Below are 55,162 nucleotides of genomic sequence, written 5' to 3' on the forward strand. Positions count from 1 at the left end.
GCAAAAGGTATGTCCTGGGTAAAGACCAACGCCAAGCTGACCCTGGACGATTCGGATGCCGCCATTGCGGATCTTATTACAGACGGCTGTAACATGGGGGTCAAGGGACTTTGCCGGTATCTGAACCAATATAAGGCGGCGGACACGCGCTCGAAAGACCTGACCAAACGGCTGGTTCGGCTGGAGGAGCGGCTAGCTGTGGAAATGAGAACTTATTTGTAGAGAATCGTTGGAGCTGCCGCCCAGGTGGAGGATTTTTCTATCTGGGGCGGCACTTTTTTCGTGGCACATTCTTAACAGGCGGGAGCCCTGAGATTGATTATGACTCTTGGTATAATGCTTGCAGAGTAAGCTGTCTCTTAGGGCTTGTTTGAAACATCGAAAACGCCGTCTTATTGGTCAGAAGCGGCCCCTTTCTGTGTCAAACATCCTCGCCAATGGGAGTTCTTCTCCTTAAAAGGGGACCTCTTCTAGCCCTTAATCCGTCATTCTCTCAATTTTTAAGCAAGGCCTAATCATGACAGGAAAAACATAGTGCATAGACGAGGTACCCAGAGAAGCAGCGGTTACATTCCACTCTCTAGAAATGATCAAACAGTCTTTGGACTTCTGGGCAGACAATATTATAACAAAGGACAAGCCCACAAGATATGGAAAGAACAATCATTTTACATATGCGGAACAGCCAACCGTTATCGGACAAGGCTCTTCCTACTGCATGAGATTTATATCTTTGCAAGACTGGAGTGCTTTTATAATAAAAAAGGGAGGCGTCGCCGCTTCCCTTTTTGTCATTTACCGGTTCCGAAACTCCTCCAGATCAATGGCCCTGCCTCCCGCCAGCCGGGATTCCTCCGCGGCCAGGGCAATGTAGTGGCTCTCCATGGAATTTGCCAGGGTGGTGGTGCGCGGGGTGGGCGGGGCCCCCTCAATCAGCATTTTCAGGAAGTCCTCCACAATGCCGCTGTCTCCGCCGCCGTGGCCCTTTAGGTCTTTGCTGATAGCCTTTAGGTCAATGACCTCTTCGTCCTGGCCAAACACCCGCACCTTGATGCGGTTGCTTTTCATATCGGCCTCTATCTCGCCCAGGGTGCCCATGGCTTTAAAGTAGCGGTAACAGTCCTGGGTAAAGGCGCACATGGTAAAGCTGATGGTGGTCCCGTCCTCCATCAGCAGGTTGGTCTGCTGGTGGTCCACCACATTGTTGTCACAGTGGAACACGCACCGGCCGTACTGGCCGTCTTTTAGGGCGGCATAGGTACTCTCCAGGGTGTTGTCCACGCTGAGGATAGAACTGATCCAGTTGCTGCCTCCGGCCAGGCCGGTCTTTTTGCTGGTGATGTAGATTTTCTCCGCGTCGAAAATACAGCTGTCCTTTACCTTGCAGCCCCCCAGGCAGTAGGGGGTAGAGCCCGCCGGGGCGCACTCCTCCTTAAACAGGTGAATGCCCCCCACCGACGACACGCTCTTACACTTTTTGCCCACCAGCCAGGTGAGAATGTCCATATCATGACAGGACTTTTGCAGAATCATGGGGCTGGTCTCATGGCTGTTCCGCCAGTTTCCCCGGACAAAGGAGTGGGCCTGGTGCCAGTAGGCCACGTTTTCGTTGGCACAGATACTGACCACCTCGCCGATTTTGCCGCTGTCCATGATCTCCTTGAGCTTATTAAAAAACATGGTGTACCGCAGCACATGGCATAAAATTACATGCTGGTCCGGGTGGCGGGCAGCGGCCTCCAGCACTTCCCGGCATTTGTGAAGGTCCGGGGAGATGGGTTTTTCCATCAGCACATGGTAGCCCTTCTCCAGGGCGGGAATAGCGTGGTCCACGTGCTGCCGGTCCATGGTAGAGACCACCATTACGTCGGCCAATTTCTCCTTTGCAAGCATTTCTTCTCCGCTAGCAAAGCAGTTTTCTTCAGGAATGTTGTAGAGCTCCTTGGCTTTTTGGACTTTGGCGGGATTCAGGTCGGCCACGGCCACCACTTTCATCCGCGCGGGGAACAGCTCTTGCATCCCTGCATAGGTGCTGCCCCGGTCGCCAAAGCCGCAGATGGCGAAGGTAATAGGTGCGTTCATAGTGAAATCCTCTTAAAATAATATAATTTATAGGCTCCCTCTGGCTTCTTCCCAGTCCACCAAAAGGTTATACCGTTCTGTAATAAATTTTAGAACCACTAGGGCTTGTTTGAAAATAGAGGAAACGACGAATTTTTGGCCAGAAGGGGACAATTTCAAGGAGAAAACCGCAAGGCAATCTGGCGATTGACGAGGATTTTCGACGTAGAAAGTGGCCTCTTATGGCAAAAAAGACGACGTTTTCGATTTTTCAAACAAGCCCTAGTCCAGGGGCGTCGTGGCCGCTGAAATGCTGGCCCATGCCGGGATACCACATTTCTTTTTTTACAGCCAGGTCTGTGACCACCTGGATTTTGCCAATGAGAGTGATGTTGTACTCTTCAGAACTAACGCAGACACTGGCCTTGTCGCTGTGAGCGATACGGTCCGTCTTGGAACTTCCCCCGGTGCAGAAAGTAAGCCAGCGGATTCCGTCGGCCTGAGAGATAGAAATGGTGCTGGCAACAGGGTAGCCGTCGGGGCCGGTTAATGCCAGGACGCAGTGGCCTTTGTTCCCGCCGCCGCATTTTTGCCGGATGATGTCTCTGGCCCGTTGTATCAGCTTATCGTCCATCCTTGCCTCCCTGTATGTTGATTATGGTACGAAACGATACCCATACCCAAGCCCTGCGGCCGCCCAGTACAACACAGCCAGGTGAGCGGGGTAGTAGGCGTAGAAGAAATACTGGCCAAGCTTGCCACACCGGCCCTTTTGCCCATTGTACAGGGCCAGTACGGCCACGGCCAGTAGGGCGCACAGTAGCTGTAGGGACTGTCTAATGAGGATGTCGGCCGCGAAGTCGAAGCTGTGCTGTAACAAGGGCTGAAACAGGTACAGCATCAGAATCATCCCGCTAAGCGCCGCCAGCTTGCCCTTTTTGGTGGGGAAGAGGTAGGGCGTCAGCACAAATAAAATGCCCATGGCGCCGTAGTCCGCGTGGAACCTTTCCCCCAGGAACATCAGAGCCAAAATGGGGAAAACAGCCAGCCAGACCTTCCCCTTCGCCTTAAAAAAGTCCACCGAAAAACAGGCCAAGGCCCCATACAGCAGGGTGAACAGCACATTGGTAGGAGCCAGGCGTAGATGATACGCTCCTGTGCCTAATGCGTACTGGAAGGGAACTTCTGCAATAACCGCAAAAATCAGCAGTCGCAAGAGAAAATTTCTTTTATTTTTCGTGTATGTACAGCCCTGTGCTATGCCGAAAGCGTACAGGGGAAAGGCCACGCGCCCCAGGGGCTCCACCAGAATCAGCAGATAGTAGCTAACAGCCATATCCATGCCGAAAAGCTCTGTCAGCATGGGCTGCACCGTGAAAATCTTCAAAAAGTGGTCCAGGGTCATAGAGATCACGGCAATGATTTTAACGGCCCTCCAGGTCATGAGTTCCTCCTTTCTGGAGATTATCCTCCCAGGCGAAATAGTGGGAAACATTGCGGGTGCAGGGACGCCAGTTCCTGCCGCTGGGGTGTGGGGGCGAAGAGCCCTTATGGTCTTTCCGTAGGCGGCCTCCGGCGGCTTAGGGACATTGCCCCTAACAACCCCGCCACCTTTAAAAAAGTGGACGAAACTTTTTCTGTTTGATGCCGGGGCCGGCGTTAATAAGCCCGGCCGATATCCTTTCGGTACACAGCCCCCTCAAAGTGAATTTTCTCTACAGCGGCGTAGGATGTTTCCAGGGCCTGGTCCAGGCTGGCTCCCATGGCCGTGACCCCCAGCACCCGGCCTCCGTTGGTGTAGAACTTGCCGTTCTCGTACTTGGTGCCCGCGTGAATCACCGTGACCCCCGGGGCCTGGCCATTTTCGTCCAGGCCGGCAATTTCCTTGCCCTTTTCGTAGCTGCCCGGGTAGCCGCCGCTGGCCAAGATGACGCAGGCGCAGGCCTCCTCAGACCACTCCAGCTCCAGCTGGCCCAGGCGCTCCTCTGCCACAGCCAGCACCACCTGGGCAAAGTCGGTTTTCAGCCGGGGCAGCACCACCTGGGTCTCTGGGTCGCCAAAGCGGCAATTGTACTCAATGACCTTGGGCCCCTGGGGAGTAAGCATCAGCCCAAAGTACAGGCAGCCCTTAAAGGGCCGGCCCTCGGCGTTCATAGCCGCCATGGTGGGCAGAAAGATTTTTTCCATGCACTCCGCCGCTACCGCATCGGTATAGAAGGGGTTAGGGCTAATGGTGCCCATGCCGCCGGTGTTGGGTCCCTGATTGCCGTCTGAAATGCGCTTGTGGTCCATGGAAGAGACCATGGGGTACAGGGTTTTGCCGTCGGTAAAGGCCAGCACACTGACCTCTGGCCCGGTGAGGAAGTCCTCCACCACCACCCGGCTTCCGGAGTCGCCGAAAATCTTCTCCTCCATCAGGCTGTGCAGGGCGGTGGCGGCTTCCTCCCCATTTTGGGCGATGATGACCCCCTTGCCCACAGCCAGTCCGTCGGCCTTGACCACCACCGGGTAGCTGCCCCGCTCTTTAATATAGGTCAGAGCAGCGGCAGGATCGTCGAATACGGCATACCCTGCGGTGGGAATGCCGTACTTTTTCATAAGACCTTTGGAGAACACCTTGCTGCTTTCAATCTGGGCGGCCTGGGCGTTGGGGCCGAAGCAGGGGAAGCCGGCAGCTTCCAGGGCGTCCACCATGCCCGCGCCCAGGGGATCATCCGGGGCCACAAACACTAGATCTACGTCCTTTTCCCGGGCCAAAGCCACCATGCCGGCCTGGTCCATAGCATTTACGTTACAGCACTCCGCATCCCGAGAGATGCCGCCGTTGCCAGGGGCACAGTACAGCCGGTTCACCAGGGGGCTTTCCCGCAGCTTGCGTACAATGGTGTGCTCCCGGCCACCGCTGCCGATCACTAAAATATCCATGCTGCCATCATCCTTTATGTAAGAAATTTTTTGCTAGTAGGGAGAAGGGGCCACAGCGCGTGTTCCTACAGATACTTCAAAATTTGGGTCAGTTCTGTAACGCTCAGGTCTGCGTTGCAGGATGTTGCGCCGGGCTGAGCCAGGTGGATAGTCTGCCACCCGGCATTTTTTGCCCCGGCAATGTCTGCCGCGGGGTTATCGCCCACCATCCAAATCAGAGAGGGAAACCGGGCCTCTCCTTCGGCCAAGCGGAAAATAGCCGGATCAGGCTTTACAGCTCCCACCACACTGGAAACTACCACGCCGGAAAAATAGGGCCGCAGGTGCAGGGCCGCCAACATTTGCTCCAGCTCGGGGTAGTTGTTTGAAAGAATGTAGTTCCGCCATCCCTTGTAGGCGCAGACCGCCAGGGTAGAGGCGGCGTCTGGCCGCACTCGGTAATTGTCGGGGTCTAGGGCTACCTCCCGTACCCGGCGGGCGGCGTCCTGGGCCTCTGGGGCGGGCACCCCCAAGTTTTGATAAGCTGCGGCGAAGCGCCGGAAGAGCTCCTCCCAAAAGGCCTGGCCGGTGCGGGTGGGGTCGCCGTCTGGATGCCAGGGAAAGCCGCTTTTTAAAAAGGGCCCCAACTTTTCTTCGTTAATGCCGTATTTTTTGGCCAGGGGGCCCAGAGCCGTAACCAGGCAGAAGCGCCAAGTGGGTTCGCCAAAGGTCAGAGTGCCGTCAAAATCCCAAAAGATTGCTTTTCGTATAGGCCTGTCCTCCTCTTGGTATGCTTAATAATCATAAAGCATTTCACACGAATTGTTTGATTACATGACTGATAGCTTGCGGGGCGGTCCCGCAACTTGAAAATGGTTTTCCAGTTCATCGACTATATCCATTTGAATTTAGGGATTATCTAAAACGTTGGGAAGATCAAGACCATATCGTTTAACAACTTGGCTCAAGCCCTCCAAAAGTTCTTCCCGGGTAAAGTCCTGGGCTGCCAGCTCCTCATCAGTCAGGACGTTGGCCTGCCGGTAAAAATCCATGGCTGTGACAAAAATGCTTTTGTCCTCTGGGTCCAGGCGTTCAAACAGCAGATCCTCAGCTTTACCCAGCCGCCCCTGGCGCAGCAGGGCGCTAAGCCGCCCGGCCAGTTCCTCAGTACCCTGCTGATGAAACTCGTCTGGGAGCGCAGAGTCCTGGGGGCTTTCTCTCAAAAATAACCGCAGAACCATAGAGACTGTCATTTCAATTTGCCGCATAAGCCAGTCCTGCTGAATAAACACTTGTAAAGCCCCCTTTTATCCAGTGAAACGCATCACAAACATTGCGGTTAATGGTGGAACAGCCGGATGCCTGTAAAAGCCATAGCTATGCCGTACTTGTCGCAGACCTCAATGACGTTGTCATCTCGAATGGATCCCCCGGGCTGGGCGATGAACTGCACCCCACTTTTGTGGGCTCGTTCGATGTTGTCCCCAAAGGGGAAAAAAGCGTCACTGCCCAGGGCCACACCGCTCATACCGTCCAGCCAGGCCCTGCGCTCTTCTCGGGTAAAAACCTCGGGCTGCTGGGTAAAGAAGTTCTGCCACTGGCCGTCGGCCAGCACATCCATGCACTCGTCAGAGATGTATACGTCAATGGTGTTGTCCCGGTCTGGGCGGCGGATGTCCGGCTTAAAGGGCAGGCCCAGCACCTTGGGGCATTGGCGGAGATACCAGTTGTCGGCCTTGTTTCCGGCCAAACGAGTGCAGTGGACCCGGCTTTGCTGGCCGGCGCCTACGCCGATAGCCTGTCCGTTCTTCACGTAGCAGACGGAGTTGGACTGGGTATATTTCAGGGTGATCAGCGAGACGATCAGGTCCCGTTTCGCCTCTTCGGTGAGGGTCTTGTTGGCGGTGGGCAGGTCTTTGAGCAGGGCCCCGTCGATTTTCAGTTCGTTGCGGCCCTGCTCAAAGGTGATGCCGAATACGTCCTTGTGCTCCACCGGGGCGGGCACGTAGCTTTCGTCGATCTGCACCACGTTGTAGCCGCCCTTTCGCTTGGTCTTGAGGATGGCCAAAGCCTCGTCAGTATAGCCGGGGGCAATGATGCCGTCGGAGACTTCCCGGGCCAGCAGGGCGGCAGTCTCCTTGTCGCAGATGTCCGAAAGAGCCGCCCAGTCGCCATAAGAGGACATGCGGTCCGCTCCCCGGGCGGCTGCGTAGGCGCTGGCCATGGGGGAGAGCTCCAGATCATCCACAAAGTAGATTTTCTTTAGGGTGTCGGAGAGAGGCACGTACACCGCGGCCCCGGCGGGGCTGACATGCTTAAAAGAGGCGGCGGCGGGCAGGCCGGTGGCCTGTTTTAGCTCCCGGACCAGTTGCCAGCTGTTGAAAGCGTCCAAAAAATTGATATAGCCGGGCTTGCCATTGAGCACAGTGACAGGAAGCTGGCCGTCCTCCTTCATAAAGATGCGGGAGGGTTTTTGGTTGGGGTTGCAGCCATATTTGAGCAAGAGTTCATTTGCCATGCTGATAGCTCCTTTACTGATTTTTGTTAAGAATACGGGTCTGTGCCTGACCGCTGGCCAAATGGATGTACCGCACAAAAAGGGAAATTTTGTTGTCCGGATTCAGGCTGTCCCATAGTTCATTGGTAAAGCTGTCTATGTCGCCGCTAATGGCCACGGGCTTTGGCTCCCCCACAAAAGAGGGCACCACGGGGGCTCCATCGCACTTGTAGGTGTGGATAAAGTGTCCCAAACCGGGTAGGGAATCGTACTCGAAGAACTGGCGCTGGGTGGCGGCGGGATCGCCGTCTGTGCTCTTTAGGATGGAGAGCTTGTAGGCAAAGTCCCCTTCCTTCCACTCCAGGATTCCGGAGATCCGGGGAGTATAAAGAGGCGGGTCCGGCTCAAAGGTGCGGGTACGCAGAGCGCGGACAAAGCATCCGCCGGGGGTGCTTTGCGCCTCTGTAGAGAGCAGGTTGTAGATGGTGTCGGTCTGGTCGCCGTTGGTGACAATCATCCCCCCGGGGAACATACGCACCGGGAAATAGATGACCAAAGACGGGTCGGTAAGCAGGGCGGGGTCGTGGGCCTGGGTACGCAGGTTTTCGCCCTCGGCCACAAACACCCGGTTACGGCTGTTGACGCTGCGCCCCATGATAAAGTACGCGGCCACGGCGCACTGGCCGTCTTGGCTTTTGCCAATGACAATGCCTCGGCCGGGGTAGGCGTTGCTTTTTAGGTCCTCGAAAATATTAATTGGTTTCATGCAGCGGGCTCCTTTCATAAGTTGTTTCTCTCAATTCAATACAAGCAGTATATTTCAGGGCGTTCCCGGGAAACGGCGTCCTAAGGGTAGATCCCGGTGGCAAATTCTTTGCTCAGTGCAAGGACCTGTTCCTCTGCCCAGACGCGCACGCCGCCCCAGATAGTCATGATGTGATCTTCCGCCAGTTCTTCAAAGCTTCCGGTGAAAAAGATCCCCCGGACGTAATCTCCCGCAGGAACAGTAAAGCTGGCAAGGCCCTCTATCTGGCCGGGCTGTGTGAGCTGGCATCCCACAATGTAGTCGCAGTTGGCAGCGGCTGCAATTTCCACAGTGGGCTGAACCTGGCTGTGGATTGTTTCCAGAACATCCCTGTGAAAAATATCCCATAACATCCCAAAACTTTCTGGACCGCAAGGCAAATGGGCGGTTTAGCAGGTTGAGCCCAGTCAATATGTATAAGCGCGTCAAAATGGAACCGTTCCACTTTGGCGTCTTTTGTTTTCACGCTCTTTGACCTCCTAGGTAGCGATGAAAACCTTCCCTTCCTCCACGGTCAGCCGCCCCTGGCAGAACAGGGCCACGGCTTCTGGTAGCAGCTGCCATTCGGCCTCTTCCATCACCCGCTTTTGCAGGGTCTCGGGGGTATCGTCCTCCTGGACCGCTACGGCCTTTTGCAGGATGATAGGCCCGCCGTCGCAGACCTCGTTGGCAAAGTGCACAGTGGCTCCCGTCACCTTACAGCCCCGGGCCAGTACCGCCTCGTGCACGTGTAGGCCATAGTAGCCCTTGCCGCCAAAGGCGGGCAGCAGGGCCGGGTGCACGTTCATAATACGGTTGGGGAAAGCCTGTACAAAGCTGTCGCTGGTAATGGTGAGAAACCCCGAAAGCACCACCAGATCCACCCCCCGCTCTTGTAGGGCGGCAATAAGAGTTTGGCTGTAGGCCTCCACATCCAGATAGTCTTTCCGGGACAGGGTGACGGCCTCAATGCCCGCCCGCTGAGCCCGCTCCAGAGCAAACACCCCCGGTTTGCTGGAGATCACCACGCGGATCTGTCCCCCGCACAGCTTTCCCGCTGCCTGGGCGTCGATAAGCTGCTGTAAATTGGTGCCGCCACCAGAGACCAGTACGCCGATGCTCAGCATAAGAGCACCCCCTGGCCGCCCTCGGCCACTTCGCCCATGACAAAGGCTTCCTCACCTGCCCCGTTCAGGGCGTCCAAAGCGGCTTGGGCGGTGTCTTTTGAAACGGCTATGCACAGGCCCACCCCCATGTTAAAGGTGTTGTACATATCCCGCTCCGGGATGCCCCCAGTGCTCTGGATCAGGTCAAAGATGGGCAGCTGGGGCAGAGCGTTTTTGTCGATCTTGGCAGTAAGGCCGGGCTTTAGCATCCGGGGAATGTTCTCGTAGAATCCACCGCCCGTGATGTGGGAAATGGCTTTTACCTCCGCTGCCTGAACGGCTGCCAGCACGGGTTTTACATAAATGCGGGTGGGGGCCAGCAGGGCCTCGCCCAGGGTGCAGCCTAGCTCATCATAGTAGCGGTTAATGATTTCTTGATCGCTGCTGATCATCTTTGCCACAGACACCGCCAGGCCCATAGCCGCCCCTACCAAAGAGGTGTCTGCATCGCCCTCCATCCGGCCAATGCCGAAAACCTTGCGCACCAAAGAGAAGCCGTTGGAGTGTACGCCAGAGGACTTAACCCCAATCAGCAGATCTCCAGCCCGCAGCTTACTGCCGTCAATGACCTTAGCCTTATCCACCACACCCACCGTGAACCCGGCCAGGTCATAGTCGTCGGCAGGCATCATGCCCGGGTGCTCGGCGGTCTCGCCGCCGATAAGGGCGCAGCCCGCCTGCACACAGCCTTCGGCCACACCGGCCACAATCTGGGCGATTTTTTCCGGGTAGTTTTTGCCGCAGGCAATGTAGTCCAGGAAGAAAAGGGGCCGGGCTCCGCAGCATACCACGTCGTTGACGCACATGGCCACTGCATCGATGCCAATGGTGTCGTGCTTGTCCATCAGCATGGCGATTTTCAGCTTGGTGCCCACGCCATCTGTGCCAGAGACCAGCACAGGCTCTTTCATACCGGAGAGGTCCGGCGCGAACAGCCCGCCAAAACCGCCGATGCCGGAGACCACCCCGGGGATTACGGTGCGGGCCACGTGTTTTTTCATTAGCTCGACAGACTCATAGCCTGCCGTCACGTCCACTCCGGCGGCTTTGTAGCTGTCGCTATAGCTTTTCAGGGCGGGCTCCTGCTGTGGAGCCAGGCCCTGGTTTTCGCTGTTGTTCATCATGGGGAATGTCCTTTCTAAAGGGAATAATCAATAAGTAGGTGTGGTGAAGTTATAAAAAGATAGAAGTTCAGAAGTAGGGGCGCCGGGCTATCCGTCCCAGTTCTTAAATAGCCCAGTTTCCTCCCAGGAAAATAGCCACGTCTCTTCCGTCCCGGGTGTGGCCGGTGATGTTTAGCTCCTTACTGCCAATCATAAAATCGGTATGGATAATGGAGTCGTTAATACCGGCCTCCTTCAGCTCTTCGTCGCTCATGTTTTCAAATCCCGGCAAGGTTTCGTTGAAGCCCGCGCCCACCGCCACATGACAGGCCGCGTTTTCATCAAACAGCGTGTTGTAGAACAGCACCCCAGAGTTTGAAATGGGGGAGTCGTCCGGCACCAGGGCCAGTTCGCCCAGCATACAGGCGCCCTCGTCCACAGTGATCATCTTTTCCAGTAGCTCCTGGTGCTCCTGGGCATGCACGGCCACCGCTTTTCCATCCTGAAAATCCATCGAGAACTGCGGAATGACCGTGCCCTGATAAGAGAGGGGCAGGGTAGAAACCAGCCTGCCCTGGCATTTGCCCCGCATGGGAGAGATAAAGACCTCCTCGCTGGGCATGTTGGGGTTAAAGGTGACCCCGTTTAGCAGTTTGTCACTGCCTCCATGCCAACGGCTGCCGGGAATAAGCCAGCAAGTGAAGTCCGTGCCGTTGGGGCTCTCATAGTGCAGATACTCCAGGTCTAGGGCATTTAGGGCTTCACATTTTTCATGAAGGGTTTGGTTGTGCTGTTCCCACTGGGCCACTGGGTCGTTGTCCTCGGTTACCCGCACGGCCCGCAGAATCTCGTTCCACAGCAATTCCACGGCGGCGCCGGTACGCTCCCCTGGAAACACCTTTTTAGCCCATTTTTTAGAGGGCACGGCTACAATAGTCCACTGGCGTTTATTATCCATTTGGTCGCTGTAGGGCTTTAAAATCTTGCCCCTTGCGGCCATGCTCTTTTGCAGCTTGGTCACGTTTACGCCCTTCATGCCGTCTGGGTCGTTAGAAGCAATGGCAATTAGCGCGGGCAGCTGGTCTACATAGAACTGCTGCCGGGCCTTTTCCCATTCCCACACGGTGGAAAGCTGGGTTACAGACTCGTGGCGGTAGGCCAGCTTGGTAAGGGCCTGGTCCCCCCAGGCCATATAGACCCACTTGGCTCCTGCCCGGTAGGCCTCCTCGGCCACCATTTCCGCAAACTCATGCTCGCTTACGCTGGCATTAATCACCACGCCCTGGCCCTTTTGCAGATTTGCGCCTGTACAAACAGCCAGCTTGGCATATTTTCTCATAAGACTTTTTTTCATGGCAACAAGATTCCTTTCTGGAAAAACTGTAAGATAAAATCTCTTTGGTAAAGGGATTTGCGCGGGCGTCTTTTACCACTTCCGGTTTTGCAAAGCCTGGTCCTTTTCTTGGGCGGCCAGGCGCAGGTCCTCCTTCAGCTGAAGAAGCCGGGCGGCCAGGCTCTCGTCTCCCAGGGCCAAAATCTGGGCGGCCAGCAGGGCCGCATTGTCCGCGCCGTCAATGGCCACTGTGGCCACAGGAATGCCCGAGGGCATCTGCACAGTAGAGAGCAGGGCGTCCAGGCCGTCCAGAGTAGAGGACTTCACCGGAATGCCAATCACGGGCAGGGTGCTGTTGGCTGCCAGGGCTCCAGCCAGGTGGGCGGCCTTGCCCGCCGCGGCAATAAGAACCCCAAAACCCTCTTCAGCCGCAGCTTTGGCAAAGGCAGCGGCGGCTTCTGGGGTACGGTGGGCGGAAATGATATGGGCCTCCACCGGAATGCCTAGGGCGTCCAGACGCTTTTTGGCAGGGGCCACCACATTTATATCACTGTCGCTGCCCATAATAATGGCTACTTTTTTCATGATGCAAAATCTCCTTTTTCCTTTTTATTAAAATGACCAATCTGTGGACTGGCGCAGGTTTAGGTATACATGGGCCGCGCCCAGTTCTTTTTTAATCAAGGCCACCGCCTCTCGGCCAAAGTCCGAGACAGCCTGGGCGCTGGCACTGCCATAGATGGCCACCTCCACCATAACAATGGGCCCCTCTTGTTCCCCGGCAAACCACATGCGGCAGTTGTCCTCTACCCGAAGCATCAGGTGGCTTTCCGTTTTGCCGGGAATAAGGGCAATGGCCCGGCCCAGGGCGCTTTTTAACTGAACCTCTTGCTGGGAGTTGACCGGGCAGCTGGCTTTGATGTCCATAAATGGCATGATTTATCATCCTTTCGCGTTTCAGCATGGTAATTCTAATCACTGCCAGTATACCCCATAATGGTGGAAATAGCAAGCGCTTCCTTAGCTTTCCTCCAAAGAACGGGAGAGAAACCTCTACAATATTTCCGGTAGATTTCGCCTTTTTTCTTCACTTTTTTACTTAAATGCCAAAAAGGGCTTGCACAACCCCCCGAAGCAATAGTATAATATGCAACTATGAGCATAGGGTTTAGGAAAGTATTTTTTGAAAGAGGCGTATGATTTAACATGAGATTTAAGCTAAGGCCGCGAATGCGGCGCAATTCCTTTGAGATCAATATGACAGAGGGGCCCTTATTGGGTAAGCTGGTGCGTTTTTCGGTGCCGCTGGCCCTTTCGGGCATTTTGCAGCTGCTGTTTAATGCGGCGGATATTGTAGTAGTAGGCCGCTTTGCGGGGAACCAGTCTTTGGCCGCGGTGGGGTCTACCTCGGCGCTGAATAACTTAATCGTCAACCTGTTCATTGGCCTGTCCATTGGGGTCAATGTGTTGGTGGCCAGGTACTACGGGGCGGGCCAGGGCAAGGACCTTTCCGAGACCGTGCACACAGCCATTCTTACGGCAGGGGGCTGTGGCATAGCGCTGATCTTTATTGGCATCAGTCTTTCCCGGCCGCTGCTGCAAATGATGGATACCCCGGAGGATGTTATTGACCAGTCGGTGCTATACATGCGCATTATTTTCGCGGGCATGCCTGCCAGCATGCTGTACAACTTTGGCGCGGCGGTGCTGCGGGCAGTGGGGGACACCCAGCGCCCCCTGTATTTCCTTTTAACGGCTGGAGTAGTAAATGTCATCCTAAACCTGTTTTTTGTCATTGCCCTGCACATGGGAGTGGCGGGGGTAGCCCTGGCCACGGTGATTTCCCAGTGCATCTCGGCGGGGCTGGTGCTCCTTTGTTTGGTGCGCAGCGAGAGTGTGTATCGGCTGGACCTGCGGCATCTGCGCATTTATAAACGCAAACTACTGGAAATGACTCGTATCGGCATTCCGGCGGGGATTCAAGGGGCTATGTTCTCCATTTCCAATGTGCTCATCCAGTCCACAGTAAACTCCTTTGGCTCGGTGGCTATGGCGGGCAGTACTGCGGGGGCCAATATTGAGGGCTTTGTGTGGACCGCTATGGACGCTTTTAACCAGGCGGTGCAAAGTTTTGTGGGTCAGAACTTTGGGGCCAAAAAGCTGGACCGGGTAAAACGAGTGATGTGGATTTGCATGGGCCTGGTTACTGGGGTGGGCCTGGTGCTGGGGGTGGGGGCGTATCTGGCCGCCAACCCCCTGCTGGGCATCTACTCCTCGGACCCAGCGGTAATCGCCTATGGCCGTCAGCGGCTGCTGGTAATTTGCTGTACGTATTTTACATGCGGGGCTATGGGCATCTTTGTGGGCGGCATGCGGGGTCTGGGCTCTTCCCTAACCCCAATGGTCATTACCATTTTTGGCGTGTGCGCTCTGCGGGTAGTATGGGTATATACTGTGTTTGCCGTTTGGCCCCTGTGGGAGGTGCTGTTCCTCTCTTACCCGGTGACCTGGGTGATTACGGCACTTATTGGCTGGCCTTGCTACATGATCATTAAGAAAAACGCCATGAAGCGGCTGGAGTTGACAAAGGAAGGGCAGGGCGCATGAGAATTACGATTGTGCACGGGCAGAACCACCGGGGCTCTACATACCATGTGGCTTGGATGCTGGCGGAAAAACTGGGAGGCGAGATAACGGAATTTTTCCTGCCCAGAGATTTCGGCAGCTTCTGCACAGGCTGCTGTACGTGTTTTACCCAGTCCGAGACCCAGTGTCCCCACTACCAGAAGCTTTTGCCCATTACCCGGGCCCTGGATGGCGCGGATATAATCATTCTGGCAAGTCCCGTGTATGTGTACCATGTCACCGGGGCCATGAAGGCCCTGCTGGACCACTACGGCTACCGCTGGATGGTGCACCGCCCCCAGGAGAGTATGTTTGTCAAGCAGGCCGTGGCGGTTTCCACTGCGGCAGGGGCGGGGATGAGCTCCGCCAATCAAGATATGGCTCATAGCCTCTTTTACTGGGGCGTGGGCCGGATAGAGCGTTTGGGGCTGGCCGTGGCCGAGACTGCCTGGGAACGGGTGAGCCCCAAAAAGAAGGACCAGGCCCGGCGGAAAACGGACCAATTGGCAAAAAAGCTCTTAATGAGGAACGGCCGGGTAAAGCCAGGACTGAAAACCAGACTGTACTTTTTGGTGCTGGGATGGATGCAGAAGAAAGCTGCCTGGAATCCCGCCGATGCGGCGTATTGGAAAGAGAAAGGCTGGACCAAGGGATGCCGCCCCTGGTAGCGACGGGGCTTTTGGGTTTTGTCTGCCGGCCCGGCCGGCGCTGGACCGTTTCCCAAGGGGAACCAGCACCCCCGGTAATAGATCCCTTTCTTTAAAAACCCCCTGAAATCAATTAAAACCGAGCAAAGCCGTCCTGGCTCCGCTCGGTTTTTCTCTTTTAGAACATTTTCTTTAGGTTGAGCTGCATCTTTGTGCCTGTGTACCCCAGGGCCCGGTAAAAGGCATGGGCGTCCGCCCGGCTTTCGCCCGAGACCAGCCGCACCCCGGCCGCGCCGGTTTCTTTGGCCCAGGCCTCGCCAGCTTTTAGCAGCGCCCTGCCAATGCCTTGGCGGCGGCAGGCCGGGTCCACGGCAATGCCCATGACGTTCTTCATGGGGTCCGCGTAGAGCAGGTTGTAGTCCACCAGATGGACGTAGCCCATCACCCGGCCCTCCCGTTCTGCCACCAGGATTTTATCCCGGCCGCTGTTCAGCAGCGTTTCCAGCTGGGCGGCGGCTTTTTCTGCGGGATAGTCATAGCCCATGCAGATACGGTTGAGCTGGACCAGGGTCCCGGCGTCGGCAAAAGCGGCCTCCCGGACAGTTACAGATGTCACTTGCCCAACACCTTTTTGACGGTGGCTTCGATGCCCTGGGCGCACAGGCCGAACTCTTTCAGCAGGTCTACCGCGGGGCCCGAGTGGCCGAACACATCCTGCACACCCATTCGGGTTAAGGGAACCGGGCACTCCTCGCCTAAGCAGGCGGCTACAGCCTCGCCCAAACCACCGATGACGTTGTGCTCCTCCACGGTGACGATGCGGCCGGTCTCCTTGGCTGCCTTTACCACCAGGTCCTTGTCCAGGGGCTTGATGGTGTGCATGTCGATCAGCCGGGCGTGAACGCCCTGGTCCTTTAGGGCGTCCACGGCCTTGATGGCTTCGCCTACCATCAGGCCGGTGGCAATAACGGTAAGATCTGCGCCCTCTCGCAGAGTAATGCCCTTGCCAATTTCAAAGTGATAGTCCCCGTTGTTGTTACAGCTTTCCACCGCCAGGCGGCCCAGGCGAATGTATACCGGGCCCTGGTGCTCTACAGCGGCCTTTACGGCGGCAAACATTTCATAGTGGTCGGCAGGATTCAGCACTACCATGCCGGGGATGGAGCGCATAAGGGCGATGTCCTCGCAGCACTGGTGGGTGGCGCCGTCCTCGCCCACAGAAATACCCGCGTGGGAGCCCACGATCTTTACATTCAGGTGGGGATAGCCCACAGAGTTGCGCACCTGCTCAAAGGCCCGGCCTGCCGAGAACATGGCAAAACTGGTGGCAAAGGGAATCTTGCCGCAGCTGGCCAGGCCCGCGGCCACGCCCACCATGTTGCTCTCCGCAATGCCGCACTCGATGAAGCGGTCCGGGTAAGCCTTGCCAAAGTTTTCAACCTTTGTGGCGTCGGCCAGGTCGGCCACCAGCACCACAATGTCCGGGTTGGTCCGGCCCAGCTCTACCAGGGCCTCGCCAAAGCTCTCTCTTGTCGCTTTTTTAACTATATCAGCCATTCACACAGCCTTCCTTTCTATTCTTGCCCTACATATTGTACCAAGTCCAGGTGGTCCCCTTCCAGGTCCATTATTCCAAAGGCCCGCCAGCCCCAGGGATGGGCGGCAGGCGGAGCGCTGGGCCGCGGTCCGGCGGTGGTAAGCCGGCTGTACTGGGCGTCCACGGCCTCCACCTCAAACTCCAGCCCGAAGCTGCCGGCAGGCACGTCGCCTTTTTGCTGGTGTGGGTGAAAACGAAAGTTACGCCCCAGCAGGCGGGAACCAGCTGGTTGGCGGTTGTCTCAAACACTGTTTCATAAAATTTTGCCAGCTCTTCCGGAGCCGGAGAGAGACTGGTGATACAGCGTAGCTGAAACATTTTTGTACGGCTTTTGCTAATTTAAAGCTTCCAGCGCCTGGTTTAGCTCCTGTATGGCGGTCTCGTACTGTTCCTGGTTGGGGGCTTTGCCGTGCCAGCCCGCTTGGTTTTCCATAAAGCTAACGCCCTTACCCTTGGTAGTCTTGGCGATAATGGCAAAGGGCTTGCCCTGGCAGGCCCGGGCAGCGGCAAAAGCTTTTTCTAAGCTCTCAAAATCGTGGCCGTCAGCCAGAACTACCTCGAAGCCAAAGGAACGGAACTTTTGGTCCAGTGGCTCAATCCCCGCCACTTTGTTTACGTCGCCGTCTATCTGTAGGCCGTTGGAATCCACTACCACGCACAGGTTGTCCAGCCCGTGGTGGGCGGCAAACATAGCGGCCTCCCACACTTGCCCTTCTTGAATTTCTCCGTCTCCCAAGAGGGCGTACACCCGGTAGCCCTTATGGTCCATCTTGGCAGCTAGGGCCATGCCTGCGGCGGCGGAAATTCCCTGGCCCAAAGAGCCGGTGCTCATGTCCACGCCGGGAGTGCCTTTCATATCCGGATGGCCCTGGAGCATGGCGCCAATATGCCGCAACTTTTTCAGCTCCTCAGGGGAGAAATACCCCCGCTGGGCCAGGGTAGAATACAGCCCTGGGGCGCAGTGGCCTTTAGAGAGGACAAAGCGGTCCCGGTCGGGAGCTTTGGGATTCTGTGGGTCGATGTTCAGCTCTTGAAAATACAGGTAGGTGAAAATGTCGGCGGCGGACAGCGAACCGCCCGGGTGGCCGGACTTCGCGTTGTACACGCCCTCCACAACACCCATGCGGACCTTTGCCGCGGTGCGCCGTAGGCTTTTGATTTTTTCTGCGTCCATATGCTCAATCCTTTCCGTTGTAGATGGATCCATAGAGTAGTCTGTCTTTTTTTAAAAGACATTTCTGCTCGAAAAATATTATACAATGTTTTCCAAGAAAAAGCAATTGGGAGTTGGACCGGTGAATATATATTGTTAAGCCAAGCCTTTTTCAGGGATTTGGGGGTTCCGCCAGCCTGCCGGTGGGTTCGCGGCTTTGGATGGGCGCTTACCCCGCCCTTTTTTCCAAAGCCTTGGATGTGCTGGAACAGGTAAATTCTCCCCCTATTTTACCTCTTGAAAAAAAGCCCACGCCCTTACTTAGACGTCTGGAGATGATGCTTTGAAGCAGAAAAAACAGAGCTTTTTATATGGCGCGGTGATTTTGACCGCAGGCATGGCTGTGGTCAAGGTCATTGGAGCGCTGTTCAAAATCCCTTTACAGCATGTGATCGGTGAGTACGGTATGGGTCTATTCAATGCGGCTTATAATTTTTATGGCCCCATTTTTAGCCTGGCTACTGCGGGTTTTCCAGTGGCAGTATCCCGGCTGGTCAGCGAAAACGCCTCTCTGGGCCGCTGGAACGACGTGCGGGCCGTGAAATCTACCGCTGGGCCCATTTTCCTTCTGTTCGGATTTGGGGGCGCGGCGCTGGTGACCCTGCTGGCTCCCCTGTATTGCCGTCTGGTCACCGGAAACCAGTACGCCCTGCCCCCCATGCTGGCCTTGACCCCGGCCATCCTCTTTGCCTGTGCCGGGGCCGTGTACAGAGGATACTATGAAGGTCTGCGGGATATGACGCCCACAGCGGTATCTGAGATCATTGAGGCAGCGGTGAAGCTGGTACTGGGGCTGGGGGCGGCTTACCTGGTGGTGGCATGGGGCGGCAAAGAGTTTGCCCAAAAGGGTACCGTACTGGGAATAAAGGCGGCGGGGGCGGACCAGGCCCAGTTTCTTATTCTGTCCTTTGCCGCCGCTGGGGCTGTGCTGGGGGTAACGGCGGGGTCTCTGGGGGCCCTGCTGTATATGAGTCTGCGCTGGAAGCTGAAAGGCGACGGTATCGCCATGAGCGGGCTGCGGCAGTCGCCCCCGGCCAAAAGCTGGGGCCAAACAGCCAAGGCCCTGCTGCGTATTACCGGACCGGTGGCGGCTGGGTCCATTACCATGAACGCGGCTGGGCTAATAGATGCCACTTTTCTCCAAAGCCGCCTGGCCGGGCTGATGGAAGGGGCGCCAGAGGCGCTGCTGGGGGCTTACCAGGGGATGATCCCCCAGGTATACCTGGATCACCCCCAGTCGGTACCCACCTTCCTCTATGGTTGTTATACCCTGGCCATGACCCTGTACTTGCTGGTGCCCGCCCTGACCCAGGCCATTGGCATGAGTGCCCTGCCTGCTGTAACCGAGGCCTGGGCCCGGCAAGACCGTCCCCAGCTGAAGGAGCGCATGGAGTCTGTGCTGGGCATCACAGCCTTGGTGTGTTTTCCGGCGGGGCTGGGACTTACGGCCCTGGCAGGGCCCATATCGGAATTGCTGTATGGACAGGGCGGAGCCACCCCCATTGTGGCCGGGGTTTTGCTGACCCTGGGGCCTGCGTCCCTGTTCGCCGCCCTAAGCACACCAGTGTCCAGTATGCTGCAAGCTGCTGGCCGGGCGGACCTGCCGGTAAAGCTGCTGGCCGGGGCCATGGCCATTAAGGTGGGGGTGAACTGGCTGCTGTGTGGTGTGCCCCAGGTAAATATTCAAGGGGCCGGGGCAGGCACACTTTTGTGTTATTTGTTTTTGGTAACCTCCCAGCTGTGGTGCCTGGGGCGGGTCACGGGGGTACGGTTTTCAGTGGGGCGGCTGTTTTTAAAGCCCCTGGGCTGCGCGGTTTTATGCGGGTTGGCAGCCTGGGGGGCGCATCTGGGCCTGGAAAAGTTGGCCCTGGGTCGGGCGGTTTCTACAGGGGCCGCGATCTTTTGTGGGGCGGCAGTATATGTTTGGGGGCTGTTGGCCACCCGGTCTCTGGCGAAAAAGGATCTGATCATGCTGCCCAAGGGACAAAAAATTGCAAAAATGCTTGAAAAACAGGGATGGATGTGATATGATTGCAAATGTTATTTGACAGAATAGAAAAAAGCCGTGGGCCTAGTTGTGGGCGCACGGACTAATTTTGGGAGGTAGCCAGACTATGAACAAATCCGAGCTGATCGCAGATGTGGCCGAGAGATCCGGCCTGACTAAAAAAGATGCCGACGCCGCGGTGAAGGCCGTAGTAGACAGCATTACCGAAGCCTTGGTAAAAGGGGATAAGGTGCAGCTGGTAGGGTTCGGCACCTTTGAGGTGCGCGAGCGCGCCGCCCGTTTTGGCCGCGACCCCCGTACCGGCGAGAGCATGGAGATTGCCGCCTCGAAAGCTCCTGCTTTTAAGGTGGGCCAGGGTCTGAAGGACGCGGTGAACGGTAAAAAGTAAGAAATGGCACAAGGGCGGGCCGCAAAGGTGGCTGGCCCTTTTTTGCTGGGGAAAAGATACTGTGCAACAAGATAAAAAATTTAAAAAGGTGATACTTTATGAGACTGGATAAATATCTAAAGATCTCCCGCTTGATTAAGCGCCGCACGGTGGCCAACGAGGCCTGCGACGCGGGCCGGGTGCTGGTGAATGGAAATATTGCCCGTGCCTCTTATAATGTAAAAGAGGGCGACGTGCTGGAGCTGCACCTGGGGGAGCGGGTGCTAAAGGCCCAGGTACTCTCGGTGGCGGAGGTAGTGCGCAAAGAAGCTGCGGCGGACCTCTATAAGATCATCGAGGAGTAAACCCGTCATATCGGCCCTGGCCTTAGCATATACATTCCCAATGGAAGGGGATGGAGCATATGGCGGAGCAGCCGGTAAAAAAGCACAGTCTGACAGTAGAGGGCCGGGAGCGCCTGTCGGCCACAGGTATTAAACGGGTGGATTTTTTCAGTGACGAGCTGATCACCGCCCAGACCGACCTGGGCCAGCTGAACATTAAGGGCGAGGCCCTGCATATTGACAGCCTAAACTCGGACACAGGCGACATGCTGGTAAAGGGGAGGGTGGGCGCGGTTTCTTATACAGAGAGCGGCCCGGCCCTGTCCTTTTTCGGCAGGCTGTTTAAATGACCGCCGTTACCTGGCCCGCCTGGGGCCTGTGTATGGGAACCGGCGCTTTGCTGGGGCTGTTTTTTCTGCTGCTTCAGCTTATCCGGCTGTTGCTGCGGGGCGGCAGGTTTTGCCAGGCGATAATGGATGTGCTTTTCTGTGTGGTGTGCGCCGCGGCGGCCTTTCTGTGCGCTCTGGCTTTGGATAAAGGCCGGCTACGCTTCTTTCAGGTGTCTTTGCAGCTTTTGGGCGGCTGGGGGATGGTGGCCGCCCTGGCCCCGCTGCTGGGCAGGCTGGCCCGGGGCCTAAAATGGTTAAGGGCAAAGCTGGGGGCCTTGTTTGGGCGGCTGGTGGGCAGGCCGCTGCTAAGGGCTTTTGTTTTTCTGAAAAATAAGCTGCCTAGGCCCCCAAAAGCCGGTAAAAAGAGAAAAAAATTCGGGCCGAGGAAGAAAAATCGCAAAAAGCACTTGAAAAACTTATGAAAACTAGTATATAATGGAATGGAGATAACCCAGCGTATTGGCAAGAGGGAGGCAGCGCTTTTGAGCAGAGGAAAACACAGCAATAAATATAAGGGTGGCTTTCTCCTAAAGCTGGCCGTGTTCTGTTTGGCGGGGGTGGTGCTTCTGTCTCTGGTAGAGCGGCAGATCCAGATTGTCGAAAAGCGAGAGCAGCTGCAAGAGCTGCAAGAGCTGCTGGATACCCAAAATCAGAAGAATAAAGAGCTGAAAGACACCCTGGATAACGAAGAAGGGGCCCTACAGGACTATGCCGAACGGCGGGCCCGCAGGGACCTGGGCTATGCCAGACCTGACGAGCGGGTGTTTGTGGACGTAGGCGGCGACTAAGGTTCTTTGCTGGGCGACAGAACAGAAAAGAGTCAAAATCTTTGAGGAGGATAGCGCTTTATCATGCGGCTTGAGGTTGGAGAAATTTATGAGGGTAAAGTGACCGGCATTACAAAGTTTGGAGCCTTTGTGGGCTTTGAGGGCGGACAGACCGGAATGGTGCATATCTCGGAAATTGCGCCTACCTTTGTGAACGAGATTCGGGACTTCGTTACCGAGGGACAGGTGGTAAAGGTGAAGGTGCTGGCTATTAACGAAGACGGCAAGATCAGCCTTTCTATTAAAAAGGCCCTTCCGCCGGAAGAGCAGCAGCGTTCTCGCCGACCGGGGCCAAAAGGAGATAGAAAGCCGGGGCCTAGGCCCCCCAGACAGCCCCGCCCAGAGCCGCAGCCAGGACCCGGCCGTCCAGGCGACTTTGAGTGGCAGGGCCGCCGCAACGACAGCGGAAGCTTTGAGGACATGATGTCCCGTTTTAAGCAGACCAGTGACGAAAAGATGTCTGACCTGAAGCGTGGCAACGAGAGCCGCCGGGGTTATTCCCGCAGAGGGCAGAAGCAATAAAGAGGGCCTATTGGCCGCAGGCCGCAGAAAGAAAGCATGAACGATACAAAACACATACCGGCGGGGGTAGCTCTGCCGGTTTTTGTTTTAAGGATGGTTGTAATTTGCAAAGTAAGGAAAATGGGCCGGCAGATTCTGGCGCTATAAGATGAAGAGGGCAAGTGGGGGATGCTAGCACCCCCTTTCTGCACTTTTACGGCGACTCCATGTCCACTGTGCAGGCTCTGCGCCGCCTGGAACGCCTGGGTTTTGTGCGTTCAACGGGCTATGGTCCACTACGTACTGGACAAGCAGGAGAAAAAATATATATTATATTTATAATAGTAGACTGACTCGTCTGCCTAAAACCTTTTCCAGCAGACAGGCCAGCCGCTATTTGGCAGGGGTGGAGCTACTGGCCGGGTATACCTTTAGCAAAGGAACAGCTGGCGGAGCTTTCATACACGCCGGGCTGGCGCACGGAACGCTTGACAGAACTGCTAAAAATATAAGGGAATAGAGGTAGGCAAAAATGCGAGAGATCGATGCCAAAGAGATCACAAAAGCGGTGGAGCATCTTTGTGTTGAGGCAAATCGAGAGTTGCCCCCTAGCCTGGAGGCTCTGGTACGAGGCGCGGCCACCCAAGAGACCAGCCCCATTTCCAAGCCGGTGATGGAGGATCTGGCCCAAAATTTGGATGCGGCCCGAGAGATGCAGGTCCCTATCTGCCAAGACACCGGTATGGCCGTGGTGTTTGCCCAGGTGGGTCAGGAGGTACATATTAACGGAAGCTTTGAGGATGCGGTGAACCAGGGAGTCCGGGCGGGTTATCTTAAAGGGCTGCTAAGGTGCTCGGTGGTGGGGGACCCTCTGCGCAGGGAAAATACCGGAGACAACACCCCAGCTGTGCTGCACGTGCGGCTGGTGCCCGGGGACCAGCTGAAGCTGACCGTGGCCCCCAAGGGCTTTGGCAGCGAGAACATGAGCCGCCTAAAAATGTTTACTCCGGCGGCAGGAGAGGAGGACATCCTCCGCTTTGTGGCAGAAACCGTAAAAGAGGCGGGAGGCAACCCCTGTCCCCCAGTGGTGCTGGGGGTGGGCATTGGCGGCGACTTTGAGCTATGTGCCCAGCTGGCCAAGCAGGCTCTTTGCCGGGATGTGGACCAGCGGAACCCAGACCCCTATTACGCCGGGCTGGAGGCCAAGATGCTGGAGGCAGTGAATGCCACCGGGGTGGGTCCCCAAGGCTTTGGAGGCAGGGTAACGGCCTTGTGCGTAAATATTGAGACGTACCCCACTCACATTGCGGGGTTACCTGTGGCAGTGAATGTGGGCTGCCACGTGACTAGACATAAGACCGTTACGCTGTAAGAGAGGGCATTGTGTGCCGAAAGCCTGGAGTTTGAAACCTCTATAATTAAAAGCAATAGTTTTCTCTCTGGGCCTTGCAATCTTTTGTAAATTGTGCTAAAATATGGATACATAGAAAGTGGGTCCGCGGGAGCGGACATAGAAGGAGGAAAGAAACATGAAAATTACCATTATTGGCAGAAAAGTGAATCTCCGCAACAATTTTAAAGAGCTGGCCGAGAAGAAATTGGCCAAATTCGACCGTATCTTCGACGAGGACGCCGAGGCTGTGGTCACTGTAACTGTGGAGCGCAACCGCCAGACTGTTGAGATAACCATTCGCCAGAGGGGCATTATCTGTCGGGCAGAAGAGACCTCTCAAGACATGAACGAGGCCCTGGATCATGTAGTGGCCGCCCTGGGACGGCAGATGCGCCGGAACAAGACCCGCCTGGAAAAAGCAAAGAAGGTAAACCCGGGCATGGAATTTGCGGATGCCTACTACGACGAGCCAGAAGAAGAGCTGGCGGTTTCCCGCACCAAACGCTTTGTGGTGAAGGTGATGACCGCTGAAGAGGCTATTATGCAGATGAACATGCTGAACCACGAGTTCTTTATGTTCCGGGATGACCAGACAGGAGAAATCAATGTGGTCTACCACCGGAAGAACGGGGAATACGGCCTGCTGGTGCCGGAAGAGAAATGAACTATTGCGCTCCCTGTCTGCTGGGCGTAGAAGGCCTGGTGGCAGAAGAACTAAGAGAGATGGGCTGTGAAGAGGTGCGGGCGGAGAACGGCCGGGTGCTGTTTTCCGGGGGGCCGGAGTTGCTGGCCCGGGCCAATATCAACAGCCGTTACGCGGAACGGATAGGCCTGCTTTTGGGTGAGTTCCGGGCGGCAAGTTTTGAGGAACTCTTCCAGGGGGTAAAAGCCCTGCACTGGGAGGAGTTCCTGGGAAAAGAGGACGCTTTTCCTGTAACGGGCAGCAGCCTAAACAGCCGGCTGCACAGTGTGCCAGACTGCCAGGCCGTTATCAAAAAAGCCATTGTAGAACGTCTGAAAACCCGGTACCGGCTGGGATGGTTTTCAGAGGAGGGGCCCCAGCACCGGGTGAGGTTCCGTATCATGAAGGATCAGGTGAGTATCACCATAGACGCCAGCGGGGCGGGTCTGCACAAAAGAGGCTACCGCCCCGCCTCTTCTGCTGCCCCCATTAAAGAGACCCTGGCGGCGGCTTTGGTCAAGCTAATGCGGGTGCGGCCGGACGGAAGTTTCTTTGACCCTTTCTGCGGCTCGGGGACTCTGCTTATTGAAGCGGCCCTGCTGGCAAAAAATAAGGCTCCGGGGGTAAACCGGCCCTTTGCGGCAGAGGCCTGGCGGGAAACTTCCCAGACTCTTTGGCAGAGGGAAAGGGACCGGGCCCGAGATTTGGAAGGGCAGGACGTGGGTTTTCACGCCACGGGATATGATATTGATCCCGCCGCAGTGGCGCTAAGCCTGGAAAATGTCCGGCGTGCCGGGGTGGCGGGGGCCGTGGCTGTGAAAGAGAGGGCAATTCTGGATTTTTATGAAGAGGGCCCCTTTGGCTGCGTGGTGTGCAACCCGCCCTATGGTCAGCGCCTGCTAGACCAGAAAGCCGCGGCAAAGATCTATCGGGACATGGGCCGGGTGTTTCAGCGCCGGCAAGGGTGGAGCTACGGGGTGATCACCCCAGATGAGACCTTTGAGACGCTGTTCGGCCGGCCGGCGGACAAGCGCCGGAAGCTGTATAATGGGATGATACGCTGTCAGTTTTACCAGTACTTCAAGTGGAAATAATCAGGCGTTTTGCCGCACCGGTGGCAGAGGGGAGAGGAGACCGGTGAAATTCTTTCAAAGGTTTAGGGACCAGATGGAGACCAGGCGGCTGGTTTTACGGCGGTGGAAGCACAGAGATCTGGCGGATTATGTCAGAATCGTTTCAGACCTGGAGGTAATGGCGCCCGCCGGGTGCCGGCCAGTCCAAAATTTGGAAGAGGCGGCCTCTATGCTGGCCCGGGATGTCCGCAATGAGATGTGCTATGCCATTACGCTAAAGGATACTGGCGAGGTGGTGGGACGCATCAAGTTTCAAACGGATCTGCGCCGTTTTCATGTGAATAGCCTCTCCGTAGGCTATGAGCTGCGCCGGGACCAGTGGGGCCAGGGCTATATGACCGAGGCCCTGGGGGCTATGGTGCACTATGCCTTTGAGAAGCGAAAGGTAGATGTAATGGGCATTAGCCACTATGCGGATAACTTGCGGTCAAAGAGGGTCATTGAAAAGTGCGGCTTCCGCCGGGAGGGGGTCGTCCCCTGGGCTAGTAAGCGCTTTGATGGAAAGATTTGTGATGACGTGTGCTACTCCCTGCTGCGAGAGGACTATTTTAAAGCCGTGTCGCAGAATTCACAGCCAGAGCCTTGAGGATTATCTTGTTTGGTTATAGTACACAAAATTTGCTTGCTGATTGCGGGAATGACTGTGCGCGGCCTGTGTCCGCTAATGGAAAATCTGACTGTGTAATACGAAGCTAAGGGCCTTTAAGACGATAAAGTGGAATGGCTTCTACATGGTATTGTGTGCAGTCCTTGGTATTAACGAATGATATAGAAAAAAGTGAGCTCCTGGTACCGCAGGGGCTTCCTTTTTTCAAGAAAAGACAAATTGTGCAAAATAGCATCTTGCCAGCCAAAGGAGAAGTTGATATAATATTTTATTACAGAGATTGTCAAATTTGGCGATTATTTGGTTGAACTCCTTGCTGCGATGTATTCTATCGCCAACTTACTGTAGAAAGGAAGATGAACATGAAACTACGCACCAGGCTTTTGTCCGCGTTTATGGCGGCTGCGCTGCTGTTTTCCGGAATACCGGTCCAGGCGGCGGCTACCCCTCAGGCGGATTTGGTTACCGGGCAGCTTCAGGCCACGTTACGTCTGGACTACGCCCAATCCCTGGATGCTCTGCAAAACCACGATGTAAGGGTTACCCTGCGACGTGGGGAGGAAGAGCTGGGACAGATTGAACTGTGGGATACAGAGGCTACAGTCTTGGGGCAATATCAGGCCGCGCTGGAGGCCCGGAACGCTGATGGCGGCCAGGACGCCACCGGCTGGCCCAAGTATATTGCTTTTACCATATTTGATCTGCCCAGAGATACCTACACCCTCACTTTTACAGGACAGGGATATAAAACCTACACCCAAGAGGTGGTTTTGGGGGAGTACTCCCGCCACCTAAACTTGGGCACCGGAGACGCCACCTTTACCCTTGGAGATGTGAACGGAGATGGCGTGGTAGACGCGGCGGACCGGGAACAGCTTTCCCAACATCTGGCCTCTGGAGACAGAGCCAGCTATGCTACGTATGATTTTAATGGCGACGAGAAGATTGACGTGGTAGACCTGGCATATCTAAACTGCAATATTGGGGCCCAGGGAGATGCGGAACTGCTGGATGGCGCCCTGCTGGCGCCTCCTGTGGACCTGGACGCCTTGTCGGCGGTGCAGCTGGTTTCGGGCAGCTGGGATGGTCTGTTTAGCGCCGGGAGCTCGGACTCTGGGGTGTCTATTGCCGCTGCCGGGGGATCGGTGGAGCTCCCCATTGGCTTTACCACGCCGGTGGAAATGGAGCAGGTGACCATTGTGACCCCCAGGGTGGGGGGCATTCAGTCCGGAACCGTGGCAGTGGAGTATACCACTGGAGAGACGGAGAATATTCCCATGGATACCGCCCTGCCTGCCGGCGTAAGGGCCATTGACCCCAGGGAGGGCAGCGCCACCATTACCATTGTTCTAGGCAAACGAGTGCCCGTGAAGAAAATCACCATTACGGTGACAGCTACAGAGACGGGCACGGTCTCTGTAGAGTCCATCCAGTTTTTGAAGGATATTGTGCCCGAAAACCCTGTGGCCCCCAACCGGGTGGTCTCTGGCCTAACGGCTACAGCGGGCAGTGAGCTGGTAAATCTCAAGTGGCGGGGCCTGCCCAACGTCACCGGCTATCAGGTGGCTTATTGGCCCGACGGCAGCGCGGGAAGTGTAAAGACGCTGGATGTTACTACGCCCTATGCCCAGATTAGTGGGCTGGACAACCTAAAGACATATTGGTTCCAGGTAACGCCCACTGCCGAGGGCTGGTCCGGCGAGGCCTGCCCGGCGGTTTCAGCCACGCCGCAGCCAGCCAAAAAGCCCAATGCCCCGGATATGGTGTCTATCACCGAGCTGGACAGCGCTTTGGCGGTTTCTTGGAAAGCGGCGGAGTCTGCCACTTTTTATGAGGTATATTATAAGGAAAAGGATTCTCAGCAGGCATACCGGCAGGCAGGCGGCCAGCTGGTATCCACCAATGTAAATATTCCCTCCCTAAAAAATGGCGTTACCTATTCGGTGTATGTAGTGGCTGGCAACGAGATTGGCAAAAGCGGCCAGTCCCGAATTTCCGAGGGGACCCCCCGGGCAGTGGACTACTCTCCCCCGGCAGACCTGCCTAAGTCCGGCCTGCTGGACCGCTCCAAGATCGAGAGCATCCGTCTGGCGGACCCCAATAACTATGCGCCCGGCGAGTACACCCAGGCCGCGCCTTTTTCCCCCAACAATCTCATTGACGGAGACTACCGTACCCACTGGACTGCTCGGAACTGGTATGGTAACGAACACGTAATCGTTACCTTCAAGGAGCCGGTGGATCTTCAGGCTGTGCTGTGGGCGCCTCGGCTGGATGGCAATTATCCCCGTTACCTGCGGGCGTATAGCATTCAAGTTTGGTACGAGGGAGAGGACCTTTCTCAGAAGGGCCATTTGCTGGTGCCCGACCCCCAGCGAGGCGGCCAGGACAACAACGGCGGTACCGGCGGCGGGGACGTGCTCACTTGGCCCAATATTCCCAACCAGAGCAGTATTCCCAGTAAACGCTTTGGGGTGTTGCCTTTTGGACCAGAGAAACAGGTAAAGCAGATCAGTGTGGCCGTAGAGCAGGCAGCCTATAACCTGGTGAACTGCTCGGAGCTGATGTTTATGGAGTACGACCCGGCCCACTGCCTGCCCGAGGAGATCGCAGGCCTGTTTACCAGTGAGCTGCGTACCCAGTTAAAACCTGGGGTAGATAAGGCGAAGATCGACAGCTTGCTGGCTCGGCTCAATAGTGATGAAAAATATTATTATCTGCATATTCAGGCTCTGCGAGACGAGCTGGCCCTGGCCCAGGAGCTTTTGAACGGCAGTTCCAGCAGCGGGGCTATGCTAAATGGAGTTCAATCCCGAAGCAGCGGGGCGGACAGCGCCAAATACAGCCAGGGTGGCAGCGAGCTACAGCCCCTGGGCGTGGCGGCCAAAGCCAACCAGGAGATTACTGTGTATGCCCAGGGCATTCCCCAGGGGGGCAAGCTGACGGTGTATGCCTCGCAGTTTAACGCCGAGGCCTCCCAGTGGCTCAGCTCCATGGGAGAGGTGCAAAATGGCCGGAACATTCTGCTAACGCCTAAGATTGGCAGCCAGAATACCGAGCGGGGCGGCAGCCTGTACTTTACCTATACAGGACCGGACCCCCAGAACGTTCAGCTGCACGTGCGTCGGGCAACGGACGTCCCTGTGTTGGAGCTTTCCAACTGGTATGCCATGACCGAGGCAGCCAAGCGGAACGCTATTACCAGCTACCTGGAAGAGCTGGAAAATTATGTGGCAAAAAATAATTTTAACAATACTAATAAAACCACCAGCTGCCTGAATGTCACGGAAATTTCTACACCCACTATGCTGCTTTCCCTGCCGGCGCTGGCGGTGCAGAATAGTGCGCCCACCCTGGGCGCCAAAAGCGAGAGCTTATTTAACGCGGTGCTGGCCTGGGAGGATCTAATGCATATCTGCAAGACGACCCAAGGCATTGACAACACCTATTCCAAGAACGACATGCAGTCCCGGCAGAATGTACGGTGTATGCAAATGTTCTCCGGCGCGTTTATGTACGCGGCGGGAAACCACATTGGTATTGGATACAATTCCTGCGCGGGCATGGTAGGCGGTAGGCCTATCAGCCAGCTTGGCTCAGGCGCTACGTCCAACGGTCTGTTCGGCTGGGGCATCGCCCATGAGATCGGCCATAACATGGATAAGCTGGGCCGGGCGGAGATTACCAATAACCTGTACTCTCTGATGGTTCAGACCTATGATGGCGGGGCCAATATCCTCCCGTCCCGGCTGGAGAACAGTGGAAAGTATGCCGCAGTGTTTAACAAAACCGCTCAAGGCCAGCTTGGGGCCTCCAACGATGTGTTCGTACAGCTGGCTATGTACTGGCAGCTGCATCTGGCCTATGACGGCAAGGACCAGCCCATGGACTTCTACAACCGTTTCTTTAAAGCCTGGAAGTCTGGGGAATATCTAAAAGACCTGGCTGGCCTGAATCTGAGTTATGACGAAAAGGTGGCGCTTACCGCCAGCGGCGTGGCGGGTCGGAATCTGACGGACTTTTTCACCCACTGGGGCATGAAACTGAGCGACAACGTACTCGCTCGCCTGTCCACCTATAGTAAGGAGACCCGGGCCATCTGGTACTTAAACGACCAGAGCCGCAGGAACCGGCTGAACAATACGTCTCAAGGTTATGCGGAACTCATGGTTACAGCGGAGAAGAAGGGCGACACCCAGGTGGAGCTAAAACTCTCCGGCAGCGGGACCAACGTGCAGGGATATGAGATCCTTCGTAATAATAAGGCCATTGCCTTTGTGCCGGAAAACAGCTTCAGCGGCGGTTTGCTGTATACCGACGAGATCAGCGCGGGCAACCATCTGACCTACAGCTATACGGTGAAAACCTATGATACCCTGGGCAATCTGGTCCATACGGCCAGCACCAACCAGATCCGCATTGCCTATGACAAAACGGTACCCACCAGCAGCTACAGGGTGGCCAATACCGGCGGCTCTCTGGTGTTTGAGCTGGAAGAGGAAACCGCTGTTTCCGGCCTAAAGATCATGGGCGTACCGACATCTGGAGCGTATACGGTGGAGATTACCGACAAGGATGGCAAGGTCTTTACCTTCCAGAAAGATTTTGGTCAGGGGGTGGCCTCTGTTGACGAGAAGGACGCTGTGCTGCACTACTTCACTAAGCCCGGCGCGGCTGCCGGGGATGCCCGTATCTGGACCTACGATGTGAAGAAGATTGTGGTCACAGATCCCAGCGGCATCCTTACAACCTCTAATGTAAGGCTGTTAAGCTATGTGGGCGATGACGTAGCCTTTTTAACTGACGCCTCTGGTTTTGTAGGGCGGCTTTCAGAGGATTATACTTATGGAGAGGGCGGCAGCCAGCAGGTGGTGAAAAAGGGTACTCTGGTTATAGCCGGAACTTACCGGGGCAATCCCATCTATAATTCTATCCGAGTTCGGGGCAAATTTACCACTACCAAAACAGTGGTAAACGAAGATGGCACAGAAGAGGTGAAGGTGGAAGAGTCTCAGCGGGATATAGATGGCGAGACCCTAATGTTTGCCGAGGTGCCAGCCGACGGAGAGGTTAGCGAGATTAGCAATGGGCTGTTCCTGTTCATTCCCAATGTACAAAAAGAGGCCGAGCTGCAAGGAGCCACCCACTGCGACGGGGTAAACCTGCTGCCCAGCCAGATCATGGTACAAATGGACTGCCTGGACGACCCCAACAACCCCGCAGGCCCCAGGCGCACCACGGCACAGACCCTGTGGACCAACAGTCCCGGGGGCACAGATTTGCCGGAAATTCGTTTGGAGGAGGGAAACTAAACTATGAGAAAGATTGTTAGTTTGCTACTTTCCGTTACCTTGGCGGCGGCTGTGGCTTTGGGGCTGCCGGCGCGGTCTCTGGCTGCGGAAGCTTCCAAGACCCAACTATCCTACTGCCAAACGGAGCAGGGAAATGTTGTCCTGGCGGTGACAGGCATTGCTCCAGAAAAAGTGATTCATGGCGTGCAGATGGAAATTACGCTAAACGGGACCTACCAGCCCAGCGAGGTAGCCCTGAAGCCTGAAAACGGCTTTAGTCCGAACTTTTCCACCCTGGTGAGCCAGAGCAGTGGCAAAACAACAGTGACCTTGTACCTGGTTTCTGCGTACGCTCTGAACCACCAGAGTACGCTGGCTTTGGGTGAACTGACTGCTAACGGCCAGGGGGTGGTTCCGGAAAAAGCCCTGCTGGCCCTGCTGGACTATGATATGATTCAAAATGGTCCGGGCGCTGGCAACTCCTTCTATATGGAGGAGGTGGAGGTAACGCGGGACCCCAATAGCGTGGAGCTGGGAGAATTCTACAGCATCTCTGGGTCCGGGGCCCTTCACGGCACGGTTACAGCGCCATCCACCGCCCGGGAAAACCAACGAGTGGAGGTACAGACAACCCCAGACCAAGGGTACCGGCTGGAGTCTTTCAAGGTTTCTAAAACAGACGGTACAGCGCTGCCCTTGGAGGACTTGGGGGAAGGGCGGTACGCCTTTACCATGCCGGCCGCGCCAGTGACCTTGCAAGGGGTATTCGTGCCCTTGCAGTCTCCAAAGATGCCCTTTACCGATGTGGAGGAGGGCAAGTGGTATTACGAGTATATTCAGTATGTGTATGACCGGGGCATGATGAAGGGCAGTACCGATACCCTTTTTGAGCCTGCGGGACACACCAGCCGGGGAATGCTGGTGGCCATCCTCCATCGACTGGAGGGTTCTCCCAAACAGGGGAGCAACCAGTTTACCGATGTGGCCCCTGGCCGCTGGTACACAGAGCCCATCGCCTGGGCCACTGCCAATGACATTGTGGATGGTTATGGGAACGGACGCTTTGGGCCCAACGACAAAATTACTCGGGAGCAGATGGCTACCATCCTGTACCGTTATGCCAAGTATAAGGGTTACGATCTGTCCGCCCAAGGGAATATGGAGCAGTTTGTTGATAGAGATCAGGTCTCGAAGTTTGCCAAAGAGGCGATTCCCTGGGCTGTAGGGACCGGACTTATTAATGGAAAGGGCGGAGGCAAGCTAGAGCCCAAGGGCTTTGCCACTCGCGCCGAGGCGGCGGCCATTGTCACCCGTTTTTGTCAGAAGATCGCATGACCAATTAGCCCAATATCAATAGAAAAAGACCAGCTGAGTCAATCAGCTGGTCTTTTCTTAATTTTACTGCTGTAAAGCCTAGAGTCGCCGCCGGATGGTTAAGGCAGTGATGGACTGTCTGGCTCCCGCACGCTAGCCGTGTACAGCTGAGCAAAATAGGGGCTGTGGGTCATTAACTGTTGATAGGAGCCCTGGGCCACGATTCTTCCCTGGCGGAAAACCACAATACGGTCAAAGCCAGCTATAGAGCTGAGCCGGTGGGCAACGGCAATCACGGTGCAGTTTTCTAGCAGAGAGATCAGCTGGTTCATGACAAATTCTTCAGTCAGGTTGTCCATAGCCGAGGTGCCCTCGTCCAAGAGAACCAGTTGGGGATTTTGCAGAAGCAGCCGGGCCAGGGCCAGCCGCTGTTTTTCTCCGCCGGAGAGGCTGGTTCCCCGTTCCCCAATGGGGAGGGCTAGTCCCTGGGGGCCCTGGGCCAGGTGGGAAAGCTGGACCCGTCTCAAGGCCTCCAGCAGAGGGGCATCGGCAATATTCTGGTCGAACACCAGGTTTTCTCGTAATGTACCGTCAAACACTGGCGGGTCCTGAGAAAAATAGCAGATGTGCTGGTAAAGGCTGTTTAAGTTCAGCAGGGAAAGCTCGTGACCATCCAGCCGGACGCTGCCGGACGGATACTTTAATAGCCCGGCCAAAAGCTTGACCAGGGTGGACTTACCCGAGCCGCTCTCGCCCACAAAGGCCACCTTTTCTTTGGGCCGGATGTGTAGATCCAAGTTCTGAAAAATGTCCCGGCCTTCATAGGCAAAGCTGAGTCCAGAAATTTCCACGTCTCCATCCAGCGCTTCCAGTTTCAGCCCTTGTTCCAACCGGGGGTCGTCCTCCTGTTCCAAAAAGTTCTGGAGCCGAGAAAAAGCGGCCCGGTTCAGCTTGTACTGGACAAAGAGCACGTTAAAGATGGCAATAGGCATGTAGGCGCTTTCAATAAGGGAGATTAGGGCCACCACAGTGCCCACACTGAGACTGTGGGTGTGCCAGGCGAACCATAGAATGCCCACATCCAGCAGGGCTACCAGCAAAACAAAAATGGTAAAGAAAGCCTCGTGAATGAGAGTCATCTTTACCTTAGAGTCCACAATGTCCCCTTTGGCCCGGCGGGCTTTCTGTAACTCGGTGGGGAACTGCCGCTCCAGGCGAAAGACCACCATTTCCATTAAGCCCCGCACCAGGAAGTGGTTTAACAGCTCCTCGTTGTTGAGAATTCGTTCTTTTAGCTGGTAGAGGGAACGCAGCAGAAGGTTTGTCACAAGGAATATGACCGCATACCCGGACAGCAGCACACAGGTAATCAAAGGGCTGGCCTGCCAGATAAAATAGACGCTAAAAACCACAGTAGGCGCCAGCTCCCGAAAGAGCTGAAGCCAAAAACCAGCCAGCATGTCCCGGCCAGCCTGGGCGCCATTTTCGATGACCTGCACCAGCCGGCCCGTACCAATTTTTTGGTAGCCAGCGTAGAGGATGGAGCCGGATTTCTCTAAGGCCAGCAGCTTGAAGTCTAGAAACAGGCTGTGGCTCAGTTTTTCGCTGGGATAATTATCTATATAGTTCATCAGGTAAAGAACCGCCATAATTAATCCGTAGGTGAGAATGGACCCCAGCGGAAGGTTCCCACCTGCTAGACCATCCACCAATTTTTGAAAATAGCTTACTTTGTAAATTGCCATAAAGGAATTAAAAATTCCTAAGCCAAGGCAGACGGCCAGGGTGCAGCGGTTTTTTTGCAGAACAGTTTTTAGGTAACGCATTACTGTACTCCTTTACAATATGATAGTATCGGGAACAGTACAGCTGCGGCTGTCAGCGGTGGAAAAAATTTGATTTACCCCGATACGGCCGGCTGGCAGCGCTGTTCAGCTGTACCGGGGAGATAATTCGTTTTATCGCCAAAAGGCTTTCCCTCTTTCTGTAGAAACTGGTATTAGGATATCAAAATTTCTGGAGTTTGTCAAGACGAAACGAAAGGACGATACAAAACCTGTAGAGGTTAATTTTTTTGAATAACCTATTGACATTTTACCAAATTGGTATTACGATTAGTTTAATGAAGATACGTGCGTGGCTTCTATAACAAAAGGAGGGATATTATGAAAAAAAAGACAAAGGTACTCCTACTGTTGAGCTGCGCCCTGGTGCTGGTTGTAGGCGGGGTGGCAGCCGTGGCCCTGCGCCAGCAGCCCGCCGCCCCGCCAGGGCCCGAGCCCACCCCGCGCAAAATAGGCGCTCCCGGCACCGTGATGATTAAGGTGATGCAGGGGGTAGGCGCTGTCAACCGCAGCTGCGGCTTGCCGCTGGGCCTGGCCTGGGTAGAGGCCCCGGAACGCACCAGTACAGAGGGGGTCAGCCTGTCCTTCACCGGCCTGGACGTGGACGAGACCGAGGGCACGGTGACACTCAATCTATTGTTGGAAAATGAGCAGGAGGTGCACAACATCTTGCCCATGGACCTGGACTACCGTTCAGAGGGCAGGTGGTACACAGTCTATAGCGTTGAACGCCGGAATGCCCTATCGGGAGCAGTTATTCCCGGCATGGGGCATGTATATGAACCCGGCTCAACACCGCTTACACTGGAAGTTCCCAAAGAGGCCTTCAAGAATCGAGGACAGTATCGAATGGTATTGGGGCCTACGGCCTACTGTACATTTGAGGTAACGCCGGACGGCTTCCAGTTTAAGGGAAAGGAATTGACATGAAGAAAAAGACAAAGGTAATCTTACTGTTGAGCTGCGCCCTGGTGCTGGTTGTAGGCGGGGTGGCAGCCGTGGCCCTGCGCCAGCAGCCCGCCGCCCCGCCGGGGCCCGAACCCACCCCGCGTAAAATAGGTGAAGTCAGAATCGTGACGATTAAGGTAATGCATGGGATAAACGCGGTATATACTAGTTGCGGCCTGCCGCTGGGCCTGGCCTGGGTAGAAGCCCCGGAACGCACCAGTACAGAGGGGGTCAGCCTGTCCTTCACCGGCCTGGACGTGGACGAGACCGAGGGCACGGTGACACTTAATCTATTGCTGGAAAATGAGGGCTGGCTGGATGATTCTTTCGAGTGTTCACCAAAAGAACTTGATTACCTTTCAGATGGAAAATGGTATACGGTCTATAGTTTTGAGAGGATGGAATTGCTAGCGGGTTACATAACTCCCCTAGCAATAGCGTATGAACCTGGCTCAACACCGCTTAAGCTAGATTTTCCCAAAGAGGCCTTCAAGAATCGAGGACAGTATCGAATGGTATTGGGGCCTACGGCCTACTGTACATTTGAACTCACTTTAGATTTGTAATATTTTTATTAAAGGAGAAATTAAGATGAATAAATCGGGATTAAAGAAATTAATTTCTGTGGCTTTGTCATTGGTATTAGTGCTTTCTGTAACAACTACGGGAATGGCAGCGGCCCCTGTAAATGATGAAATGGACGGTATGCACGAAATGCGAATTTCTACTTCAGCTGGAAGCAACGGAGTGTATACACACGATATGAGTACAGGCGAAACAGAGTTTTTACCGGCTAGCGAGTGTGTGTTTGATGATGCACTGGATATGATACCTGATATGGAAGAGGATGAAGGGTATTCGGATCTTGAGCCTACAATGGAACCACGCTATTTAAAGAATTATAAGCAAATCACATCTCCGACAAATCAGTACGCTAGCATCTGTCATATCGGTGTAAGGTTTGCTAAAGAGGGTCTGCCAGATTCGGTTGGATATGGTACTGGATGGCTGATAAATAATAGATATCTAATGACAGCTGGACATTTGTTATACTCCAGGGAGTATGGTTATGCAGATCATGTGGCTGTTTATGTGGGGGCTTCCCGTGGAACATATAAACAGTACAGATTGGGTGAGTCGACACTAGTTGGTGGCGATTTTGTAAGAAACCCCGATGGAGAGGCCTATAAGAATATAGGGGTATATGATGATTGGGGAATTGTAGAACTAAACAGTGCGTTGACTATTAATGTTGAACCATTGACACGACGTGTGGTGGATAGTTCTAGTGAGATGAACAGTGGTACTCATTACATCAATGGTTATCCAAAAGATGTGCAACCAAACCCCAATGTTCATTGGAGAGACTATTATATGTATGAAAATTCAGGCCACATTAAGGGAGATTTAAACACCCGCACGGTACCCTCTGTGCAAACGGATATGGAAATCCTGGAAGGTATGAGTGGCGGTCCTCTTTATTATAAAAGCGGCACAAAATGTTATGTAGAAGGAATCGCCGTAGCATATGAGACTGGACCCAAATATGGTGTAATTGTCTTATACGGGAAATACATAAATGATTATGTAAATAAGGTGTGTGTCTAAAATTAAGTGAAAAAATCCTCTTGACTTGGACCCTGCTCCAAGTGGTATAATAAATGAAATATATACCAACAGGAGGAACTTTCATGGCTGAAAAATATTTGGGCGAGAGCATCAAAAAGCTGGGCTTCGGCTTAATGCGCCTGCCCATGAACGGCGACCAGGTGGACATGGACCAGACCAAAAAAATGGTAGATCTCTTTATGGAAAAGGGCTTTACCTACTTTGACACCGCCTATGTGTACATTGGAGGCCAGTCCGAAAAGGCCTTGGGCGAGGCCGTGGTGGCCCGCTACCCCCGCGACAGCTTTCAGTGCGCGACAAAGCTGCCCATCTGGGACCTGAAGGACCGGGCCGACATGGAACGCATTTTCCAGGAGTCCTTGGACCGGGCTGGGCTTACGTACTATGACTTCTATCTGCTGCACGCCCTGGGTAAGGAATCTGCCCAAAAAGCGGATGACCTGGGTGCCTGGGACTTTGTTAAAGAGCTGAAAGCCCAGGGCAAGGCCAAGTATATTGGCTTCTCCTTCCATGACACTGCCGACGTACTAGAGGACATTCTGCAAAAGCATCCCGAAGCGGAGTTTGTGCAGCTGCAAATCAACTACGCCGACTGGGAAAGCGACGGGGTGCAGTCCCGCAAGTGTTATGAAGTGGCCCGCCGGCACGGCAAGTCCGTCATTATTATGGAGCCGGTCAAGGGCGGCGCGTTGGCCACCATGACCCCCCAGGTCCAAGAAATCTTCAAGAAGGCGGATCCCAGCGCCTCGGTAGCATCCTGGGCAGTGCGTTTCGCGGCCTCTTTGGAGGGGCTGGTTACGGTGCTTTCTGGTATGAGCGACCTGCCGCAGATGGAGGACAACCTTAGCTATATGGCGAACTTCCAGCCTCTCTCCCAAGAAGAGCAGGGGATCATCGGTCAGGTGGTGGACGTGTTGAACAGCCTGCCCACTGTGCCCTGCACTGGCTGTAAGTACTGCGTGGACGGCTGCCCCCAGAAGATCAACATCCCCGGCCTTCTCTCTGCGATGAATAATCTGACCCTTTATGGTGATAAGGAGCGTTCCAAGGACCGCTACACCCAGGCGGTCGGCGAGGGCGGTAAGGCCGGCGACTGCATCCAGTGTGGCGCGTGCCAGGGCCATTGCCCGCAGCACCTGGAAATCATCGAGTACCTAAAAGAGGTGTCGGCGAAATTCGACGAACATAAGGGCTAAAACAGTGGACCACAGACGCGGTAAAAGGGGGAAGAGGGAGGCTTACCGAACGCGCTCGGTCTTTCCGAGATTTAGGGCGTGAAAGTCTAAGAGAGAGCTTTCATCTGGCGGGTCGGTGGGTGCTGGGTGGGCTCTTACCGGGGACCAGCAACCCACGGTTTTGCCGTAGCCCTTTCCATACTCAGAAAAACCTGGCCCAATCGGGCTGTAAAAAATAGAAAAAGCCCTGGCTTCTTACCTTAAAGAAAGCCAGGGCTTTTTTTACGTTTATCCAAAAGGCCGTTCGCCGGTAGCCTCGGCAAAATCTACTGTGTCCAGGCCGCCGCCCAACCGGACCGCCAGATCCAAAGCCTCCCCATACAGCTGGAAAAAATCCCGGTCCCGGGTTTCCCCCTGCCAGGTCCAGGGGATATGCTGCATATTGGCAAAGTCAATGTCTGGGTCCTCGGTGATGGGCACCAGGTGGGAGGTCACGTAGTGAGGCCGGCCCTGTTCCAAAATATGGAAAGCCCTCCGTTTCAGTCCAGTGCGGTCCGTACAGCAAGCAAACACAAAGTGGGCGTCTTTGGTGGATTGGTACAGGTCCTCTTCGCTAACTTGGGCCCCGTATACCTGGAACAGCACCTCTTTGTAGAGGCAGGCAATCTTCCGCTGCACCCCCTCGTTTTTGGGGAACATGGTTTTCAGTGGCACTTGAGAGGGCAGCATTCCGGTTTGCCACCGTAGAATAATGGCGTCCAGAGAGGCCTCTATCTCCCCGTGCATGGTCTGGGGGTTCTCTGCTGGGCGCTCTTGGGCCATCTCCTGAGCCCGGGCATTGACAAAGGGGTGGGCGGTAGAATCCAAAGCGTAGTGGCAGAGGAACCCCAGCACATAGGAGCGGTAAGAGGGGTTTTCATGTTGCTTGAGGAAGTCCCGCATGGCCCCCAGGGTCTGGGAGGGAGGTGACTTGTGCAGGGCAGAGCCAAACTGGTTCAGGGTTTTGCTCTCCTTGTGGGTCAGGGCGTAGAAATATCGGTGGCAGAAGAGAAAGTCTGGCCCCTGGGCGCCCCAGTAGTAGGCGCAGGGGTCCGCCGCCGGTGCTTCCAGCCGGGACAGGACCTCTTTGGCAAAAAGATGATGGGTCATACAGGCGGGCATAGTAAGGCCTCCTTAAAAAAATCATCTTGCAAACAGGGAAACCCCCGGCGCAGGTCCGGGGGAAAGGGCGCTGTGAAGCGCCCGCTGAAGGGCACCGCTGGACAGTCCAGAACTACACAGCCGCAGTGCAGGGCTTGCCTGCCAATACGATCTGTCCTGCCGCCGTACAGGTCGTCCCCTGCCAAGGGGTGGCCCAGGTAGGCAAGATGGGCCCGAATCTGGTGGGTACGCCCGGTCTCCAGGGTCAGGGCCAGTAGCGTGTGGCTTCCGTCGCCGGCCAGAGCCTGCCAGTGGGTAACGGCCCGCTGGCCCTGGCCACAGACCCGGCGGATCTTGCTGTCCTCTCCCAGCCCAATGGGCACGTTAACAGTCCCGGTGCCCTCCATCCGCCCTTCGCACAGGGCAAAGTAGGTTTTGGTCAACCGGGCCCCTGCCGCCGCCCGGTGCTTGGCCACGGCTATCAGGCCGCTGGTGTTCTGGTCCAGGCGATACAAGGGCCGCACCCGGTGGGATTGACCGGTAGAATGGTAATAGTGGGCCAGGGCATTTAGTAAACTGTCCGCATCGTGGCCAGGAGAGGGGTGCACGGGCATAGAAGGTGGTTTGTCCACTATGAGAAAATCCTGGTCCTCGTACAGAATGGTAAGGGGCAGCGTCGCCGCCGGATAGTCTACCACCTCTGCCAAAAGAGGAAACTCCAGCCGGTCTCCGGTCCCCAGCGTGGCGTTGGCGTGGCAGGGGATGCCATTCACCAAAATGCCGCCCTCATATTTTTGCTGGGCCAGGGCCCGGGTGGAAAGCCCTAGGGCCCCCTTGGCAAAAGCCTTTACCGTGGCCCCGTCCCAATGAGCTGGGATTGTATGGGTGAGGATGCGCATCCTTTAGTTTTCCCGCCCGACCAGGGATAGGGCAAAGTTCCGCAAAAAGCCGCTGTCCCCGGGGAACGCCCACAGGGCCTCCAGAGCCCCGGCGGTGTAGGACTCCACCATTTTCTGGGCCCCCTCCACCCCTAGCAAGGAGACATAATTGCGCTTCTCTCGGACCGCATCCATGCCGGTGTTTTTCCCCAGCTTGGCAGCATCCCCCAACACGTCCAGAATGTCGTCCCGAATCTGAAAGGCCATCCCCACCCCTTGGGCATAGAGCCTGGCGGCATCCAAAAGGGGTTCCTTGGCCCCGGCAGCCACGCAGCCCATCTGGCAGGCGGCGCTGATCAGGGCCACGGTCTTGCCAGCGTCCATAGCCTGTAGCAGTTCCATGTCCACAGTCTTTCCGTTGGCGCATAGGTCTATGCACTGGCCTCCTACCATGCCCCGGTACCCGGCCAATTGGGCCAGGCACCCAGCGGCCCGGGCGGCTTTGGCCGAATCCGGGTGGCTAAGGGCGCAGGAAAAAGCCTGGGTCAAAAGACCGTCCCCAGCCAACAAGGCCATGGCCTCGCCAAAGGCTTTGTGGCAGGTGGGCCGGCCCCGGCGCAGGTCGTCATCGTCCATGCAGGGCAGGTCATCATGAATAAGGGAATAGGTGTGGACCATCTCAATGGCACAGGCAAAGGGCAGGGCCTCTTGCCAAGAGCTGCCGCATAGATCACAGAAAGCCAGGACCAGCAGAGGCCGCACTCGCTTACCACCGCATAGCAGGCTGTAGCGCATGGCCTGGTTGACCTGAGCGGCGGGGCCCACGGTTTGGGGCAGGGCCTGGTCCAGGGCCTTTTCAATGGCTTCCCGGCATAGGGCGGCGTCAATCATCGGCTTCCTCCTCCTTGGGCTCTTCGGGCTTTAGGGCGGTAAGCTCCCGCACCTTTAGTTCGGCCCGGTCCAGGGTGTTGTAGCATAGGGCCGAAAGCTTAGCGCCCTCCTCAAATAGTGTCATAGATTCCTCCAGGGTGGCCTCGCCGGATTCCAGCTTTGCCACAATCTCCTGCAAACGGGCCATAGCGTCCTCAAATTTCAGCTTTTTCGCGGGCATATCATCTATTTTCCTTTCCTATTGAGTTTAAGAGCCGCCACTTTTCCCGTAGCGGCCCGTAAAGGTGCGGGGCGGCCCAGTTCCCGTCAGTTGTCCCGGGCGTGAGGGCGCTGGAGGCCCTCCTGGCGCATTCTCAGCTTTTTCATAAGGCCCACTGACGTTACCAGGGCGATAAGCTTCGGGCATCACCCTGTGGGCGTTTTGCTGGGCGAAGGTATAGTCCACCAGAACCCGGCAGGCCTCACAGGCGCAGCCCTGCCGAAAGAAACTCCGGTGGAAGATCCACTCCCAGTGCATACACATCTTCCTGGGAGCTCTCGCCCAGGGGCTTGCACAACAGATAGCCCATGAGCCCGTATCCTTCCAAACAGCGGGCGCCCTGCCGACCAATGCAGAACGCCTGGAGGAAGCGCTGGGTCTTTTCTATCGGTATAGGCAGGCTCACAGTGCTTCATGGTCTCCGGATTCTCGAAAATTTCCCGCAAAGACTCAGCGCCCGCTGGCATAAAGTCCCGTATCGCCAGCCGTCTGGTCTGTATTCTATCCGTTTTATCCTTCTTTTTTTGCGGGAGCATGGATTGATTATAGGTTGGGGTCTCGTTTTCGAGAAGCCTACTCCTTTAACAATGACGCGCCATTTTTACAGAAGTCTTGCCTGCCGCTTTCCCTTTTCAGCTTGCAGGGTCAGCTCTTCCCCGGCAGGCAGGGCGGTCAGGTCCCGCACAGCCCTGCCGTTGGCGGTATAGATGGCCCCATAACCCCGGGCCAGAATCTTCAGGGGGCTTAGGGCGTCCAGCTTGCCGCTGAATAGTGAAAGCGTCTGGCGGCAGTTTCGCAGCTTTTCTTGGTTCAGCCGGTCCAGATTGGCGGAAATTCCATCCAGCACGGCCCGCCGTCCCCGCAGGTATTCTAGAGGCCCGCTAAGAGGCGAATTTCGCGTCAGCAGGTCTATCTCCTGGCGCAGGCGGTCCACCCGCTCCTGAGCCCGGTTACCAAAATATTGATGTAGAGCCTCCAGCTTGCACAGAATCTCCTGGCCGTCAGGGGTACACAGCTCGGCGGCGGCGCTGGGGGTGGGAGCCCGCAGATCGGCGGCGAAGTCGCAGATGGTAAAATCCGTCTCATGGCCCACGGCAGAGACCACCGGGATCTCCGAGGCGACTACTGCCCGGGCGAGGCCCTCGTCATTAAAGGCCCATAGGTCCTCCATAGAGCCTCCACCCCGGCCCAGAATGATTACATCGCAGGCAGATTGCCGGTTTAGGGCCTCCAGGGCGGCAATTAGCTGGGCGGGGGCGTCCTCTCCCTGCACCAGCACTGGGCAAAAGACCACCTGGGCTATGGGCCAGCGCCGGGAAATAATTTGTAAAATGTCCTGTACTGCCGCGCCGGTAGGAGAGGTGACTACTCCAATGCGCTGGGGAAAATAGGGCAGGGGGCGTTTGTGGTCCTGGCTGAAAAGGCCCTCGGCGGCCAGGCGTTCTTTCAGCTGCTCAAACGCTGCGGCCAAAGCCCCCAGACCATCGGGCTGTATGTCCTCAGCGTAAAGCTGGTACTGGCCCGCTGCCTCGTACACAGAGACCCGGCCCCGGATGACTACCTTCATGCCGTCCCGGGGCCGGAAGCGTAACCGCTTGGCAGCGGAAGCGAACATTACGGCTTTGATCACCGAATGCTCGTCCTTTAAAGAAAAATACAGGTGACCTGACTTATAGTGGTCGGTGAAGTTAGAGACTTCGCCGGTGATAAGAATATCATTTAGCCGGCCGTCCCCCTCTACCAAAGATTTGAGAAAGCGGTTCACCTGCGTAACGGTGAGCAGAGAAGAGATCATTTACAAAACCTCGCTAAATATGCCAATACCGCCACTCCGGCGGCGTTGTCGGCGGAAAATTCGGGGGCGGCGAAAACCGCGCCATACTTGGCCTCCAGCCGCTGCCGCAAAAGAGAGTTTGAGCAAACCCCCCCGGAGAACACCACGGGCAGAGGGCCCAGCTCTTCCAGCAGCCGGGCGCACATGGCGTCCAGAGCGGCGGCAATGGACTCTATGCAAAATCGGGCGATCTCGGCAGGCTGACACCCCTGACGCAGCATGGCGGCGCAGCGGTTCTCCAGCCCCGAGAGAGAGCAGTCTGCCCCTTTCATAGAGGGCTTCGCCCCCACGGCCTTTGGCCAGCTTAGGGCCAGCTCTTCCAGCTGGGGCCCACAGGGAAAGCGCAGGCCCAGCAGCAGCCCCACCCGGTCCACCGCCTGACCGGCCTTTAGGTCTAAAGAAGCCGCTACCACCTGGGCGCTGGGGCCGTTCTCTCCGGGAGAGGCCAGCACGGCCTCGGTGGTGCCACCAGACACATGGAAAGCCAGGAACTTTTCCTGCAATAGGTCCAGCCGCCCTGCCGAGTATAGCGCGGCCGCCAGGTGGCCTTGCTGATGGGAGTATAACGCCACTGGGACCCCCAGGGCCGTGCCTAATGTCTGAGCGTAACCTTTTCCCACTAGAAAGCAGGGCATATAGGAGTCGGGCGCACTTCGAGGGCTGACAGATACTCCAATGACCCCTAGGCCTGGCTGGGGCAGCAGGTCCCCCAGCAGCTGGGGTAACTGGCGGGTGTGGTGAAATACCGCGTCGCTTTGGCGCAGCCCCCGGCTTCCGGAAGCTACAGGCAGGGGCAACTTGCGGTTTTCCGTAATACTCCCGCTTAGACACAGGGCGGCAGAGGTAGTATAGTTGCTGGTATCAATCCCCAGGGCCGTCATAGCTTTTCCTGGGGCAGGCCCCGGGCCACAGTACCCAGTACACCGTTGAGGTAGGGAGCGTCACCCTGCCCGCCGTACTTTTTCGCCAGCAGTACCGCTTCATTGATGGTGATACTGGCCGGAGTGGAGTTTTCAAAGAGCAGCTCATATACAGCCATGCGCAAAAGGGAGAGGGTCACCTTGGAGAGACGGCGGATGCTCCAGCCCTTTACGCTGCCATTGATGGTCTCGTCAATTTTTTCCAGATGCTCCTCGGCGCCGTAGGCCAACTCTTCCGCAAAGGGGTCCAGGACCAGGTCTCGAGCCTCTGCGGCGGCCCCTATGATGTTCTCCATTTGTTCACCGGCACAGGCTTGTTCAAACAATAGGCAGAAGGCCTGTTCCCGGGCTTCCCTTCTGGTCATAAAAAATCCTCCAATTGGTGGGATTTGGATGTTATTCAACCTATTATAACGCTTTTGGAGCAGATTTGCAAGAGCCTGACAAGAACCGGGCGCGTTGTTTAACGGACCGGCTTCCAGCTTCTTTCGCCGGCGGTACGCTGACGAAAGGAGCCTATATTTAGAAAAACGCTCCGTCTGTAGGTCTTTCTTTTAGAAAATCCCAAGTAAAATGAAATTTTGGGTTGACCGGCACGCTCTCTTAGACGCATTCTGCCAGTAGGGCGTGTTTAAACATAGAGGAAATGACGAATGATTGCCCAGAAGGGGTCCATTGCAAGGAAAAACCGCAAGACAATCTTCCGATTGGCGAGGAGGTTTGACGCGGAAAGCGGCCGCTTCTGGGCAAAAAGACGGCGTTGTCGATGTTTCCAACAAGCCCTAGCCCGTCTGTTTATGGTCATAGTAGGCGGAAATAGCAAAAGCTACAGGCAAAAACAAGTTGTTCTCCTGATTTATTCCCCGAAACCGGGCAAACTAAACAGGAACTTAAATAAAAGGAGGCGGCCACATGAGCAATGAACAACAAAGCATGGATATGCAGGCCAGGACCTACTTCGACTCTCTGCCAGAACTGCTAAAGACCCAGATTATTCAAAGCGGCGTGAAGTTGACCACACGGGAAGAGCTGGAGGCCTACCGCAGAAACGCTCTTTCCGAACCAAAAGACCAGCGGTAAAAAACAAGGGTGCGCCCCAAAATCCGGCGGCGCGCCCTTGTCTGTTATTTGGACTTTACGTTCTTCTTATAAAGTAGATACAGGCCCTCCAGCATCAGGTTTTCGTCATAGTGCAGGGGGCGGCGGCAATATGGATGGATCAGGGCCATCAGCCCGCCGGTAGCCACGGCGGTCACCGGCTGACCCAACTCCTCTTCGGCGCGGGCAATCAGGCCGTCAATCATCAGGGCACTGCCGTATACCGCCCCGGCTTGCATACAGTCAATAGTATTGCTTCCAATAAACCGCTCCGGCGGGCCTAGGTGGATATAGGGCAGCTGGGCGGCCCGGGCGCTAAGGGCATCTACCGAAAGCCGCAGCCCAGGGATAATCATACCGCCCAAATAGGCCCCGGTACTGTCGATGACGGACATAGTGGTGGCAGTGCCCATGTCGAAGATTACCAGGGGCGGCTGGTACTTGTGCAAAGAGGCAATGGCGTCCACCACCAGGTCTGCGCCCAGCTGGGCCGGGTTATCCATGCGAATGTTCAGTCCGGTCTTTAGGCCCGCGCCCACACATAAAAAGGTTTTGCCCGTCAACAGTTCCATGGCTTTTTTCATCACCATGCGCAACTCGGGCACCACGCTGGAGAGAATGCCCCCCGAGAGCTCTTTGGGGTTCACGTCCCGGCTTTTCAGCAGGTTGCCAATGAGCAAGCAGTATTCGTCAGCGGTTTGGTCCCGGTTGGTGTGCAGCCGCAGGGTAAGGATCAGTTTCCCATCCCGCCAGCAGCCCAACACGGTATTGGTATTTCCAATGTCGATGGTTAGTATCATTTAAAGTTTCTCCGTTTTATCCAATTTGTCCAGTATTCTGGCGTGTTTTAGCGCTTTGGTGACGCCGAGGCAGACTACTGGGGTTAATATGGTGGCCGCAACGGCCTCGGGAATGCCGTTGGCAAAAACAATGGTCAGAATGGCCCCGCCCACCATATCCAGTGAAATATCTTTGGCCGTAGCAAAGGCTTCTCCCAGCACCAGGCCCATCAGCCCCATGACCAAAGCCGTGTTTACAATGGACCCAATAGCACCGGCAAAGAGGGAACCAATGGTTTTCCAGGCGGCTTTGTTTCCAGGAACCAGCTCAAACAGCCGCACCACGAACCAGGGGACCATTCCCACCAAAATACGGGGAATAAAGCAGATCACCAGCGCCCAGGGGCTGCCATTTGCCTGGCCGGGGACTGGAACCAGGGGGGAGAAGGCGAAACTGAGCAGGCTGGGGGCCATGGTGTTTTTCCACAAACTGATGACTCCAAACACAAAGCCCAAAAAGCCGCCCCGCCAGGGGCCCAGCAGCACCGAGCCGATGATGACCGGCACGTGAAGAATGGTGGCCTTGATAATAGGCAGATCGATGAGCCCCAGGGGTGTGAACCCCATGACCAGAAGGATGGCCACAAACAGGCCGGTGAGCACCAGGCCCTGTAAGTTTGTGGTGCGGGTGGATGTAGAATTTGTCATAATGTGTACCTCCTGCTGCCGTTCCATTTATGGATACAGCGCAATTGTATTTTACCCAAACCGCCTTGAATTCTAGTCCTGTCTCCAGAATAAACTTGTATAGAGTACAGGCTGGAAAAGCAGCCTGGGCAGATACTATTATACCTGCTGGGCGGAGCGTTTGCAAGAGGAAGTGGACAAAAATGCAAAAACCACGGATATATAGAAGGATTACCTTTACAAGCCGCGGTTTTTTTGCTATACTGTCAGAAAAGGACATTTTGTGTAGGAAAGCAGACAAGAGTACAAAATGAAGAGCTCAATAGGCGGGGAATGGCAAAAGCCCCTGCTGTTCTCCAGCTTATGCGCGGGATACGGAAGGAACGAAAGGAAACAATAGCGTATGGAAAAGAAAACGGTGGTCCTGGGGGTTTCTGGCGGTATTGCCTGCTTCAAAGGGGCGGCGCTGGCCTCTAAGCTGACCCAGCGGGGCTATAACGTAGAGGTGGTTATGACCCAAAATGCCACTCAGTTTATCGCCCCCCACACTTTCGACTCTTTGACCCACAACCGCACTATGGTCGATACCTTTGACCGGAACTTCCAGAGCCATGTAGAGCATGTGGCCCTGGCCGATAAGGCCAGCCTGCTGCTGGTGGCTCCAGCTACTGCCAATATTCTGGCCAAAGCAGCCCACGGCATTGCGGACGACATGCTCTCCACCACCATCTTGGCCTGTGACTGCCCCAAGCTGGCGGTCCCTGCCATGAATACCCGCATGTACCAAAATCCAGTAACCCAGGACAATCTGAATACCTTGCGCCGCTATGGCTGGCAGATTATTGAGCCTGCCAGCGGACGCTTGGCCTGTGGGGCGGTAGGTTTGGGGAAAATGCCCGAGCCCGAAGAGATTTTAGAGGCGGTGGACTATGCCATTCGCTATGCGAAAGATCTCTTTGGCCTGCGGGTGCTGGTCACCGCCGGTCCCACCCAGGAGGCGGTGGACCCGGTGCGGTTTCTCACCAACCATTCCTCTGGAAGGATGGGCTACCAGCTGGCCCGGGCCGCCGCAGCCCGGGGGGCGAGGGTCACCCTGGTCAGCGGGCCTACCGCTTTGAAAAAGCCCGCTTTTGTGGAAATAGTGGACGTGGTGAGCGCGAAAGACATGTTCGACGCAGTAACCAGCCGGGCGGGGGAGCAGGATCTGATTATAAAAGCGGCGGCAGTGGCCGACTACCGGCCTGCCTCTGTGGCGGAACACAAGATTAAAAAAGCGGCAGGAGAAAGCGACGGCCTAAAGTTGGATCTAGCGCGCACGGATGATATTCTGCTATGGCTGGGTCAGCATAAAGCCCCGGGGCAGCTGCTGTGCGGCTTTAGTATGGAGACGGAGAGTCTCATCGATAACAGCCGGAAAAAGCTGGAAAAGAAAAACCTGGACCTAGTGGCCGCTAATTCTCTAACCCAGGAGGGCGCGGGTTTTGGGGTCTCTACCAATGTGCTGACGCTGATTAGCCGCCAGGGGGAAGAGCAGCTGCCTTTGTTAAGTAAGGAGGAGGCGGCCCATCGGCTATTAGACCGGTTGGTTAAAATGAGGCCAGCTGGCTCTCGGTAGGAGAATGAGGATGAACGAGTTTTTTATGGGCGCCGCAGCCCAAGAGAAAGAACAAAGTGGGAAAAAAGAACCTCTTTGGAAGCGGGCGCTCCGCCCTCTGGTAAGCTGCCTACTGGTGGCAGTACTTACCACGGTTTTTTTCATTGCCCAAAATGGAGTCCCTCTGTTGGGCGTACCAAAACCGGACCAAGTGATGTCGGTGCGGGTGGAGTTTTTGGAGTCTGGCAAGGTCCGGGAGGTGACGGACCCGGAGCAGATCGAGCTGGCGGTAAAACTGCTGAACCACCTGAACTATCAGGTTTTTACTCCGGTTTCGGAGAATTCGGAGGCGTTGGGGCCTGACGTGACGATTACCTATGTTCTGAAGGATGGCCGGGAACTAGACGCCGGGGCCAATTGGATCACTGGCTGGTGGAAGGGCCAGACCTATGCGCTAAAAGAGCCGGATCTATTCGTAAACTTGGCGGAAGGAGTCTTCTTGCGGTGAGCAGGATTAAGATGGATACAGCTGGGGTCCAGGGAGGCTAGGCGCCTGGGCTGCGTAATGTTTTCTAATACTTTAAACTTATAATTTATTTTAGGAGGAGCACTATGTTTAATGAACTAATGGATACCATCGGTTTTGTAACCGCCCAGGACCCCGACGTGGGAGCCGCCATGGAGCAGGAGCTGGGCCGCCAGCGCCGCAACCTGGAGCTGATTGCCTCGGAGAACATTGTCTCCCCGGCGGTGATGGCCGCTATGGGCAGTGTGCTGACCAATAAGTACGCCGAGGGATACCCGGCCCACCGGTACTACGGAGGCTGCCAGTATGTGGATAGGGTGGAGGACATCGCCCGGGACCGGGCCTGCAAGCTCTTCGGGGCAGAACACGCCAACGTGCAGCCCCACTCGGGGGCCCAGGCCAACCTGGCGGTGTACTTTGCTCTTTTGCAGCCCGGCGATACGGTGCTGGGCATGAATCTTTCCGAGGGCGGGCACCTGTCCCATGGTTCGCCGGTGAATATGTCCGGGGCTCTGTATCGCTTTGTGGCCTACGGCGTGGACCCGGATACCGGATACATTGACTATGACAAGGTGATGGACCTGGCCAAGAAAGAACATCCCAAGCTCATTGTGGCTGGGGCCAGCGCCTACCCCCGGGCCATTGACTTTGCCAAATTCCGGGAGATTGCCGACGCCTGCGGGGCCTATCTGATGGTGGACATGGCCCATATCGCCGGGCTTATCGCGGCGGGCTGCCACCAGAGCCCGGTTCCCTATGCCGACGTGGTAACCACCACCACCCATAAGACCCTGAGGGGGCCCCGGGGCGGGCTGATTCTCTGCAAAGAGCAGTACGCCAAGCAAATTGACAAGGCCATTTTCCCGGGCACCCAGGGCGGGCCTCTGATGCATATTATCGCCGCCAAGGCCGTATGCTTAGGCGAGGCCCTGTCGCCCGCTTTTAAAGAGTACGGCCGGCAGGTGGTGAAGAACGCTGCCGCCCTGGCCCAGGGCCTGATGAACCGGGGGGTCAAGCTGGTCTCCGGCGGCACCGACAACCACCTGATGCTGGTGGACTTAAAGAACCTGGAACTCACCGGCAAGGAGCTGGAGCGCCGGCTGGACGAGGTCTATATTACCGCAAACAAGAACACAGTTCCCGGCGAACGGCGCAGTCCCTTTGTCACCAGCGGCGTGCGGCTGGGCACCCCGGCTGTGACCACCCGGGGCCTGAAGGAGCCTGATATGGACCAGATTGCGGCCTGTATCGCCCTGGCTATGGAGGACGGTTTTGAGGGAAACATACAGAAGCTGCGGGGCATGGTAGAGACGATCTGCCAGCGGTACCCTCTGTATCAGTAAGGAAAAAACCCGCATAATGTTTCTCCCAAGCCAAAGGAGAGCAAACAGAAAAAGTTCTTGATGATGCTTTAAGGAACTTCTTTCAAGAAGTTCCTTAAGCCGCCGGAGGCCATTAAATACATCACACCGAAAGGAGCAAAAGCACCCATGAAGCCTTTGGTTTTAGGCAATATATCTTACGGTATGTACGCCATTGGGGTAAAGGACCAGCAGGGACCCAGCGCCTGCATTGTCAATACGGTAATGCAGGTGACAAAGACCTCGCCCTCGGCCCCGCCCCTGGTGGCCCTTAGCATGAACACCGAAAACTACAGCTGCCAGTGCATAGAGGAAAATGGGGTGTTCACCATTTCTGTTTTGTCCGAGGAGACCCCAGCCACGGTGATTGGCGCGCTGGGCTTTACCACCGGGCGTTACGGCGGCAAGCTGGACAATATCCGCCATAAGGTGCTGCTGGAGGGCGTGCCGGTGATCAAAGAAAACACCTGCTGCTGGTTTTTGTGTCAGGTGAAGAACAAAATGCGAGCCGGCGGCCAGGAAATCTTTATCGCGGAAATCGTGGCTGGCAGCGACATTACCGGGGGCCGGGAGGTGGCCGGTAAACACGAGCCCTATAAGCCCATGACCTATCAGTACTATGTGGAAAAGCTTCGGGGCGTCTCGCCCAAAAAGGCCCCTACCTACCTTCCGCCCCAGCTCAACGGCGAGCGCATCACAGGCGAGCGCTTTGTGTGCTCGGTGTGCGGCTACGAGTACCGAGACCCCAACTTCGGCTTTGAGGAGCTGCCGGACAACTGGAGCTGCCCCATTTGCAAAATGCCGAAAAAGGCCTTTTCCCGGAAGAAGTAGGAGCGGCGTTTATGGAAAGACGTATAAAAGGGTTAGGGCTTGTGCTTTTTAGCCTGCTGCTGGCGGTCTGTTTTCAGGCTATGCAGTGGCGCTGGTTTGATCTGCTGATGTTCGAGATTCCCTGGCCGGTGGTGTTTCTGCTGGTAGGGGCGGTGGGCCTGGCCCTGACGTTCTGGCCCCAGCCGCCGGAGTAAACGCCGCAGGATAGACCTTGAGGACCTTTGGCGAAGGAACAGTAAAAGTTTATCTCGTCTGGTCTTACCTGCCGGCTCGGTGGGGGCGGAACATTTCCCACTGGGGAGCCTCCCCGACCCGGTCGGCGCTGAACGCTCCCCAACGGGGACCAGCGTCTTTTCAAAAAGTGCTGGGGTTCTCAGGGGGTGAGCGTCTGTCCGTGGCAGACAAGCTGCGGACCGGCAGGTGAGACTCAGAGTCCAAGAGTTGGCAAAGCCAACTCTCCACCGCCGGAGGCCATCGGTTACTTCCAAAATAACCAAAAAGAGGGAATAAAAATGCAAATTGCAGTCTGTATATCCGCTCTGCTGTTTGGGACGTTGTCCATAGTGGCGGCGGGGGCGCAAATCAAAAAGGAGGGTCCTCTGCCCCGGGCGCTGCTGATGTCCGGGGGCGCCTGCGTACTTACGGCGGGAGCGCTTTTCTGCCGGTTGGGCTGGGCGTTTGACTGGCCCGCAGCCTTAATAGGCTGCGGGATGATTTGCACGGCGGCCATTCTCAATGGGAAAAAGAGCGGAAAGCTTCACCCATTGCACCACATCATCCGCATCGGGGTGTCAGTCCTATTGATGGTGGGGTTTGTGCTCTGGTAAAAGAAAAAAGCACCGTACCGGCGAACGCTTTGTGTGCTTGGTGTGTGGATACGAAATACCGGGACCCAACTTTGGTTTTAAGGGGCTGCCTTATCTGTAAAATGCCCAAAATGATCTTTTCCTGGAAGAAATAAATGAGAGGAGAGGTCTATAGAAAGATGTTTATAGGGGCTGAGGCTGTGCCGTTCAGCAAGTATGTTGGGCTGTGGGGACGATATTCTCCTTAAGTGGGCAAAGAAAAAGGAAGCAAATCTTTTCAATTGGGAAACAGGAAATGAGCATGGATTATACTAAATTGAAAGCGGTTGTTGAAGCGGAGGGCTCGTATAAGGTAGAACCGGAAATCAAGCCGGTAGATATGGACGAGTTCGTGGACTCGGCATACAGAAGGGTTTCTTTTGTCTCCGATTATGTGGTAGAGTGTGTAAAAAACTACTATAGAGGAGAGGTTAAAATAGTTAAAAGGGGACGGTATACTGAATGGGCCTTTACAAAATATCCAGAAAGGAGTGAAAAGATAGCAAATGTGAGGCTATACAGGAGGCGGACGTTGTTTTCTTCTCAATTTTCCTTAAGTGGAGAGATTAGAGATGCGGTCATTGGCATTAACAGTGTCTTAGGTACAGAAATAAAATATCCGTATATTTCTAGAGGAGAGAGATATTTGGGTGGGCACGACGAGGAATTTGAACGGTATGATTACTACAATTTTTTTTCAAAAGGACAGATGAAAAATTTTTTTGATAAACTCAACCAGCGGTTTGCTGATAAAGATATCAATATTTATTATGGTTATTTCTGTAATAAGCCAGATACATTTCGCTTTAGAGCGTCTCTAGGAGATCTGGAAGATTGTGATCTACCAAACAGAGCTTATCTATGATAGAAGCCTATAGTCAAAAAGTAAATTAGGTGAAGATGTTTAAAATGGAAACGCCTTTTGAAAGAGAATCTCTGCTTCTGGGCCAAGACGCGGTGAGACGCCTGCAAAAGGCCCGGGTGGCGGTGTTCGGTCTGGGGGGGGTGGGGAGCTACGCCGCCGAGGCCCTGACTCGTTGCGGGGTGGGAGCCCTGGACCTTATTGACGGGGACCAATACTCCGTCACCAACCTGAACCGCCAGCTGTTCGCCACCACCCAGACTCTGGGCCAGCCTAAAGTGCGGGCTGCGGCGGAGCGGCTGCAAAGCATTAATCCAACCATAAAAATAAGGGAATGGGAGCTTTTTTACACCCCAGACACAGCGGAGAAGCTGGACTTTGCCCAGTATGACTACATTTTGGACGCTATCGACATGGTTACTGGAAAGCTTGCCATCATTCACCGGGCCTGGCAGTTGGGCGTGCCAGTGGTCAGCTGCATGGGCGCGGGAAACAAGATGGATCCCACGGCGTTTCGGGTGGCGGATGTTTACGAAACCTCGGTGTGTCCTCTGGCGCGGATTATACGCAAAGAGCTGCGCCGCCTGGGGGTGGACAGGCTGAAGGTGGTTTACTCCCAGGAGCCGCCCCGGGAAATGCCCTCCAGTGGAGACCAGCGGCCTGTACCGGGCAGCGTGGCTTTTGTGCCCTCGGTGGCCGGGCTTATCCTGGCAGGGGAGGTAGTGAAGGACCTAGCTGGAATTGCAGAGGAGGGGTAGCGGTGGAACTATGGGAACAGGCGGAACGCAGCCTGACAAAAAAATACCGTAAACAGATCTGGGCCCCATTTATCGCTGGGGTAAAGACCTACCGGCTGATAGAGCCGGGTGATCGGGTGGCGGTGTGCGTCTCGGGGGGAAAGGACTCTATGCTGCTAGCCAAGTTGATGCAGCTTTTGCGACGTTACACAGAGGTTCCCTTTGAGCTGACATTTATTGCCATGGACCCGGGTTATAGTCCCGAAAACCGGACCAGGCTGGAGGAGAACGCGGCGCTTTTACAGGTGCCGCTCCATCTTTTTGAGACAGATATTTTCTCAGTGGCAGACTGGGCGGAAAAATCTCCCTGCTACCTGTGCGCCCGAATGCGCCGGGGCCACTTGTACCGTCAGGCCCAAGAGCTAGGGTGCAATAAGATTGCCCTGGGGCACCACTTTAACGATGTGATTGAGACCACAGTGATGGCAATGTTCTATGGGGCCCAGCTGCAATGTATGCCGCCTAAGCTGCACAGCAGAAATTTCCCTGGGATGCAGCTGATCCGCCCCCTGTACCGGGTGCAGGAAGAGGCTATTCTGGCTTGGAAGCGCTATAACAGCCTGGCGTTTTTGCAATGCGCTTGCCGCTTTACAGAAAACGCTGCCTGCGGGACTTCCAAGCGCCAAGAGGTCAAGGAACTCCTGGCCAGTCTAAAAAAGACCAACCCCAATGTAGAAAAAAATATTTTTACCAGCGTACATTCCGTGTGCCTAGAGACTTTTCCTGGCTATAAAGACAGCAGGGGAGAGCATTCCTTTTTGGAACATTTTCATGGTAAATAAGGAAAGCGGATTTAGGGAGGCTGCTTTCTCTCGATCATCTGTTTTAAAACCAGAGAAATACTAGCTTTTTTCATAAGGTCAGGTTTAAGGAAAATTGTAAGTGTTATTTTTTATACAAGAGAGGTTTTGATACGGAAGATGGGCCCCCTGATGGGTGAAAAGACGGCGGACGGGTGATGGCAGAGAGCGCGTTTCTAGTGGTAAAATACTGAAAAGCAGTGGGCCTTTTTGGAGGGAGGAGGGTCTGCTCCAGTGTGAACAGGAAAGCGGTTTGCATATATCTGTAAAAAAATGAAAAATGGGCTTGCTTTTCTTTAAAACATGGTGTATAATAGGTTAAGAAAAAGGGCGCTTAGCTCAGCTGGCTAGAGCACCTGCTTGACGTGCAGGGGGTCAGCGGTTCAAGTCCGTTAGCGCCCACCATGTTTATACATCTTAAAAGATGCCACCCCGAAAATTCCCCGGAAATCCGGGGAATTTTCGCGTTTAGAGGGCTCAAAAAGGACCGTCACGGCGTGACGGCAAATTAGGCGCTTGCAAGACATTCTAAAAGGCCCCAGTTCCCTATGTGGGTATTCACTTATTTCCGGAAGAAAAAGCACGCCCACCCCCGATTTTTTAGCCAGGCCCATTTCCATCAATTTTTCTTTCGTCATAGTAGCTGATTCCCGGCCTATTGTAAGAGTAGGCCGAAAA

Annotated in this window: 60 protein-coding genes and 1 tRNA gene (1 of these 61 only partly in view); 31 read left to right on the forward strand and 30 right to left on the reverse strand. The window is 55.5% G+C overall.

The window, feature by feature from the left end; genetic code table 11:
- Window positions 1-222, forward strand: the 3' portion of a protein-coding gene (locus U8U68_RS07045) for a hypothetical protein (protein WP_322200127.1). Its footprint begins 213 nt before the window's first position; the window shows 222 of its 435 coding nt (coding positions 214-435); the start codon falls outside the window, past its left edge; its stop codon occupies window positions 220-222.
- Window positions 223-795: 573 nt separating this feature from the next.
- Here U8U68_RS07045 and U8U68_RS07050 read toward each other — a convergent pair.
- From U8U68_RS07050 to U8U68_RS07115, 14 genes are all read right to left on the reverse strand, one after another.
- The gene (locus tag U8U68_RS07050) at window positions 796-2,082 is read right to left on the reverse strand and encodes a Gfo/Idh/MocA family protein (protein ID WP_322200128.1); all 1,287 of its coding nucleotides are present in this window, start codon (window positions 2,080-2,082) and stop codon (window positions 796-798) included.
- Between the two features lie 250 nt (window positions 2,083-2,332).
- Complete coding sequence (locus U8U68_RS07055; protein WP_322200129.1) at window positions 2,333-2,695, reverse strand: pyridoxamine 5'-phosphate oxidase family protein; 363 nt, start codon at window positions 2,693-2,695, stop codon at window positions 2,333-2,335.
- Between the two features lie 21 nt (window positions 2,696-2,716).
- Window positions 2,717-3,505: a TraX family protein gene (locus U8U68_RS07060; RefSeq protein WP_322200130.1), complete on the reverse strand. Its 789-nt coding sequence runs from the start codon at window positions 3,503-3,505 to the stop codon at window positions 2,717-2,719.
- A 215-nt stretch (window positions 3,506-3,720) separates the two neighbouring features.
- Window positions 3,721-4,986 carry a phosphoribosylamine--glycine ligase gene (gene purD, locus U8U68_RS07065; protein WP_322200131.1) on the reverse strand — a complete coding sequence of 422 codons (1,266 nt, stop codon included), beginning with the start codon at window positions 4,984-4,986 and terminating at the stop codon, window positions 3,721-3,723.
- A 65-nt stretch (window positions 4,987-5,051) separates the two neighbouring features.
- Window positions 5,052-5,735 carry an HAD family hydrolase gene (locus tag U8U68_RS07070; RefSeq protein WP_322200205.1) on the reverse strand — a complete coding sequence of 228 codons (684 nt, stop codon included), beginning with the start codon at window positions 5,733-5,735 and terminating at the stop codon, window positions 5,052-5,054.
- 138 nt (window positions 5,736-5,873) lie between these two features.
- Complete coding sequence (locus tag U8U68_RS07075; RefSeq protein WP_322200132.1) at window positions 5,874-6,257, reverse strand: DUF6483 family protein; 384 nt, start codon at window positions 6,255-6,257, stop codon at window positions 5,874-5,876.
- Window positions 6,258-6,304: 47 nt separating this feature from the next.
- Window positions 6,305-7,483: a phosphoribosylaminoimidazolecarboxamide formyltransferase gene (locus U8U68_RS07080; RefSeq protein WP_322200133.1), complete on the reverse strand. Its 1,179-nt coding sequence runs from the start codon at window positions 7,481-7,483 to the stop codon at window positions 6,305-6,307.
- A gap of 13 nt (window positions 7,484-7,496) precedes the next feature.
- The gene (locus U8U68_RS07085) at window positions 7,497-8,228 is read right to left on the reverse strand and encodes an IMP cyclohydrolase (RefSeq protein ID WP_322200134.1); all 732 of its coding nucleotides are present in this window, start codon (window positions 8,226-8,228) and stop codon (window positions 7,497-7,499) included.
- A gap of 80 nt (window positions 8,229-8,308) precedes the next feature.
- A complete protein-coding gene (locus U8U68_RS07090) occupies window positions 8,309-8,620 on the reverse strand; it encodes a hypothetical protein (RefSeq protein ID WP_322200135.1) in 312 nt (103 codons plus the stop codon).
- A gap of 126 nt (window positions 8,621-8,746) precedes the next feature.
- Window positions 8,747-9,373: a phosphoribosylglycinamide formyltransferase gene (gene purN, locus U8U68_RS07095; RefSeq protein ID WP_322200136.1), complete on the reverse strand. Its 627-nt coding sequence runs from the start codon at window positions 9,371-9,373 to the stop codon at window positions 8,747-8,749.
- Entirely contained in the window at window positions 9,367-10,536 is a 1,170-nt protein-coding gene (purM, locus tag U8U68_RS07100; RefSeq protein WP_322200137.1) for a phosphoribosylformylglycinamidine cyclo-ligase, read from the reverse strand. Before purM ends, purN begins: the two co-directional genes overlap by 7 nt.
- A gap of 103 nt (window positions 10,537-10,639) precedes the next feature.
- Window positions 10,640-11,869: an aminopeptidase gene (locus tag U8U68_RS07105; protein ID WP_322200138.1), complete on the reverse strand. Its 1,230-nt coding sequence runs from the start codon at window positions 11,867-11,869 to the stop codon at window positions 10,640-10,642.
- Window positions 11,870-11,941: 72 nt separating this feature from the next.
- Entirely contained in the window at window positions 11,942-12,433 is a 492-nt protein-coding gene (gene purE, locus U8U68_RS07110) for a 5-(carboxyamino)imidazole ribonucleotide mutase (RefSeq protein WP_322200139.1), read from the reverse strand.
- 27 nt (window positions 12,434-12,460) lie between these two features.
- Window positions 12,461-12,784: a phenylpyruvate tautomerase MIF-related protein gene (locus U8U68_RS07115; RefSeq protein WP_322200140.1), complete on the reverse strand. Its 324-nt coding sequence runs from the start codon at window positions 12,782-12,784 to the stop codon at window positions 12,461-12,463.
- Between the two features lie 270 nt (window positions 12,785-13,054).
- Between U8U68_RS07115 and U8U68_RS07120 the strand changes: the two genes are divergently transcribed.
- Complete coding sequence (locus tag U8U68_RS07120; protein WP_322200141.1) at window positions 13,055-14,455, forward strand: MATE family efflux transporter; 1,401 nt, start codon at window positions 13,055-13,057, stop codon at window positions 14,453-14,455.
- The gene (locus tag U8U68_RS07125) at window positions 14,452-15,141 is read left to right on the forward strand and encodes a flavodoxin family protein (RefSeq protein ID WP_322200142.1); all 690 of its coding nucleotides are present in this window, start codon (window positions 14,452-14,454) and stop codon (window positions 15,139-15,141) included. The genes U8U68_RS07120 and U8U68_RS07125 overlap by 4 nt, the downstream gene beginning before the upstream one ends.
- Before the next feature lie 157 nt (window positions 15,142-15,298).
- Here the strand turns inward: U8U68_RS07125 and U8U68_RS07130 are convergent, their stop codons facing one another.
- The 4 genes from U8U68_RS07130 to U8U68_RS07145 form a co-directional block, all read right to left on the reverse strand.
- On the reverse strand, window positions 15,299-15,736 hold the full coding sequence (locus U8U68_RS07130) for a GNAT family N-acetyltransferase (RefSeq protein ID WP_322200143.1): 438 nt from the start codon (window positions 15,734-15,736) through the stop codon (window positions 15,299-15,301).
- The gene (locus U8U68_RS07135; RefSeq protein ID WP_322200144.1) at window positions 15,733-16,677 is read right to left on the reverse strand and encodes a transketolase family protein; all 945 of its coding nucleotides are present in this window, start codon (window positions 16,675-16,677) and stop codon (window positions 15,733-15,735) included. The genes U8U68_RS07130 and U8U68_RS07135 overlap by 4 nt, the downstream gene beginning before the upstream one ends.
- Before the next feature lie 17 nt (window positions 16,678-16,694).
- Window positions 16,695-16,883: a VOC family protein gene (locus tag U8U68_RS07140; RefSeq protein ID WP_322200145.1), complete on the reverse strand. Its 189-nt coding sequence runs from the start codon at window positions 16,881-16,883 to the stop codon at window positions 16,695-16,697.
- Window positions 16,884-17,051: 168 nt separating this feature from the next.
- Window positions 17,052-17,891: a transketolase gene (locus tag U8U68_RS07145; RefSeq protein WP_322200146.1), complete on the reverse strand. Its 840-nt coding sequence runs from the start codon at window positions 17,889-17,891 to the stop codon at window positions 17,052-17,054.
- 322 nt (window positions 17,892-18,213) lie between these two features.
- Between U8U68_RS07145 and U8U68_RS07150 the strand changes: the two genes are divergently transcribed.
- The 13 genes from U8U68_RS07150 (at window position 18,214) to U8U68_RS07210 (ending at window position 32,807) form a co-directional block, all read left to right on the forward strand.
- Entirely contained in the window at window positions 18,214-19,956 is a 1,743-nt protein-coding gene (locus tag U8U68_RS07150; RefSeq protein ID WP_322200147.1) for a putative polysaccharide biosynthesis protein, read from the forward strand.
- 88 nt (window positions 19,957-20,044) lie between these two features.
- A complete protein-coding gene (locus U8U68_RS07155) occupies window positions 20,045-20,326 on the forward strand; it encodes an HU family DNA-binding protein (RefSeq protein ID WP_322200148.1) in 282 nt (93 codons plus the stop codon).
- A gap of 98 nt (window positions 20,327-20,424) precedes the next feature.
- A complete protein-coding gene (locus U8U68_RS07160) occupies window positions 20,425-20,670 on the forward strand; it encodes an RNA-binding S4 domain-containing protein (protein WP_322200149.1) in 246 nt (81 codons plus the stop codon).
- 59 nt (window positions 20,671-20,729) lie between these two features.
- Complete coding sequence (locus U8U68_RS07165) at window positions 20,730-20,999, forward strand: YabP/YqfC family sporulation protein (RefSeq protein WP_322200150.1); 270 nt, start codon at window positions 20,730-20,732, stop codon at window positions 20,997-20,999.
- Window positions 20,996-21,460: a spore cortex biosynthesis protein YabQ gene (gene yabQ, locus U8U68_RS07170; protein WP_322200151.1), complete on the forward strand. Its 465-nt coding sequence runs from the start codon at window positions 20,996-20,998 to the stop codon at window positions 21,458-21,460. The genes U8U68_RS07165 and yabQ overlap by 4 nt, the downstream gene beginning before the upstream one ends.
- Window positions 21,461-21,520: 60 nt before the next feature.
- Entirely contained in the window at window positions 21,521-21,826 is a 306-nt protein-coding gene (locus tag U8U68_RS07175) for an FtsB family cell division protein (protein ID WP_322200152.1), read from the forward strand.
- A gap of 63 nt (window positions 21,827-21,889) precedes the next feature.
- Window positions 21,890-22,387 carry a S1 RNA-binding domain-containing protein gene (locus U8U68_RS07180; RefSeq protein ID WP_322200153.1) on the forward strand — a complete coding sequence of 166 codons (498 nt, stop codon included), beginning with the start codon at window positions 21,890-21,892 and terminating at the stop codon, window positions 22,385-22,387.
- 511 nt (window positions 22,388-22,898) lie between these two features.
- Window positions 22,899-23,738: a fumarate hydratase gene (locus U8U68_RS07185; protein WP_322200154.1), complete on the forward strand. Its 840-nt coding sequence runs from the start codon at window positions 22,899-22,901 to the stop codon at window positions 23,736-23,738.
- Window positions 23,739-23,895: 157 nt separating this feature from the next.
- A complete protein-coding gene (gene hpf / locus U8U68_RS07190; protein ID WP_322200155.1) occupies window positions 23,896-24,423 on the forward strand; it encodes a ribosome hibernation-promoting factor, HPF/YfiA family in 528 nt (175 codons plus the stop codon).
- A complete protein-coding gene (locus U8U68_RS07195) occupies window positions 24,420-25,535 on the forward strand; it encodes a THUMP domain-containing class I SAM-dependent RNA methyltransferase (RefSeq protein WP_322200156.1) in 1,116 nt (371 codons plus the stop codon). Before hpf ends, U8U68_RS07195 begins: the two co-directional genes overlap by 4 nt.
- A 43-nt stretch (window positions 25,536-25,578) precedes the next feature.
- On the forward strand, window positions 25,579-26,160 hold the full coding sequence (locus U8U68_RS07200; protein WP_322200157.1) for a GNAT family N-acetyltransferase: 582 nt from the start codon (window positions 25,579-25,581) through the stop codon (window positions 26,158-26,160).
- A 383-nt stretch (window positions 26,161-26,543) separates the two neighbouring features.
- Window positions 26,544-31,493, forward strand: coding sequence for a M60 family metallopeptidase (locus tag U8U68_RS07205; protein ID WP_322200158.1), 4,950 nt, complete (start codon window positions 26,544-26,546; stop codon window positions 31,491-31,493).
- Window positions 31,494-31,496: 3 nt separating this feature from the next.
- Window positions 31,497-32,807: an S-layer homology domain-containing protein gene (locus U8U68_RS07210; protein ID WP_322200159.1), complete on the forward strand. Its 1,311-nt coding sequence runs from the start codon at window positions 31,497-31,499 to the stop codon at window positions 32,805-32,807.
- A 98-nt stretch (window positions 32,808-32,905) separates the two neighbouring features.
- On the opposite strand, the gene U8U68_RS07215 is transcribed toward U8U68_RS07210, so the two are convergent.
- Complete coding sequence (locus U8U68_RS07215; RefSeq protein WP_322200160.1) at window positions 32,906-34,612, reverse strand: ABC transporter ATP-binding protein; 1,707 nt, start codon at window positions 34,610-34,612, stop codon at window positions 32,906-32,908.
- A gap of 339 nt (window positions 34,613-34,951) precedes the next feature.
- Between U8U68_RS07215 and U8U68_RS07220 the strand changes: the two genes are divergently transcribed.
- From U8U68_RS07220 to U8U68_RS07235, 4 genes are all read left to right on the forward strand, one after another.
- A complete protein-coding gene (locus U8U68_RS07220; RefSeq protein WP_322200161.1) occupies window positions 34,952-35,560 on the forward strand; it encodes a hypothetical protein in 609 nt (202 codons plus the stop codon).
- Window positions 35,557-36,144: a hypothetical protein gene (locus U8U68_RS07225; protein ID WP_322200162.1), complete on the forward strand. Its 588-nt coding sequence runs from the start codon at window positions 35,557-35,559 to the stop codon at window positions 36,142-36,144. Before U8U68_RS07220 ends, U8U68_RS07225 begins: the two co-directional genes overlap by 4 nt.
- Before the next feature lie 25 nt (window positions 36,145-36,169).
- On the forward strand, window positions 36,170-37,186 hold the full coding sequence (locus U8U68_RS07230; protein ID WP_322200163.1) for a trypsin-like serine peptidase: 1,017 nt from the start codon (window positions 36,170-36,172) through the stop codon (window positions 37,184-37,186).
- Window positions 37,187-37,269: 83 nt separating this feature from the next.
- The gene (locus U8U68_RS07235; protein WP_322200164.1) at window positions 37,270-38,403 is read left to right on the forward strand and encodes an aldo/keto reductase; all 1,134 of its coding nucleotides are present in this window, start codon (window positions 37,270-37,272) and stop codon (window positions 38,401-38,403) included.
- Between the two features lie 267 nt (window positions 38,404-38,670).
- Here the strand turns inward: U8U68_RS07235 and U8U68_RS07240 are convergent, their stop codons facing one another.
- The 8 genes from U8U68_RS07240 to nusB all read right to left on the reverse strand — a co-directional run bounded on the left by U8U68_RS07240 (window position 38,671) and on the right by nusB (window position 44,669).
- The gene (locus U8U68_RS07240; RefSeq protein WP_322200165.1) at window positions 38,671-39,543 is read right to left on the reverse strand and encodes a zinc dependent phospholipase C family protein; all 873 of its coding nucleotides are present in this window, start codon (window positions 39,541-39,543) and stop codon (window positions 38,671-38,673) included.
- On the reverse strand, window positions 39,528-40,421 hold the full coding sequence (locus tag U8U68_RS07245; RefSeq protein WP_322200166.1) for an RluA family pseudouridine synthase: 894 nt from the start codon (window positions 40,419-40,421) through the stop codon (window positions 39,528-39,530). The genes U8U68_RS07240 and U8U68_RS07245 overlap by 16 nt, the downstream gene beginning before the upstream one ends.
- Window positions 40,422-40,424: 3 nt before the next feature.
- Window positions 40,425-41,291: a polyprenyl synthetase family protein gene (locus U8U68_RS07250; RefSeq protein ID WP_322200167.1), complete on the reverse strand. Its 867-nt coding sequence runs from the start codon at window positions 41,289-41,291 to the stop codon at window positions 40,425-40,427.
- Window positions 41,284-41,511 carry an exodeoxyribonuclease VII small subunit gene (locus U8U68_RS07255; RefSeq protein ID WP_322200168.1) on the reverse strand — a complete coding sequence of 76 codons (228 nt, stop codon included), beginning with the start codon at window positions 41,509-41,511 and terminating at the stop codon, window positions 41,284-41,286. Before U8U68_RS07255 ends, U8U68_RS07250 begins: the two co-directional genes overlap by 8 nt.
- A 27-nt stretch (window positions 41,512-41,538) precedes the next feature.
- A complete protein-coding gene (locus tag U8U68_RS22335; RefSeq protein ID WP_367575801.1) occupies window positions 41,539-41,901 on the reverse strand; it encodes a GNAT family protein in 363 nt (120 codons plus the stop codon).
- A 250-nt stretch (window positions 41,902-42,151) separates the two neighbouring features.
- Window positions 42,152-43,345 (reverse strand): exodeoxyribonuclease VII large subunit, encoded by a 1,194-nt coding sequence (xseA, locus tag U8U68_RS07265; protein ID WP_322200170.1) that lies wholly within the window; start codon window positions 43,343-43,345, stop codon window positions 42,152-42,154.
- Window positions 43,342-44,265 carry a Kae1-like domain-containing protein gene (locus U8U68_RS07270; RefSeq protein ID WP_322200171.1) on the reverse strand — a complete coding sequence of 308 codons (924 nt, stop codon included), beginning with the start codon at window positions 44,263-44,265 and terminating at the stop codon, window positions 43,342-43,344. The genes xseA and U8U68_RS07270 overlap by 4 nt, the downstream gene beginning before the upstream one ends.
- Window positions 44,262-44,669, reverse strand: coding sequence for a transcription antitermination factor NusB (gene nusB, locus U8U68_RS07275; protein ID WP_322200172.1), 408 nt, complete (start codon window positions 44,667-44,669; stop codon window positions 44,262-44,264). Before nusB ends, U8U68_RS07270 begins: the two co-directional genes overlap by 4 nt.
- A 547-nt stretch (window positions 44,670-45,216) precedes the next feature.
- Here nusB and U8U68_RS07280 point away from each other — a divergent pair.
- Entirely contained in the window at window positions 45,217-45,384 is a 168-nt protein-coding gene (locus tag U8U68_RS07280) for a hypothetical protein (RefSeq protein WP_322200173.1), read from the forward strand.
- 44 nt (window positions 45,385-45,428) lie between these two features.
- Here the strand turns inward: U8U68_RS07280 and U8U68_RS07285 are convergent, their stop codons facing one another.
- On the reverse strand, window positions 45,429-46,202 hold the full coding sequence (locus U8U68_RS07285) for a type III pantothenate kinase (RefSeq protein ID WP_322200174.1): 774 nt from the start codon (window positions 46,200-46,202) through the stop codon (window positions 45,429-45,431).
- Window positions 46,203-46,889 carry an ECF transporter S component gene (locus U8U68_RS07290; RefSeq protein ID WP_322200175.1) on the reverse strand — a complete coding sequence of 229 codons (687 nt, stop codon included), beginning with the start codon at window positions 46,887-46,889 and terminating at the stop codon, window positions 46,203-46,205.
- 382 nt (window positions 46,890-47,271) lie between these two features.
- Between U8U68_RS07290 and coaBC the strand changes: the two genes are divergently transcribed.
- From coaBC to U8U68_RS07340, 10 genes are all read left to right on the forward strand, one after another.
- Window positions 47,272-48,483, forward strand: coding sequence for a bifunctional phosphopantothenoylcysteine decarboxylase/phosphopantothenate--cysteine ligase CoaBC (gene coaBC, locus U8U68_RS07295; RefSeq protein WP_322200176.1), 1,212 nt, complete (start codon window positions 47,272-47,274; stop codon window positions 48,481-48,483).
- A gap of 10 nt (window positions 48,484-48,493) precedes the next feature.
- The gene (locus U8U68_RS07300) at window positions 48,494-48,970 is read left to right on the forward strand and encodes a hypothetical protein (protein WP_322200177.1); all 477 of its coding nucleotides are present in this window, start codon (window positions 48,494-48,496) and stop codon (window positions 48,968-48,970) included.
- A gap of 104 nt (window positions 48,971-49,074) precedes the next feature.
- Complete coding sequence (gene glyA, locus U8U68_RS07305) at window positions 49,075-50,331, forward strand: serine hydroxymethyltransferase (RefSeq protein WP_322200178.1); 1,257 nt, start codon at window positions 49,075-49,077, stop codon at window positions 50,329-50,331.
- 147 nt (window positions 50,332-50,478) lie between these two features.
- Window positions 50,479-51,180: a flavin reductase gene (locus U8U68_RS07310; RefSeq protein WP_322200179.1), complete on the forward strand. Its 702-nt coding sequence runs from the start codon at window positions 50,479-50,481 to the stop codon at window positions 51,178-51,180.
- 11 nt (window positions 51,181-51,191) lie between these two features.
- The gene (locus U8U68_RS07315) at window positions 51,192-51,374 is read left to right on the forward strand and encodes a hypothetical protein (protein ID WP_322200180.1); all 183 of its coding nucleotides are present in this window, start codon (window positions 51,192-51,194) and stop codon (window positions 51,372-51,374) included.
- 318 nt (window positions 51,375-51,692) lie between these two features.
- Complete coding sequence (locus U8U68_RS07320; protein WP_322200181.1) at window positions 51,693-52,007, forward strand: hypothetical protein; 315 nt, start codon at window positions 51,693-51,695, stop codon at window positions 52,005-52,007.
- A gap of 274 nt (window positions 52,008-52,281) precedes the next feature.
- On the forward strand, window positions 52,282-52,890 hold the full coding sequence (locus tag U8U68_RS07325) for a hypothetical protein (RefSeq protein WP_322200182.1): 609 nt from the start codon (window positions 52,282-52,284) through the stop codon (window positions 52,888-52,890).
- A gap of 44 nt (window positions 52,891-52,934) precedes the next feature.
- A complete protein-coding gene (locus U8U68_RS07330) occupies window positions 52,935-53,645 on the forward strand; it encodes a tRNA threonylcarbamoyladenosine dehydratase (RefSeq protein WP_322200183.1) in 711 nt (236 codons plus the stop codon).
- 2 nt (window positions 53,646-53,647) lie between these two features.
- A complete protein-coding gene (locus tag U8U68_RS07335) occupies window positions 53,648-54,466 on the forward strand; it encodes a tRNA 2-thiocytidine biosynthesis TtcA family protein (RefSeq protein ID WP_322200184.1) in 819 nt (272 codons plus the stop codon).
- A 346-nt stretch (window positions 54,467-54,812) separates the two neighbouring features.
- A tRNA-Val gene (locus U8U68_RS07340) sits at window positions 54,813-54,889 on the forward strand.
- Here U8U68_RS07340 and U8U68_RS07345 read toward each other — a convergent pair.
- Window positions 54,877-55,122 carry a hypothetical protein gene (locus tag U8U68_RS07345; RefSeq protein WP_322200185.1) on the reverse strand — a complete coding sequence of 82 codons (246 nt, stop codon included), beginning with the start codon at window positions 55,120-55,122 and terminating at the stop codon, window positions 54,877-54,879. The two genes, U8U68_RS07340 and U8U68_RS07345, sit on opposite strands and share 13 nt — an antisense overlap.
- Window positions 55,123-55,162: the final 40 nt, after the last annotated feature.

Origin of the sequence: Acutalibacter intestini (assembly GCF_034334985.1) — a bacterium.
GTDB classification, from domain to species: Bacteria; Bacillota; Clostridia; order Oscillospirales; family Acutalibacteraceae; genus Acutalibacter; species Acutalibacter intestini.

Bases quoted from the DNA above. Each gene is read 5' to 3' on its own strand.
- U8U68_RS07105 (WP_322200138.1), bottom strand. From the start codon at position 11,869: ATGAAAAAAAGTCTTATGAGAAAATATGCCAAGCTGGCTGTTTGTACA.
- coaBC (WP_322200176.1), top strand. From the start codon at position 47,272: ATGGAAAAGAAAACGGTGGTCCTGGGGGTTTCTGGCGGTATTGCCTGC.
- nusB (WP_322200172.1), bottom strand. From the start codon at position 44,669: ATGACCAGAAGGGAAGCCCGGGAACAGGCCTTCTGCCTATTGTTTGAA.
- U8U68_RS07125 (WP_322200142.1), top strand. From the start codon at position 14,452: ATGAGAATTACGATTGTGCACGGGCAGAACCACCGGGGCTCTACATAC.
- U8U68_RS07255 (WP_322200168.1), bottom strand. From the start codon at position 41,511: ATGCCCGCGAAAAAGCTGAAATTTGAGGACGCTATGGCCCGTTTGCAG.
- U8U68_RS07230 (WP_322200163.1), top strand. From the start codon at position 36,170: ATGAATAAATCGGGATTAAAGAAATTAATTTCTGTGGCTTTGTCATTG.
- U8U68_RS07235 (WP_322200164.1), top strand. From the start codon at position 37,270: ATGGCTGAAAAATATTTGGGCGAGAGCATCAAAAAGCTGGGCTTCGGC.
- hpf (WP_322200155.1), top strand. From the start codon at position 23,896: ATGAAAATTACCATTATTGGCAGAAAAGTGAATCTCCGCAACAATTTT.
- U8U68_RS07205 (WP_322200158.1), top strand. From the start codon at position 26,544: ATGAAACTACGCACCAGGCTTTTGTCCGCGTTTATGGCGGCTGCGCTG.
- U8U68_RS07240 (WP_322200165.1), bottom strand. From the start codon at position 39,543: ATGCCCGCCTGTATGACCCATCATCTTTTTGCCAAAGAGGTCCTGTCC.
- U8U68_RS07280 (WP_322200173.1), top strand. From the start codon at position 45,217: ATGAGCAATGAACAACAAAGCATGGATATGCAGGCCAGGACCTACTTC.
- U8U68_RS07285 (WP_322200174.1), bottom strand. From the start codon at position 46,202: ATGATACTAACCATCGACATTGGAAATACCAATACCGTGTTGGGCTGC.
- xseA (WP_322200170.1), bottom strand. From the start codon at position 43,345: ATGATCTCTTCTCTGCTCACCGTTACGCAGGTGAACCGCTTTCTCAAA.
- U8U68_RS07120 (WP_322200141.1), top strand. From the start codon at position 13,055: ATGAGATTTAAGCTAAGGCCGCGAATGCGGCGCAATTCCTTTGAGATC.
- U8U68_RS07320 (WP_322200181.1), top strand. From the start codon at position 51,693: ATGCAAATTGCAGTCTGTATATCCGCTCTGCTGTTTGGGACGTTGTCC.
- U8U68_RS07145 (WP_322200146.1), bottom strand. From the start codon at position 17,891: ATGGACGCAGAAAAAATCAAAAGCCTACGGCGCACCGCGGCAAAGGTC.
- U8U68_RS07050 (WP_322200128.1), bottom strand. From the start codon at position 2,082: ATGAACGCACCTATTACCTTCGCCATCTGCGGCTTTGGCGACCGGGGC.
- U8U68_RS07330 (WP_322200183.1), top strand. From the start codon at position 52,935: ATGGAAACGCCTTTTGAAAGAGAATCTCTGCTTCTGGGCCAAGACGCG.
- U8U68_RS07300 (WP_322200177.1), top strand. From the start codon at position 48,494: ATGAACGAGTTTTTTATGGGCGCCGCAGCCCAAGAGAAAGAACAAAGT.
- U8U68_RS07115 (WP_322200140.1), bottom strand. From the start codon at position 12,784: ATGCCATTTATGGACATCAAAGCCAGCTGCCCGGTCAACTCCCAGCAA.
- purD (WP_322200131.1), bottom strand. From the start codon at position 4,986: ATGGATATTTTAGTGATCGGCAGCGGTGGCCGGGAGCACACCATTGTA.
- U8U68_RS07225 (WP_322200162.1), top strand. From the start codon at position 35,557: ATGAAGAAAAAGACAAAGGTAATCTTACTGTTGAGCTGCGCCCTGGTG.
- U8U68_RS07220 (WP_322200161.1), top strand. From the start codon at position 34,952: ATGAAAAAAAAGACAAAGGTACTCCTACTGTTGAGCTGCGCCCTGGTG.
- U8U68_RS07090 (WP_322200135.1), bottom strand. From the start codon at position 8,620: ATGTTATGGGATATTTTTCACAGGGATGTTCTGGAAACAATCCACAGC.
- U8U68_RS07165 (WP_322200150.1), top strand. From the start codon at position 20,730: ATGGCGGAGCAGCCGGTAAAAAAGCACAGTCTGACAGTAGAGGGCCGG.
- U8U68_RS07155 (WP_322200148.1), top strand. From the start codon at position 20,045: ATGAACAAATCCGAGCTGATCGCAGATGTGGCCGAGAGATCCGGCCTG.
- purE (WP_322200139.1), bottom strand. From the start codon at position 12,433: ATGAAAAAAGTAGCCATTATTATGGGCAGCGACAGTGATATAAATGTG.
- U8U68_RS07135 (WP_322200144.1), bottom strand. From the start codon at position 16,677: ATGGCTGATATAGTTAAAAAAGCGACAAGAGAGAGCTTTGGCGAGGCC.
- U8U68_RS07080 (WP_322200133.1), bottom strand. From the start codon at position 7,483: ATGGCAAATGAACTCTTGCTCAAATATGGCTGCAACCCCAACCAAAAA.
- U8U68_RS07325 (WP_322200182.1), top strand. From the start codon at position 52,282: ATGAGCATGGATTATACTAAATTGAAAGCGGTTGTTGAAGCGGAGGGC.
- U8U68_RS07290 (WP_322200175.1), bottom strand. From the start codon at position 46,889: ATGACAAATTCTACATCCACCCGCACCACAAACTTACAGGGCCTGGTG.
- U8U68_RS07215 (WP_322200160.1), bottom strand. From the start codon at position 34,612: ATGCGTTACCTAAAAACTGTTCTGCAAAAAAACCGCTGCACCCTGGCC.
- U8U68_RS07310 (WP_322200179.1), top strand. From the start codon at position 50,479: ATGAAGCCTTTGGTTTTAGGCAATATATCTTACGGTATGTACGCCATT.
- U8U68_RS07180 (WP_322200153.1), top strand. From the start codon at position 21,890: ATGCGGCTTGAGGTTGGAGAAATTTATGAGGGTAAAGTGACCGGCATT.
- purN (WP_322200136.1), bottom strand. From the start codon at position 9,373: ATGCTGAGCATCGGCGTACTGGTCTCTGGTGGCGGCACCAATTTACAG.
- U8U68_RS07060 (WP_322200130.1), bottom strand. From the start codon at position 3,505: ATGACCTGGAGGGCCGTTAAAATCATTGCCGTGATCTCTATGACCCTG.
- U8U68_RS07250 (WP_322200167.1), bottom strand. From the start codon at position 41,291: ATGATTGACGCCGCCCTATGCCGGGAAGCCATTGAAAAGGCCCTGGAC.
- U8U68_RS07160 (WP_322200149.1), top strand. From the start codon at position 20,425: ATGAGACTGGATAAATATCTAAAGATCTCCCGCTTGATTAAGCGCCGC.
- glyA (WP_322200178.1), top strand. From the start codon at position 49,075: ATGTTTAATGAACTAATGGATACCATCGGTTTTGTAACCGCCCAGGAC.
- U8U68_RS07245 (WP_322200166.1), bottom strand. From the start codon at position 40,421: ATGCGCATCCTCACCCATACAATCCCAGCTCATTGGGACGGGGCCACG.
- U8U68_RS07210 (WP_322200159.1), top strand. From the start codon at position 31,497: ATGAGAAAGATTGTTAGTTTGCTACTTTCCGTTACCTTGGCGGCGGCT.
- U8U68_RS07270 (WP_322200171.1), bottom strand. From the start codon at position 44,265: ATGACGGCCCTGGGGATTGATACCAGCAACTATACTACCTCTGCCGCC.
- U8U68_RS07345 (WP_322200185.1), bottom strand. From the start codon at position 55,122: ATGACGAAAGAAAAATTGATGGAAATGGGCCTGGCTAAAAAATCGGGG.
- U8U68_RS07085 (WP_322200134.1), bottom strand. From the start codon at position 8,228: ATGAAACCAATTAATATTTTCGAGGACCTAAAAAGCAACGCCTACCCC.
- U8U68_RS07315 (WP_322200180.1), top strand. From the start codon at position 51,192: ATGGAAAGACGTATAAAAGGGTTAGGGCTTGTGCTTTTTAGCCTGCTG.
- U8U68_RS07195 (WP_322200156.1), top strand. From the start codon at position 24,420: ATGAACTATTGCGCTCCCTGTCTGCTGGGCGTAGAAGGCCTGGTGGCA.
- yabQ (WP_322200151.1), top strand. From the start codon at position 20,996: ATGACCGCCGTTACCTGGCCCGCCTGGGGCCTGTGTATGGGAACCGGC.
- U8U68_RS07185 (WP_322200154.1), top strand. From the start codon at position 22,899: ATGCGAGAGATCGATGCCAAAGAGATCACAAAAGCGGTGGAGCATCTT.
- U8U68_RS07055 (WP_322200129.1), bottom strand. From the start codon at position 2,695: ATGGACGATAAGCTGATACAACGGGCCAGAGACATCATCCGGCAAAAA.
- purM (WP_322200137.1), bottom strand. From the start codon at position 10,536: ATGATGAACAACAGCGAAAACCAGGGCCTGGCTCCACAGCAGGAGCCC.